The following is a 53,743-nucleotide window of genomic DNA, read 5'->3' on the forward strand; positions in this document are numbered from 1 at the left end:
CCGCCCAGTTCCTCGAAGCCCACGTCCTCGCCGGTGACCGTCTTGATGACGTCCGGGCCGGTGATGAACATGTGCGAGGTCTGGTCGACCATCACGGTGAAGTCGGTGATGGCGGGGGAGTACACGGCACCGCCGGCGCAGGGGCCCACGATCAGGCTGATCTGCGGGATCACGCCCGACGCGTGCACGTTGCGGCGGAAGATCTCGCCGTACATGCCCAGCGCGCTGACGCCCTCCTGGATGCGGGCGCCGCCGGAGTCGTTGATGCCGACGAGCGGGCAGCCGGTCTTCAGCGCGAAGTCCATGACCTTCATGATCTTCTGGCCGTAGACCTCGCCGAGGGCCCCGCCGAAGACGGTGAAGTCCTGGGAGAACACGGCCACCGGGCGGCCGTCCACCGTGCCGTAGCCGGTGACGACGCCATCGCCGTAGGGGCGGGTCTTCTCCAGCCCGAAGTTGGTCGACCGGTGGCGGGCGAACTCGTCGAGCTCGACGAAAGAGCCCTCGTCAAGCAGCAGGGCGACCCGCTCACGCGCCGTCAGCTTCCCCTTGGCGTGCTGCTTCTCCACCGCCCGCGCGGACCCGGCGTGAGTGGCTTCGTCGATGCGGCGCTGCAGGTCCGCGATCTTGCCCGCGGTCGTGTGCATGTCGATCGGCTCTGAGGGTTGTGACATCGGGGTCGCGGCTCCCTGGCTGGTGTCAACTGCCTGGTCAATTGATTGACCACTGCTGGCTACTGGTGCGTAGCGTATCGGCGGGCATGGCGCTCGGCAGTGCGGCGTTTGACACACCTACTGTGGGTTGCATGACGCCATCAGATGCATCAGGAGGAGCTCCGTCCGGAGCCTCCGCCGGCCGCTGGTCGAGCCTCGACCGGCCGCCGCTGAACGCCGCCGCGCTGGAGCGGGCCCTCGTCGCCGACGGAGGGCTGTGGTCCTCGGTCGAGGTGGTCGCCGCCACCGGGTCCACCAACACCGATCTCGCGGCCCGGGCCGGGCAGCTGCCCGAGGGGGCCGTGCTCGTCGCCGAGGAGCAGACCGCCGGGCGCGGGCGGCTCGACCGGAGCTGGGTCGCACCGGCCCGGTCCGGGCTGTTCTTCTCCGTCCTGCTCAAGCCGGGCGACTCCGTACCGCAGGAGCGGTGGGGGTGGCTGACCCTGCTGGCCGGGGTGGCCGCCGCGACCGGGCTGTCCCGGGCCGCCGGAGTGGACACGGCCCTCAAATGGCCCAACGACCTGCTGATCACCGTGAACGGGGAGGAGCGCAAGACGGGCGGCATCCTCGCCGAGCGGGTCAGCGACGGGGTCGTCGTCGGGATCGGGCTCAACGTCACCCTGACCGAGGACGAGCTGCCGGTGCCGGAAGCCGGGTCGCTGATCCTGGCGAAGGCCGCCGTGACGGACCGGGAGCCCCTGCTGAAGGCCGTTCTGCGGTCCCTGGAGCGCTGGTACGGGGACTGGCGGGCGGCAGGCGGCGATCCGGCCGCCAGCGGCCTCCAGGAGGCGTACGCGGCGGACTGCGTCACGCTCGGCCGGCACGTACGGGCCGACCTGCCCGGCGGCCGCACGCTCACCGGGACGGCGGAAGCCGTCGATGCGGACGGGCGGCTCGTCGTCCGCACGGCCGAGGACCGGCACGAGGCCGTGGGGGCCGGGGACGTGGTGCATCTGAGGTCGGTGCGGTAGCACTGCCGCAGCTGCGGGGAGTGGGGAGTGAGCTACGGCACACCTGCCGTATGGTTTAGGCGATCCCGGTCCTCCCGGCGATCACCCGGTTCGGCAGGGCATTGCGCACGGAATGGACAGGAGGCGGCCCTTGACCGTCGACGACTCTAGGTCCAGCGCGTCCGCCCCCGGTCCCGGTGGTCCGGGGCCCACCGGCTCGGGGTCCACCGGGCCGGGAACGCCGATCGGGCGCGACCAGCACACTCCCCACCACGAGGTCGACCACACCGCACAGCCGACGGCGGACCCGCTCGCCATCCGGCTGGAGCAGCTGATCCTGGGCGCGGAGCGCCGGTACACGCCGTTCCAGGCGGCCCGCAGCGCCGGCGTCTCGATGGAGCTCGCCTCCCGCTTCTGGCGGGCCATGGGCTTCGCGGACATCGGGCAGGCCAAGGCCCTGACGGAGGCGGACGTACTGGCGCTGCGCCGGCTCGCCGGCCTCGTCGAGGCCGGGCTGCTGAGCGAACCGATGGCCGTACAGGTGGCGCGGTCCACCGGGCAGACCACCGCCCGGTTGGCGGAATGGCAGATCGACTCCTTCCTGGAGGGTCTGACGGAGCCGCCGGAGCCCGGAATGACCCGTACGGAGGTCACGTACCCGCTGGTCGAGCTGCTGCTGCCGGAGCTCGAGGAGTTCCTCGTCTACGTGTGGCGCCGCCAGCTGGCGGCGGCCACCGGGCGGGTGGTGCAGGTGGCGGACGACGAGGAGATGGTCGACCGGCGGCTCGCGGTGGGCTTCGCGGACCTGGTCGGCTTCACGCGCCTCACGCGGCGGCTGGAGGAGGAGGAGCTCGGCGAGCTGGTCGAGTCCTTCGAGACGACTTCGGCGGACCTGGTGGCCGCGCACGGCGGACGGCTGATCAAGACGCTGGGCGACGAGGTGCTGTACTGCGCCGACGACGCGGCGACGGCGGCGGAGATCGCGCTGCGGCTGATCGAGACGATGGAAGCCGATGTCCAGATGCCGGAGCTGCGCGTCGGCATAGCGTTCGGGACGGTGACGACCCGGATGGGCGATGTCTTCGGGACCACCGTGAACCTGGCCTCGCGGCTGACGTCGATAGCGCCGAAGGACGCGGTGCTGGTCGACGGGGCGATGGCGGAGGAGCTGGGGCGCACGGGCGCGGCGCCGGTCTCGGAGAAGGAGGCCGAGGCCGAGGAGGGCGGCGGGGCGTACCGCTTCGCGCTCCAGCCGATGTGGCAGCGCCCGGTGCGCGGGCTCGGGGTCGTGGAGCCCTGGTCGCTGACGCGGCGGAAGCGTCGCTGATCAGCTTAACCCTGGGGCAGACGTGGTGTCCGGGATCGTTTCCCACCGTGGTGGGGAGGCGTGGGCGTGCAGGTGGAATCCTGCGCCCAGTGCTGCTCCGCGTGGCCGGTGTCGGCCGGTGGTGGGTGCGCTGATCGTTGTCACGTTCTGGTGCCGGTGGGCTGCGCGGGGCAGCCGGGTCCGGTCCTTTGGAGCGTGTCCCTCCGGACGCTTGCCCGCCGGGTCTTGCGGCCTGGTGGGGGAGGGTGCCCTGCGTCGCCTGGGCGCGGGGCATGATGTCTGTCGCCTGGTGGGGCCGGTCTTGGACCGGTCCTTCCAGCTGGTTGCGGGTGCGGTGGGTGTGATGACCGCAGCCGTTTCGAGTGTGTCTACGAGGGCGTGGACGGCCATGCGGCCGCTTGTGCGTTCCACGGCGGTCTTTGCCTGGTGGGTGAGGCCGCGTGCGGCGATGCGCTTCCACGCGCCCTGGTCGCGGTCGCCCTGGTATCCGCAGGACGGGCACAGGGCCCACTTCCAGCCAGGCGTGGTGGGTCGGTCAGGGGCTTTGCAGTGCCTGAGCGGGGTGAGGCAGTTCGGGCAGTTCTTGGAGGTGCCCCGGGCCGGGACGGTGACCACGGCGATACCCACCTCGGCGGCAAGGTGGCGCATGCGCTCGGCGATCTGCCCGCGCACGGCCTGGGACAGGCGGGTGTTCATTGCCCGCCCCATGCCCTTGGCTTCCATCGACCGTAGGTCTTCCAGGTAGATGACGTTTGCCCCGGCGGCGATGGCCTGATCGACCGCCCACCGGGCGGCGGCCCGGGCGAGGGCGTCGTTCAGGTTCGACCGCCGTTCGGACACGCGCCGAATCTCCTCCCGCAACGCGGCGTGCCTGGCGGTCAGTGCTTCGTCGGCGAGTAGGTCGCGGCGGGTGCGGCCGGAGGCCAGGCGCTGGTAGTGGTCGGCCTTGGCATGCAGCCGTTCGGACAGTCGCCGCAGGCGGTGCTGCTTGGTGAGGACTCCGGCGGCACGGAACATGCCACCGGAGCCGAGCGCGGTCATCCCACCGTCGTCGTGGAGGCGGACGGCTCCGGCGGACAGCAGCGTGTTCAGCCCCCAGTCCACGCCGAGAGCGACCGTGTGCCCTGCGCGGCGGGCCTTGGGGACGGCATGGGTGTAGGCGAGATCCACCCGCACGCGTCCGGCGTGGATGCGCAGGGTGGGCAGGTGGAGTACCGCAGCTGCGGGGATGGTCGGCGGCAGCGTGATTGGGCAGGCCACCCATGTCCAGTCCCGGTACGAAGCAGGGTCGGGCCGGGTGGGGAGCTGCAACCGCAGTATCGCCCGCGCGGGCTCATCGCCGCGTTCGATGGTGGCCTGCTGTCTGTCACCGGCGGACAGCAGCAGCATCCGCGACACCTTGGGCGCGGACTCCACCTCGAAAACATCAGCAGGCAGGTGCCCGCGCGCCTTCAGGAACGTGATGATCTGACGGGTACGGCCCTTGATGACGCTGGACGGCAGATGCCGTCCGCCGGGCACCGCGGCGCGGACGGCATCCCATTCCTCGGCGGTCCGCTTGAGCGGATCGGCGGGCCACGACGCCAGCACTCCGGCGGCCAGGTCCGCTTGCCACTTCGCCGAACGCAGTACTCGACCGGCCTGTTCCTGAGCCATACGCACGATCCGGTCGTTGACCTTCACCCCGTCCGGACTGGTGGCGTTCCAACCCAGGCGGCGAAGGGCCATCCATGCGTTCGGCGGGAGTCGGCGGCCACTCGCGTCCATGTCGGAGGCGATCACATCCACGTCGGATGCGTTCCAGTGTTCTGCCAGCAGACCAGTGACCATTGCGGACACCAGATCAGCGCACCAGCCGACACGTTCCTCGAGCACAGCCGAGGAAAGGAACTCGCCGCTCTTCTCGTCAACCGCTGTACGCAACACGCCGCGCGCACAGGCGATGCGGGAGGTCTCGCCCTCTCTGAGCGGCAGCTTCCGGTTTGCTGTACGGGCCGCAGCCGCCACCCCCCTCCTCCTTTCGGCCTTCCCCGCAGTGCTGTCATCCCATCAACGGCATCCGTGAGGAAAGGTCACGCATTCGACCCGGGAATGCACGCACGAGCCCCCTCCCGCGCAAAGATTCCGCCGTATCACTGATGCCAAAGAAAACTCGTGAGCCTAAGATCCCCGGGTAACGTTCGTTAACCGGGAGGGTCTCTGTGTCTGAGTTCGTGGCTGTGCGCCGGCATGAGGACGGGGTCGCGGAGCTGGTCCTGGACCGGCCGAAGGCGATGAACGCCGTCTCGACGGAGATGGCGCGGGCCATCGGCGAGACGTGCGCGCAGCTCGCGGCGGACGCCTCGGTCCGGGTGGTCGTGCTCTCCTCGGCCGCGGAGCGGGCGTTCTGCGTGGGCGCGGACCTCAAGGAGCGGAACTCCCTCTCGGACGCCGAGCTGGTGCGGCAGCGGCCGACCACGCGGGGCGCGTACGGGGGCGTGCTGGAGCTCCCGATGCCGACGATCGCGGCGGTGCACGGCTTCGCGCTGGGCGGCGGCTTCGAGCTGGCGCTGGCCTGCGATGTGATCGTGGCCGACGAGACGGCGGTGGTCGGCCTGCCGGAGGTCTCCGTGGGCGTGATCCCGGGCGGCGGCGGCACGCAGCTGCTGCCGCGGCGCGTGGGCGCGGCGCGGGCGGCGGAACTGATCTTCACGGCGCGGCGGGTCGAGGCGGCCGAGGCGCTGTCCCTGGGCCTGGTGGACTCCGTGGTCCCGGCGGGCACGGACCGGGACGAAGCCCTCGCCCTGGCGTCCCGTATGGCGGCGAACTCCCCGGTGGGCCTGCGGGCGGCGAAGCGGGCCCTGCGCCTGGGGCACGGGATGGACCTGGCGGCCGGCCTGGAGATCGAGGACGCGGCCTGGCGGACGGTGGCCTTCTCGGGAGACCGCGCGGAGGGTGTGGCGGCGTTCAACGAAAAGCGCCGCCCGAACTGGCCGGGCGAGTAGGGGCGGAGGGTCGGGCGGCCGGGTACCGCTCACCGGCGCGTGAGGGTGAGCGGCAGCGCCTCCGGCGAGATGGCCGCCCGAAGGCCCTGCTTCGGGGACCGAAAGCCGGCTGCCGCCGCTGCCGCCGCCGCTGACCCTGCCGTCGACGCGCACCGCCTGCGGCGCGCCGCACCAAATCGGATGAAACTCCCTAACCTGGGGTGATGGGAGTCGACGGGCGGCTGCGAGCCGTCGTGGGCCTGGCGCAGGCCATGGCCGCAGCCTGCGCACCGCGGGACAGCGTCCGGGCAGCCGCCCGCGGGGCCCGCCTCGCGATGGACGGGTCGTTCGCCGCGATCTCCGCATGGGAGCGGGAGCGGGGCCGGCTGCGGGTCCTCGTGAACGAGGGGGAGCTGCGGGCCGGGGAGCAGACGTTCCCCGAGGACGAGTCGTACCCGGTCCACGACTTCCCCGAGATCACCGAGTTCCTGCACGAGCGGTGGGTCGGCGGCAGCGGCCCGCACGCCTGGGTCGAGAGCGCCGGCGGGGCCCGTCCCGGGCGGCGTGGCGAGGCCCTGCGCCACCGCGGCCGCGGGACCTGCGTCGTCGCGCCGATCGTGCTCAGCGGGCGCGCCTGGGGCGAGCTGTACGTCGCCCGTGACGAGGGTCTGCCCGACTTCGACGAGGACGACGCCGAGTTCGCGACGGTCCTGGCGGCCGTGGTCGCGGCCGGGCTCGCGCAGAACGAGCGGCTCGAAGAGGCCCGCCGCCTCGCCTTCACCGATCCGCTGACCGGCCTGGCCAACCGCCGCGCCGTCGACATGCGGCTCGACGAGGCCCTGGACGAGCACCGGCGGAGCGCGGCCGTGGTCAGCCTGGTCGTGTGTGACCTGAACGGGCTCAAGAAGGTCAACGACACCCTCGGGCACGCCATGGGGGACCGGCTGCTGGAGCGGTTCGGGTCCGTGCTCAGCCTCTGCGGGGCCATGCTGCCCGGCGCGCTCGTCGCCCGGCTCGGCGGCGACGAGTTCTGCCTGGTGAGCGTCGGGCCCCCCGCCGACGAGGTGGTGCGGGTGACCGAGGAGCTGTGCCTGCGCGCCGCCGAGCTGGAGCTGGGGGAGGGTGTGGCGTGCGGGGTCGCATCCACGGGGGACCCGATCGGGCTCGTGAAGTCCTCCCGGCGGCTGTTCCGGCTGGCCGACGCGGCCCAGTACAAGGCCAAGGCCGCCCGCTCGGCGAAGCCCGTCGTCGCGGGGCGGGACACCGCAGTCGTCCGGTTGGCCGATGCGGCCCAGCACGAGGCGGCCGGCGAGCGGCGCCGCTTCCGCGGCCGGGCGTAGGCCTGGTGGCGGAGGCGTAAGGGGCCCTCGTGAAACTTGCTAGTGACATGAAGCGATTCAGTCCGTAGGGTGCTGAATATGGATATGCACACTGTCGTGGTGGGGACGTCCGGGACCACCGCCGAGGACGTCATCGCCGTCGCCCGCGGCAACGCGCGGATCGAGCTGTCCGGCGAGGCGCTCGACGCCCTCGCCCGCGCCCGCGAGATCGTCGACGCCCTCGCCGCCAAGCCCGAACCCGTCTACGGGGTGTCCACCGGCTTCGGCGCCCTCGCCTCCCGGCACATCAGCCCCGAGCTGCGCGCCCAGCTCCAGCGCAACATCGTCCGCTCGCACGCCGCCGGGATGGGCCCGCGCGTCGAGCGGGAGGTCGTGCGCGCCCTGATGTTCCTGCGCCTGAAGACCGTCGCCTCCGGGCACACCGGCGTCCGGCCGTCCGTCGCGCAGACGATGGCCGACGTACTCAACGCGGGCATCACGCCCGTCGTCCACGAGTACGGCTCGCTCGGCTGCTCCGGCGACCTCGCGCCGCTCTCGCACTGCGCGCTCGCCCTGATGGGCGAAGGCGACGCCGAGGGTCCGGACGGGGTCGTGCGCCCCGCCGGGGAGCTGCTCGCCGCGGCCGGGATCCAGCCGGTCGAGCTCAAGGAGAAGGAGGGCCTCGCCCTCCTCAACGGCACCGACGGCATGCTCGGCATGCTCGTCATGGCCCTCGCCGACCTCGACAAGCTCTACAAGTCCGCCGACATCACCGCCGCTCTGACCCTCGAGGCGCTCCTCGGCACCGAGAAGGTGCTGGCGCCCGAGCTGCACGCCATCCGCCCGCACCCGGGCCAGGGCGCCTCCGCCGCCAACATGGCCGCCGTCCTGAAGGGCTCCGGGCTCACCGGGCACTTCCAGGAGGAGTCCGCCCCGCGCGTGCAGGACGCGTACTCGGTGCGCTGCGCCCCGCAGGTCGCCGGCGCCGGCCGCGACACCATGGCGCACGCCGCCCTGGTCGCCTCGCGCGAGCTGGCCTCCGCCGTCGACAACCCGGTGGTGCTGCCCGACGGGCGCGTGGAGTCCAACGGCAACTTCCACGGCGCCCCGGTCGCGTACGTCCTGGACTTCCTGGCCATCGCGGCGGCCGACCTCGGCTCCATCGCCGAGCGCCGCACCGACCGGCTGCTCGACAAGAACCGCTCGCACGGCCTGCCGCCGTTCCTGGCGGACGACGCCGGTGTCGACTCCGGTCTGATGATCGCCCAGTACACCCAGGCCGCCCTGGTCAGCGAGATGAAGCGGCTGGCCGTACCGGCCTCCGCCGACTCGATCCCGTCCTCCGCCATGCAGGAGGACCACGTCTCGATGGGCTGGTCGGCCGCGCGCAAGCTCCGTACCGCCGTCGACAACCTGACCCGGATCATCGCGATCGAGATGTACGCGGCCACCCGGGCCATCGAGCTGCGCCACGGGCTCACCCCGGCCCCGGCGAGCCGGGCGGTCATCGCGGCGGCTCGGGCGGCCGGTGTGGAGGGTCCCGGGCCGGATCGTTTCCTCGCCCCCGACCTGGCGGCCGCCGACGCGTTCGTCCGTACGGGCGGCCTCGTCGCCGCGGTCGAGCCGGTGACGGGTCCGCTCGCCTGAACGGACGGCCGGACCTGCCGATGCCGTGAAGGGCCGCCCCCGGGAGACGTCTCCCGGGGGCGGCCCTTCGGCGTCGGCCCGTACCGGGCCGCGTCGGCCCGTACGGGGCCGTCAGGCGCGCGAGCGGCGTACGGAGAAGGTGACGAACCCGGCCCCGAGGCCCAGGCAGAGCGTGCCGCCCAGCAGGTACGGGGTGGTGTCCACCCCGCCGGTGTCGGCGAGCCCGAGGGGGATCTGGACGGCGGTCTGCGGGGCGGCGCCCTCGGGATTCTCCACGAGCGTCGTCACCGATCCGGGCCCGGCCGCGTTCGCGGACTCCGACGCGGCGGAATCGGAACCGGACGCCGTGGAATCGGGCGCCGCGGACCCTGGTGCGGTGGCGTTGGCCGAGGGCACGAACCAGAGGGCGGCGAGAAGGGTGGTCGCTCCGAGAGCGGTGAGCAGCGGTCGACGTGCGGACACGGTGCGATCCCCCTTGCGGAAGCAGCGAATTGGCCGTGTGCGGTGATGCTACGGACAAGGGCGGGTCGCGGGAAAGCCGGGGCTTCCGCGGGCTTACTCTCCGTCGTATGAACCCTTCTGACACATCACGGTACGTACGGCTTCGGGTGGATTTGGTACTGGAGGTGCCCGACCCCGAGGCGCTCACCGGCGCCGCGCTCGAGCACATCGAGGCCGACGAATTCATGCCGGACGAGGAGCGCGGCCACGCCGAGTCGGCCGTGCGCGAGGACGAGTCGGAGGCGCTCGCCTACCTCGTCGACCCCACTGACCTGGTCGCGGACATCCCCGGCGTGGAGCTGGCGCAGGCCTCCTGGAGCAGCGAGCCCGTCGAATACGACCCCGAGTCCATGGAGTGGGACCTGGGTGAGGAAGATGGGGACTTCGACGAAGAGACGACCGACAACGCCTGACCGTGTGGTTGCCCACATTCAAACGGAATGTGGAACCGATCCGGGCCTTCAACGCGTTGACTGGTGCGAGGCGGGGGGCGTTGCCCCCTGCCCCGATCGGGGCACCACCCGGCACGGGCCGGGGGAAGCTCGGGGGTTCAGGCAACGATGGAGTGGCGTGTGAGGACGGACAGGAAGCGGCGGAGAAGGTCCCTGGTGGCCATATCTGCCGTACTCGGTGGCGTGCTGGTGCTCTCGGCGTGCGGCGGCGGCGACGACAAGCCGAAGGGGGGCGGGGACGGGAGCAGCAAGTCCCAGTCGGACGTGGACGCGGCCGCGGCCAAGGACGCGTCCAAGGCCAAGATAACGATCACGCCGAAGGGCGGCGCCACCAACGTCGGCCTGAACGACGCGACCAGCGTCGCCGTCAGTGACGGCACGCTCACCACGGTCGAGCTGAAGACGTCCGAGGGCGCGGCCGTGGCCGGCAAGATAGCCGCCGACGGCAAGAGCTGGAAGCCGGACACCGCGCTGAAGCGCTCGACGAAGTACGCCCTGTCGGCGACCGCCAAGGACGCGAGCGGCAAGGAGGCGCACGAGAACACCTCCTTCACCACCGTCTCCCCGGAGAACAGCTTCGTCGGCTCGTTCATCCCGGACGACGGCCAGACCGTCGGCGTGGGCATGCCGGTCTCGATCACGTTCAACAAGCCGATCAAGGACCAGAAGGCGGTCCAGGCGGCCATCACCGTCACCTCCAGCAGCGGTCAGGAGGTCGTCGGGCACTGGTTCAGCGCGGAGCGCCTGGACTTCCGCCCCGAGCAGTACTGGCAGGCGGGCTCCACCGTCACGCTGAAGCTGGCGCTGGAAGGGGTGCAGGGCGCCCCCGGCGTCCAGGGCGTGCAGAACCGGACCGCCACCTTCAAGATCGGCCGCAGCCAGGTCTCCACGGTCGACGCGAAGACGAAGAAGATGACGGTCACCCGGGACGGAGCGGTCCTCAAGACCATCCCGATCTCGGCGGGCTCTCCGGAGAACCCGACGTACAACGGCCAGATGGTGATCTCCGAGAAGTTCAAGGAGACCCGGATGGACGGCTCCACCGTCGGGTTCAAGAACAGCGAGGGCAAGGGCGAGTACGACATCAAGGACGTCCCGCACGCGATGCGGCTGTCCGAGTCCGGCACCTTCATCCACGGCAACTACTGGGGATCGGACTCGATCTTCGGCAGCGTGAACACCAGCCACGGCTGCGTCGGTCTGAACGACGCCCAGGGTGCCAACGACCCGAACCAGCCGGCGGCGTGGTTCTACGACAACTCGCTCATCGGTGACGTGGTCACGGTGGTCAACTCGCCGGACAAGACCATCAAGCCGGACAACGGCCTCAACGGCTGGAACATGAGCTGGGCGGACTGGAAGGCCGGCACGGCCTCCTGACCCCCGGTCCCGACCGAACCCCCGCGGATGGCGGGGAGCCCCTGACGGAGGCTCCCCGCCATCCGCCGTTCCCGGGCCGGTACACCTGCCCGGAATACCCCTGAGCGCCCGGGCCCGGGCGGAGTTAGGGTCCCGGACATGACCCTCGCTCTCACGAACCTGTCCGCGGCGCCGACCGACGCTGAGGTGGACGCCTGGGCCGCCGTCGTGACCGCGGCGCACACCGCCGACCTGCCCGACGTGCCCGCGCCGACCCGGGTGGAGATCGCGGGACGGCTGCGCGTGCCGCCGGCCGCCGGCCGCTTCACGCACTGGGCGGCGGACGAAGGCGTGGCGAGCCTGCTGCTGTTCACGGACGCCGGCAACGCGCACACCGCCTCGCTGGACCTGCTGAACGTACGTCCGGACGCGCGGCGGCGGGGAGTCGGCACGGCCCTGTGGCACCGCGTCCGCGAGGAACTGCTGGCACGGGGCCGCACCTCCGTCTCCACGATGGTCGACCTGGGCGGCCCGGGACAGGCGTTCGCCGAGTCGCTGGGCTTCGAGAACGTGCTGCCGCTCGCCTGGTACGTCCAGGACGTCCAGGACGCGGCGGCGGGGCTGGCGGGCGCGGAGCCCGAACTCCCGGCCGGCTATGCGCCGGTGTGCTGGGAGGGCCTGGTCCCCGACGCGTGGGCGGCGGCGGCCGCCGTGGCCCACGGGGCGATGGAGGACGCGCCGACCGGGGACATGGACGAGCAGCCCCCGGCCTGGACCGCGGAGCGCCTCCACACGGCGCAGCGGCTGGTCCTGGACCGCGGCGGCCGGATGCTCATGGCCGCGGCGGTGACCCCCGCCGGCGAGGTGGCCTCGTACACCTCCCTGGTCCTCCCGGACCCGGCCGCCCCACGCGCCCTCCAGTACGACACGGTGGTCGTCCCCGCCCACCGCGGCCGCGGCCTCGGCCGCGCCGTCAAACTCCGCATGCTGACGGAAGCCACCGCCCGCTTCCCCGCCCTCCGCGAGATCACCACCTCGGTGGCGGACGAGAACACCCCGATGCGCACGGTGAACGCGGCCCTCGGCTACCGCCGCGAACGCGCGGCGGGCATCTTCCAGATCAAGCTGTAACCCGGCCCCCCGCCCCGGCCCCGTCCGCCGTGGCCGAGGCCGTGGCGGATGCGGATGCGGACGGGGACGCGGACGCGGACGAAGGAGTGGACGGGGCCGCCGCCGGGGCCGACCAGGAGGCCAGGAGGCGCAGGGCGTCCGCCGACGGCGAGCCCGCAGCGGCGTGGAAGGTCACCAGGAACTGCGCCGAGTCGTCCGGGAGGGCCAGCGTCTCGAAGGCCAGGTCCAGCTCACCCACCAGCGGGTGCCGCAACCGCTTCACGCCGTGCGTCTTGTTGTCCGCCACCGTGTGCGCCGCCCACAGCCGCCGGAACTCCTCGTTCTTCACCGACAGCTCCCCGACCAGCGCGGACAGCTGCTCGTCCTCCGGGTGCTGGCCCGCGTACATGCGCAGGTTGCTCACCACCTCGCAGGCCCGGCACTCCCAGTCCGCGTACAGCTCGGCCGTCGCAGGATCCAGGAACACCAGCCGTACGAGGTTGCGCTCCTGCGGCGGCAGCGCCCCGAAATCGCCGAAGACCGCGGCCGCCAGCCGGTTCCAGCCGATCACGTCCTGACGCCGCCCCACCAGGTACGCCGGCACCCCCTCCATCGCATCCATCAGCGTCCGCAGCTCCGGGCGGACGCGCTGCACCCGGTGCTGCTTGCCGCGCTGCCTGCGGGGACGGGGGCCGGCCAGGTGGTTCAGGTGGGCCGTCTCCGTGCCGTCCAGGCGCAGCGCGCGGGCGATCGCGTCCAGCACCTCCGCCGACACGTTCTGTCCGTGCCCCTGTTCCAGCCGCGTGTAGTAGGCCGCCGACACCCCTGCCAGCTGCGCCAGTTCCTCGCGGCGCAGCCCGGGCACGCGGCGGTGGCGCCCGTAGTCCGGCAGGCCCACGTCCCCGGGGCGCAGCCGTGCGCGGCGGGAGCGGAGGAACTCGCCCAGTTCGGCACGCTGATCAAGCTGGTCCATCACGCCATTATCGCCGGGCGGCCCGCGCGACGCGGTCCTGTTCCTGACCCCGTCAGGGGTAGGACCGCCAGTCCTAGGCAGGGCAGGGGCTGGGCGCCGGGCGGGCGCTCCGGCATCGTTGGCTCCACCGCAGATCTTCCGCAGCGTTCGAGGAGTCCTCCCCATGTCCGTCACCCGGGTCGCCGCCTACGCCGCCCCCGCCCCGAAGGCCCCGCTGGAGCGCACCACCGTGCCGCGCCGCCCCGTCGGCGAGCACGACGTCCTCATCGACATCAAGTACGCCGGCATCTGCCACTCCGACATCCACCAGGTCCGCGACGGCTGGGGCCGGGGCATCTACCCCATGGTCCCGGGCCACGAGATCGCCGGCGTCGTCACCGAAGTCGGCCCGGGCGTGAAGAAGTTCGCGGTCGGTGACCACGTGGGCGTCGGCTGCTTCGTCGACTCCTGCCGTGAGTGCGAGTACTGCCTGCGCGGTGAGGAGCAGTACTGCTCCCAGGGCATGACCGGCACGTACAACTCCCGTGACAGGAAGGGCGAGCCCACGTACGGCGGTTACTCCACGCACGTCGTCGTCGACGAGAACTACACCGTCCGCATCCCCGACGGCCTCGCCCTCGACGTCGCCGCCCCGCTGCTGTGCGCCGGCATCACCCTGTACTCCCCGCTCAAGCACTGGCGGGCGGGCCCCGGCAAGAAGGTCGCGATCGTCGGCCTCGGCGGCCTCGGCCACATGGGCGTGAAGATCGCGGCCGCCCTCGGCGCGGAGATCACCGTCCTCTCCCAGTCCCTGCGCAAGCAGGAGGACGGCCTGCGGCTGGGCGCCTCGCACTACTACGCCACGAGCGACGCCAGCACCTTCGAGCAGCTGAAGGGCACGTTCGACCTGGTCATCTCGACCGTCGCGGCCCCGCTCGGCCTCGACGCGTACCTCGGCCTGCTGAAGGTCGACGGCGCGCTGGTGAACGTCGGCGCCCCGGAGGAGCCGGTCGAGCTGAACCTGTTCTCGGTCATCACCGGCCGCAGGACGCTGGCCGGCTCGATGATCGGCGGGATCGCCGAGACGCAGGAAATGATGGACTTCTGCGCCGAGCACGGGCTGGGCTCGGAGATCGAGCTGATCCGCGCCGACGAGATCAACGACGCGTACGAGCGGGTGCTGGCCAGCGACGTCCGCTACCGCTTCGTCATCGACGCGTCGACGATCTGATCCGCCCGGTCGGGCGCGGCCGTCTGTACGGCGATCCGTGCCTCCGTTCCGGGCCCCGGCGCCAGCCTGCCGAGCGGGACTCCGGCGCCGCCGCCCGAACGGGTGAGGGCAGCACCGGAGCTCCAGGAGGGCGTCAGCCGCCGGCCTTGGTCACGCCGATCGGGCAGGAGACGCCCGTGCCTCCGATGCCGCAGTAGCCGCGCCGGGCCCTTGTCCAGGTCGTAAAAGGGGTGGGAAGTGAACGAAGCGGCACCGGTGATCCCGGTTGTCTCGTACGCCCGTATCTCCGCCGACACGGCCAGGGACGGCCACGGCGTCGAGGACCAGCACAAGGTGAACGGGGAGACGGCGGCCCGTCTCGGCTGGACGATCGTGCACCGCTACACCGACAACGACCTGTCGGCGGCCAAGGCGGCTGTGGTGCGCCCGGACTTCGAGGCCATGGTGAAGGCGCTCAAGTCGGGCCATATGCCGGTTGGTCAGCCAGTGCGCGGCGTCATCGTCGTTGCGGACGACCGGCTCACGCGGCGGGCCGGTGACTACGAGCGATTCGTGGACGCGCTCACGTACGAGGAAGGACGGCTCTACGCCGACGCCAAGGGGTCGAAGAACCTCTATAGCGAGGACGTGGAGTCCATGGGGCTCTTCGGTGTCGTCATTTCCAAGATGGAGGTGCGCAAGATGCAGCGGCGTGCGCGCCGCTCGCACCGCGCCCGCGCGGAGCTGGGCATCCCGGTGGGTGGCAAGCGTCCGTTCGGCTGGAAGGACGACAAGCTCACGCTGGAGCCCGAGGAAGCGGCGTGGCTGGCGAAGGGCGCCCGAGAGGTGATCGCGGGCAAGTCCATGCACTCGATCCTCCGCGAGTGGCGGGAGGCCGGCGTCCGCACGATCAACGACAAGGAGTGGGCGAGCCGCTCACTCAAGCTTGCGCTGTGGAACCCGAGGCTGTGCGGTTGGCGGAAGCACAACGGAGAGCTGGTGCATGATGCCAACGGCGTGCCGGTCGTGGGCCGCTGGGAGCCCGTCATCACGCCGAAGGAGTGGATGGCCATCGACGCCGTCTTCTCGGCGCGCGTCGGACCCAACGTGAAGTCCGACGGATCGGTCACTGACTACCGCACGCCGTCCTGCCTGCTGACGGGAATCCTTCGATGCGGAAAGCCTGGTGCGGACGGACAGATCTGCAACGCGCCGCTCCGCGCCACTGCCCGACCGGACCTTTCTGGTGGCTATCTCTACCAGTGCCCCAGCAAGGAAATGGGCGGCTGTGGTGGCACGGGGCGTAATGGTGCCAAGATTGACGAATTCATCACGGAGGCAGTCCTCGCGAAGTTGGAGGAACGGGCGGCCAGGACGAAGCATGTGGACGATAGGTGGTCGGGGGAGGAAGAGCTGGCCCGCCTGACGAAGAAGCAGCACAAGCTGCTCCAGGCGTGGCAGGAGGATCAGATCTCGGATGAGCTGTTCTTCCCTGAGAATCAGAGGATGGAAGCGCGCGTCAAGGAACTCCGCGCGGACCGTACTCGGCACGTTCTCAACCAGCAGCGTGCAGCCGAAGTGACCGGCGACGTGCGCGAGCACTGGACCTCCGACAAGCTGGACCTGGCGCAGAAGCGTGCCCTGATCAGGGAAGCACTGCACGCGGTGATCGTCCTGCCCGTGGGTGGCGGTGGTCGGCGTCCGTTCAACCCTGACCTGCTGGTCCCGAAGTGGCGGGACTGACGGGGAGCCGAGACGGAAAAGGGGCACCGCCATCTGGCTGGTGCCCCTTCGTTCGTCTTGCGGATATGGACTACCGCTTTCGCGCCTTGATCAAGGATCGGACGATAGCCGGACTCGCCGCAGCCAAGGCATGAGGCAAGGTCGGTGGTCGACCCAAGGCCATGGACTCGAATGGGCAAGCAGGCGCAGTAACTGAAGGAGGACGGCAAGAGCTACGGCGCCATCGCCAAGGTCCTGGGAGTAGGCCAGGCGACTGTATACCGGGTGCTTACCGGCACGGCAGGTTGAGACTTCACGGCGGAGGAGAGAGCGCCCGAGACGGGCGCACAGGCGTCCACCCGGACCCCGGTACCGGTCGCGGCCTCTGTCATGCACGGCCCTGCCTGGCAGGACAGGGCAGGTCGCGAGCGGCACGGTTCGGAGAGCACGTGACAAGGGCGACGGAGTGGAAGACAGTGCCCTTCAGGTAGTGGCCGAGGGACACGTCTCCTCCCCACGTCAGTCGCTCGACTGCGGCCTGCACCAGGAGAATCAGCCTGGTCACCTCCCGATCCTGCTCAGAGGCGAAACGGGGTGCGAACTCCGAGAGCTGAAGCCCCAACCATTCGCCGGCTTCCTTGGGTTCCTCCCATGTCCCTCGGATCATCGAGGGCGGTTTCATGAGCCAGTGCGCCGTCTGGATCGGGGGCACGTCGGTGGTCGGGAACACGGCCACGGCTTCTCGGTACCGGTCGAGTACCTCCATCTCGCTGCTTGCGGTCGGGGCCTGTCCGGCCGGTCTGCGGACGCTCTCCTTGTCGAACGTCTTCTTCTCCCCCACCCATGCGTAACCGTGGTGGTGCACCGCCGCTCCGTTCCGAGAGATGACGACGGCCCCGCCCGTCGACGTGAGGGCAGGGCCGTCAGTAGAGGTGGTGCTGTGGATCAGGCGGAGAGGTCGAAGCGGGCGGGGTCGATGCCCGCCGCGTCCAGCTCGGCCGTGGTGAAGCGCAGCGGCTCGGCGTCCGGGCGCTTGCTGTCACCCATGGCCCACGCGTCCGGCCCGATCTTCGCGAGAGTCACACACGCCTCGCCGTCGGGGTGGGTGTTGCCTCCACATGCCTTGCTGAACTGGGCTCCGTCGATGTCGAGGCTGTACAGGTCGGTCATCTGGTCCTCCTTGATTCAGATGGGAAGGGCACTGCTGTCCCGCTCGCGTGGGCCCGTGTGCTGCGCAGAGCCTCCGCGATCTGCTCGACGTGAGCAGCGGGGATTGAGCCCACGTGCACGAGCGGCTGACCTCTTGGGGTCACCTGCGGCCGTATCGCCGCATAGGAGCTCTCCGGCAGGCCCAGTGCCGAGAGCACCTCGCGCATGGCCTCGGAGGCGTTCAGGGCCGCTGTGCGTCCGTCACGCCAGGTCTGCATGTCCACTACCGCACCCCGGGGTGCTTCTTGGGGTGCGCGGCCAACTCGACGTTGCAGTCCGAGACGGCGGACAGGTCTCCGTCGCCGTGCGCCGCTGTGCGCTGCTTCGCGAGCGCAGCGCACACACCACAACCCGGTGCAGGCCCAGGAGGGGGTGTGTGGGGGAGGGACAGTTGAACCGGTGGGTCCATCGTGGTGCGGGGGCTACTCACTGGGATTCCCTCCCTCGGGTGTCGGCACCGACGATGCTTCACCCGCTGAGCAGCTTGCTCTAGGACCTTTCCTGTTGGGGCAAGAATCCGTCCCGGATACCTTCGACCAGGGTTCTCATGGCATCGTCGTAGACCGCCACCGCGGCGAACCGCTCGAACGTGTCGAGGTAGAGCTGTACGTCCTTCGGGTCGCGAGTTGTGACCTCGGAATGGAACGTTTCCACGATGACGAGCCGGTCGTCGTGGAGGCTGAAGCAGGTCATGGGGAAGTCGGGCATCCGGCGGTCGGACGGCACGACACCCAGCGAGACGTTGGGTAGCCGGGACACGGACACGAGCCGGTCCAGTTGGAGCGCCATGACCACGGGCTCGCTGATGCGCCACCGGAGTACGTGCTCGCAGATCAGGAAGTGGAAGGACCTGCCTGGTTGGTACAGGACGGATTGCCGTTCGAGGCGGGCCGCCACGGTCTTGGCTCTGGTCTCCTCCGGCAGGGCGGGAGGCAGGGAGAAGACGGCAGAGGCGTACTCAGGAGTCTGGAGGAGCCCGGGGACGAGCTGTCCCTGGAAGAGCCCGAGCGTGGCGGTGCCGGCCTCGATTGCCCGAATGGTCTTCTGGTGCTTCCACGGACCCATGCGGCGCAGCAGGCGCCATGCGGTGGCCTCGGTGGCTTCAGCGCGGGCCGCCGCCAGGAACTCTTCCTTGACTTCCTGGCTCACGCCTATGGCGGTGAGGACCAGGTCCACGTCCTGGACGGTCGGCCGCACCTTGCCGTTCTCGATCTTCGACAACTTCCCGGCAGACATGGAAGCCCTGCGGGCCACCGAGTCACCCGTGAGACCGGATGCGTCGCGGAGTGCCCGCAGGGCTTTCCCGATCGAGTCGGCGGTCAGTGGTGCCGCTCCCAGTAGTCCGCGAACGGCACCGCTTCGGCCAAGGCGCGGTCCTGGTAGCCCTGATACTCGGCAAGTCTGTGGGCAGGGAGAAGTTCGGCGCCGACGAACGCACCCTCGGACGTGTAGTGCATCCGGTACACGTCCCGGTCGTCGAACAACCAGAAGTCGTGATCCGGCAGGCTGGTGACAGCCTGCTCCGCCAGGTCGATGATGCTGATGGACTCGCCGGCCGTGATGTTGCCGGGATACGCAGCTAGTTCGTACCGCAGATAGTCGGTCAGAGGTGAGCGGAGCACGTGGACGCGGGTCACTTCCTTGCCCTTGTCGGTCATCGACCGGACCCACGGGTTGTCATCCCAGTCGGGACCCATGTCAGCGCCCGCCAGGAAGCGTTCGAACTCCTCGCGCTCCTCCTCCACGTCGTAGACGGAGAGCGTCTCTAGCCGGAAGGCAGTGCGCTCGAAAGCCGCGAAGAGCTGGCCGAACTCCTCACCGCTGAGCACGAAAGTACTCCTCCAGCACTGCGGCCGGAACCACGACTGCGGTCTCACCCTCGGGCAGGTCGAGCTGGGCCAGCCGCTCGGGGTCGGTGATGACGTACCCCTGTACGACGTAGTCCTTCGCGTCCTCGGTGCCCCACAGCGTCGGGCACGTTCCGTTCCTGCACTCCGGGTCACCGGACAGCTTCCGCAGCATCCTTGCCCCCACATGTCGGCGTACGCCTGTCGTGTTCGATGCTCCCGAGCCGGTCACGGCAGGGTCAAGCGCTGATCCTTTCCAGAACAGGAAAGCTGTACACATGGCCGAAATGGTGATATGCGCCGCATGACTGGTCGATACAACATCGAGCGATTCGATTCGAACGAGCCGGACAGATGAAGGCGCGCCCTGGCCCCGGAGGTGGTCAGTGGCCGATCACACCACGGACGAGGGCCACGAGGCCTGACAGGAAGCTGCCGATCGCCGCGAGGGTGACCAGGGCGGCCTTGCCGTCTGAGAACAGCCCGGAGCAGAAGGTGCGTACCTGGCGCCGAAGGATCAGCATCTTGAGCTTCTGCCATCGGTGCTGACGGATGTGGCAGCCCAGGAGAAGGCCCGTCGCGTTATTGCGACAGCCGTCCTCCCTCCCTCTGATGGGAGCACCGCATGTCACAGGGGCTTGGAAGAAGCACCAGAGCACGACCGCGATTGAGAGGCCGATCACCACTGCGGGCCCGGCCGCCTTGTTCATCCAGGCGGCGATCAGTAGTGCGCCGGCCAGGACTCCCCACCACTGCCCCAACCCGCCAAGCCGACTGCTTCGTGCCCCCGATGTCGCCATGTCCTGAATCGTGGCGAGTCGTGCGGCAGCTCATGTTCGGCGGCGGCAGTCTTGACTGAAAAGGACCCCAGGACGGCTGACTGTCGATGGAATCGAATTCCGATGCCGTCGCTGAGTGTCATCCGCCCTGAGGCCCGCTGGCGTCGATCAGCCGTCGGCCTTGGCCACGCCGATCGGGCAGGAGACTCCCGTGCCGCCGATGCCGCAGTAGCCGCCCGGATTGCGGTCGAGGTACTGCTGGTGGTGGGGCTCCGCCGGCCAGAAGGGGCGGTCCGACGCCGGGAGGACCGCCGTCGTGATGTCGCCGTAGCCCGAGGACACCAGGACCTGCTGGTACGCGGAGCGGGAGGCCTCGGCCTCGGCCTGCTGGGCCTCGGAGTGGGTGTAGACCGCCGAGCGGTACTGGGTGCCGACGTCGTTGCCCTGGCGGAAGCCCTGCGTCGGGTCGTGGGACTCCCAGAACAGCTTCAGGAGGGTGTTGTAGGAGACCTGGGACGGGTCGAAGACCACGCGGACGACCTCGGTGTGGCCGGTCAGGCCCGAGCACACCTCCTCGTACGTCGGGTTTTCGGTGAAGCCGCCCTGGTAGCCGGCCAGCGTGGTCCACACCCCGGGGGTCTGCCAGAACTTGCGCTCCGCGCCCCAGAAGCAGCCCAGGCCGAAGTCGGCCACCTCGAGTCCGGCCGGATACGGGCCGGCGAGCGGGTTGCCGAGGACCGTGTGCCGGTCCGGGAGCGAGAACTGCGCGGTCGCGCGGCCCTGCAGCGCCTCCTCGCGGGTGGGGAGCTCGGGCGTGCGGCGGTACGAGAACATGATTCCCTCCTAGTGGTGCTCCTTTAACGGAAGCGGGGCGGGCCGGGATTCCCCGGGGCCCGCCCCAACTCCTTACGTGCGGATTACGTGTCCTGCTCCGTGGTCGCCAGCACCGCCCAGTTCCGGGCGTACAGGTACCGTCCCTTCGGCGTGCCCGAGTAGTAGCAGGGCAGCGCACCCAGGTATCCGTCGATGACCCGGAACTGCTCCACCGCCTCCGCGTCCCGGTCCTGCCAGAACAGCAGCCACGCGAGGACGTGCCGCAGCCGGACCGCCCGCCGGTCGGCGGGATCGGCCGCCGCCAGGTCCACGAGCGCCGCGTCGACCGCGGCGGCGACCTCCGGCTCCTTGAAGAAGGTCTGCGCCGAGCCAGCTGCTTCAGGGCGCGCCGCAACCTTATTGGCCGGGATTCCGCAGGCGGGAGCCCGGGGGAGGGCCCCCGCCTGCGGGCGGCGTCGCGTCGGCGCGGCCGGTGCGTCAGTGCGGCCGGTCCGTCAGCGCGGTCCGCGGCGTCAGTGCGGCAGCGTCGCCGGTGAGCCGCCGTTGGCCTCGTAGCCCGCCACCGCCAGGGCGCGGTACACCGCGTACTGCGCGGCCGGGTCCGGGGAGACCGACCACGGGAGGGCGCCGACGTAGCCGTCGATGTGGCGGACCTGCTCCATCGCCTCCGCCCAGCGCGCCATCGGCACCAGGAACGACAGCAGCATGTGCCGTACGTGCGCCAGCATCGGGTCGTCGGGGCGGGCGGTGTGCACCGCGTACAGCGCGCCCTCCACCGCCCGGGTCACCACCGCGCCCTGCCAGAAGTTCGTCAGGACGACCTCCGGGACGTGCTCGTACACCGCGAACAGCGGCAGCGCCGCCAGCAGCGAGCCCCGGGGGGCGCGGGCCGCCGCCGCGTGCGCGAAGGCGTCCGCCTTCTCCCGCGAGCCGTGCCACTTCTCGCACCAGTAGTGCAGCGCCGCCAAGTGCGCGCCCATGTGCGCCGGCGCGACGTCGATGACCTTCGCCCACAAGGTGTCGAACTCGGCCTCCGAGTACCCCAGGGCCCGCGCGACCGCCAGTTCCGTGATGTACGGGACGGGGTCGCCCGGCGCCAGCAGCGCCGCCTTGCGGCACGCCTCCCGGGCCTCCTCCAGGATGATCCGGTGGTCCGTGGAGCCCACGCCGCCCGAGTGCCGCCACGCCTGCTGCACCAGCAGCTCCGCGTGCACCTGCGCGCCGCCCGCGTCCTTCTCCGCCTCCAGCCGCCAGGCCTTCAGCCACTGCGCGCCCACCCCGGGCCGTTCCACCAGCTCCAGCGCCGCCGCCCCGCCGAAGGCCTGGATCCGCTGCCAGCGCAGCTCGCCCTCCTTCGGGGTCCCGGCCAGCAGCTGGGACGCGGCCTGCCACTGGCCGCTCCGCTGCACGGCTTCGAGGGCGTCCATCAGGTCCTCGTCGGGGCCCGGGACCCGGATGTCCAGGTGCTCCTGCCGGGCGAAACCGTAGTTCTCGGGGTCGGCCGCGTCGGGGCTGCCCGGCGCGACCAGGCGTACGCCGCCGCCGCGCCGGCGCCGTATGTACGGGCTGAAGGCGGCCACGAGCAGGCCGAACGCGAGCAGGAACCACAGAATCTCCATGCGCCCAAGCGAACCAGACGCACCGGCGCGAAGGCCAATGCCGCACCAGCGGGTGTGCAGTGGGCGCGTCGGCGGCCGGGGCTTAGGCTCTGCCCATGAGCGACGACAGCCATGAGCACCAGAGCTTCGAGACCCGCGCGATCCACGCGGGCAACACGGCGGACCCGCTGACCGGCGCGGTCGTGCCCCCGATCTACCAGGTGTCCACGTACAAGCAGGACGGCGTCGGCGGACTGCGCGGCGGCTACGAGTACAGCCGCAGCGCGAACCCGACCCGGACCGCGCTGGAGGAGAACCTCGCGGCGCTGGAGGGCGGCCGGCGCGGCCTCGCCTTCGCGTCCGGGCTCGCCGCCGAGGACTGCCTGCTGCGTACGCTGCTCTCCCCGGGCGACCACGTGGTCATCCCGAACGACGCGTACGGCGGCACCTTCCGCCTCTTCGCGAAGGTCGTCTCCCGCTGGGGCGTGGAGTGGTCGGTGGCCGATACCTCCGACCCGGCGTCCGTACGGGCCGCCCTGACCCCGAAGACGAAGGTCATCTGGGTCGAGACCCCCTCCAACCCGATGCTCGGCATCACCGACATCGCGGTCGTCGCCGACATCGCGCGGTCGGCCGGCGCCAAGCTGGTCGTGGACAACACCTTTGCCTCGCCCTACCTCCAGCAGCCCCTCGCCCTGGGCGCGGACGTGGTCGTGCACTCGCTGACCAAGTACATGGGCGGCCACTCCGACGTGGTCGGCGGTGCGCTGGTGACCGCCGACGCGGCGCTCGGCGAGGAACTGGCCTACCACCAGAACGCGATGGGCGCCGTGGCCGGCCCCTTCGACTCCTGGATCGTGCTGCGCGGCATCAAGACGCTGGCCGTCCGCATGGACCGGCACGCGGAGAACGCGGCGAAGGTCGTCGAGATGCTGACCCGCCACCCGAAGGTGCACACGGTCCTCTACCCGGGCCTGGCCGAGCACCCGGGCCACGAGATCGCCGCCAAGCAGATGCGCAACTTCGGCGGCATGATCTCCTTCCAGGTCACCGGCGGCGAGCTGGCGGCGGTCGAGGTCTGCAACCGCGCCAAGCTCTTCACCCTCGGTGAGTCCCTGGGCGGCGTCGAGTCCCTCATCGAGCACCCGGGCCGCATGACCCACGCCTCGGTGGCCGGCTCGGCCCTGGAGGTCCCGGCGGACCTGGTCCGCCTCTCCGTCGGCATCGAGAACGCCGACGACCTGCTGGCGGACCTGACCCAGGCCCTCGGCTAGGCGTTTTCACGCGAGGCCGCCGGGCGGTGGCTACCAGCCCTCCAGGGGCGGGGAGACACCGCTCGGCGGGACCTCCCACGGGCGGACCAGCCAGGCCCACACGGAGAAGGCCGCGGCCGCCGCGAACAGCAGCGTCCAGCCGACCCGGCGCAGGGCCCGGCGGCGGCGCAGCAGCCGGTCCCCCCGGGCGGCGGCACTCGCCGCCAGCCCGGCCGGGACCACCGGGTGGGGGCCCTCCAGCAGTCGCCTGACCTGGTCTTCCTTGCGGTCGGGGATGTTCATGCGGCCTCCCGGGAGCGCATCGCGGCCACCGCCCGGTTGCACAGCACCCGCACCCGCTCGACCGGCAGTCCCAGCTGGGCGGCGGTGACCTCCTCCGCGACGCCCTCGTACATGCGCAGCACGAGCACGAGCCGTTCCTGCGGGCCGAGCCGGGCGAGGAGCCCCGGACCGCCGTGGTGGCGCCAGCCGGTGCGGGCGAAGGCGGCGCACAGCTCCCGGCGGGTGTGGTCGTACGGGTCGTCGCCGCGCACCCTGCGCCAGTTCGCGTACGTACGGGCCAGCGCGTCCGCGAGCAGCCGGCGGGCGGCGGCGGGCTCGCTCTGCGGCTCGGCCGTCAGCAGGACGGCGACATGCAGGAGCCGCCCCGCCGCGCCCGCGACGAAGGCTTCGAACTCCGCGTAGGCGCCCCGCCCGTGGTCGTCCACAGGCCACATAGTGCGGGCAGCGGGACCGCCCCGGTCAAGAGGTCGGACGGCCCCGGCTCACGCCCGCTGTCAGGAAGCGGGGCCCGCCTCCGAGACGGCGCCCATCAGATCCGACAGCGAGCCGTTGAAACGGGTCAGCAGCCCGGTGAAGGACTCGCGCTCGTCCTCGCTCCAGTCCTCGGTCACCCGGGCCATCAGCTCGCGCCGCGAGGAGCGGACCTCCGTGAGCCGGGCGAGGCCGCGCGGGGAGAGCGCGAGGACCACGGCCCGCCCGTCCTCCGGGTGGGAGGTGCGCTTGACCAGGCCGCTGTCGACCAGCGGCGCGACCTGGCGGGTGACGGTGGAGGAGTCGATGCCCATGCCGCAGGCGAGTGCCTTGACGCCCATCGGTCCTTCCAGGTCGAGCCTGTTCAGCAGCAGGTACGCGGCGCGGTCCATCGAGTTGCGGGCCTGGCCGACCCCGCCCAGGCGGGTCTGCTCGGCGCGGCGGGCGAAGACGGCCACCTGGTGCTGGAGCGCGTCGAGGAGACCGGCTTCGGCGGACGCCTCGGCCGCCGTGGGCAGGTCGGAATTGGCCGGGGTGGAAGGCATGGCCGTGAGCTCTCTTCACGTGGGGCCGACAAGGATGGGGGACAGAGTACGCGGCCGTGGCACGGCCTGTACGCCTCGTACGAGAACTGGTGCGGGCGGTACGGACCAAGTCCCCGGACCCGTCCCGGATGGCCTGATTTCGCCCTCTGTGGCATCCGTTCGCGGAGCTGTCCGCCGGGCTGTTCGCCGGACGGTTCGCAGGGCTCGTTGCCGGGCTGTCCGCCGAGCCGTCCGCCGAGTGTCCGGAGTCCCTCGCCACGGGGATGTGCCCTGTATGCAGTGCGGAGTGTGCGGAGTGCGGAGTGTGCAGTTCCGCAGCCCGGCGCCGTGATCCGCGAGGGCTGCGAGACTGGCGGCATGAACTACCGCGTGCCCGTGCCCGTCCCGCAGGTCATCCTCGACGACGTCCGGGGGGCTCAGAAGATGCTCTCGGGCGTCGCCCGGGTCACGCCCATGGAAGGCAGTCGGCACCTCTCCGCCCTGACCGGCTCCCCGGTCCACTTCAAGTGCGAGAACCTCCAGCGGACCGGCTCCTTCAAGCTGCGCGGTGCGTACGTGCGCATCTCGGGCCTGCGCCCCGAGCAGCGGGCCGCCGGCGTCGTCGCGGCCAGCGCCGGCAACCACGCGCAGGGCGTGGCCCTGGCCTCCTCCCTCCTCGGCGTCCGCTCGACGGTGTTCATGCCGGTCGGGGCGCCGCTGCCGAAGGTGGCGGCGACGCAGGAGTACGGCGCCGAGGTGCGGATGTACGGACAGGTCGTCGACGAGACGCTCGCGGCGGCCCAGGAGTACGCGGACCGTACCGGTGCGGTGTTCATCCACCCGTTCGACCACCGCGACATCATCGCGGGCCAGGGCACGGTCGGCCTGGAGATCCTGGAGCAGTGCCCGGAGGTGCGGACGATCCTCGTCGGCATCGGCGGCGGCGGCCTCGCGGCGGGCATCGCGGTCGCCGTGAAGGCGCTGCGGCCGGACGTCAAGGTGATCGGGGTCCAGGCGGAGGGCGCGGCCGCCTACCCGCCCTCGCTGAGGGTCGGGCACCCGGTCTCGATCGACAACCCGGTCACGATGGCCGACGGCATCAAGGTCGGCCGCCCCGGCGACATCCCGTTCCACATCATCGGCGACCTCATCGACGGCGTCCGCACGGTCTCCGAGGACGACCTCTCCAGTGCCCTGCTGCTCTGCCTGGAGCGTGCCAAGCTCGTCGTCGAGCCCGCCGGGTGCAGCCCGGTGGCCGCCCTGCTGAGCCGGCCCGAGCTGTACGGCGGCGGCCCGGTGGTCGCGGTCCTGTCCGGCGGGAACATCGACCCGCTGCTGCTCCAGCGGATCCTGCGGCACGGCATGGCGGCGGCGGGCCGCTACCTCTCGCTGCGGCTGCGCGTGGCCGACCGGCCGGGGGCGCTGGCCGGGCTCCTGGGGGTGTTGTCGGTGGTGGATGCGAACGTGTTGGACGTGAGCCACGTACGGACCGACCCGCGGCTGGGGCTCACCGAGGTGGAGGTGGAGCTGCACCTGGAGACGAAGGGCCCGGAGCACTGCACCGAGGTCGCGCGTTCGCTGCACGCGGCCGGGTACACGGTGATGAGCTGACGGGCGACGACCGGCAGGCGCCGTCTGCGCCGAAGGTCTGGTCAAGACCTTCGGCGACGTACGGGCACGGGACGGCGTGGACGTCGGGGTCTTCCGGACGCTCTCGGTCCGCACGTACCACTCGGCGACCGCGTAGGCCCGCAGGCCTGCGGGCCCGCAGGCCCCCGGGAACGAGGAAGCCCCCGCCGGACTGCTCCGGCGGGGGCTTCCTCAGGTCCTGGGGTGATCAGCCGGTGAACGGCTTGACGTCGAGGATCTTGACGGCGGCCCGCTTGCCGTTCGGCAGCTCGTACTCGGCGTCCTCGCCGATCTTCTTGCCCATCACGCCGGTGCCCAGCGGGGACTGCGGGGAGTAGGTCTCGAAGTCCGAGGACGCGTACTCGCGCGAGGCGAGCAGGAAGGACATCGTGTCGTCCTCGTCGCCGTCGAAGGCGATGGTGACGACCGTGCCGGGCGCGACCTCGCCGTCGGAGGCGGGTGCGGTGCCGACCTTGGCGTTCTCCAGGAGCTGCGTCAGCTGGCGGACGCGGAGCTCCTGCTTGCCCTGCTCCTCCTTGGCCGCGTGGTAACCGCCGTTCTCACGCAGGTCGCCCTCCTCGCGGGCGGCTGCGATCTTGGTGGCGATCTCCGTGCGTGCGGGACCAGAGAGGTAGTCCAGCTCGGCCTTCAGCTGGTCGTACGCCGCCTGGGTCAGCCAGGTGACGCTCTCGCTCGTCTGGGTCACGGGTGCTCCTCGTCGGTACAGGGGACTACAAAGCCGCCAGCGGCGGGCGAAACCACGAGCCTAACAATTCGGGAAGAAAAGGGGGAGGACACCATGTGTATGAAGTGTGTCATTGGGCCGGTGAGCAGGAAAGAGCTCAGTCTGCCGCGGGCGTGGTGCCCGCGGCCTGGCAGCCCACCAGTTCGATCATCGTGGCGCGGCCGGTGGTCTTCAGCGAGAGCATCTCGTCCACGCGCGTGTCCTTCGTCCCGAAGGTGAAGTCCGCGCGGCCGACCTCGGCGTGCTCCTTGTTCTGGGAGCTCAGGGTGCACACCCCGGTGACCGAGGCATCCTTGCGCACCTCCAGGTGCACCTTCACCTCGGTGTCCGAGACCACCTGGAACGTGATCACCTCGGCGCTGACGGTCCGGCCGGCGACGTAGTCCCAGCCGATCCAGCCGACCACGGCCAGCAGGACGGCGCCCAGCACCGATCCGACGATCTTGAGCTTCCGGTCCGCACGCTCGTCCGCCGACCGGCCGTAGCGGCCCTCGGGCAACCCCTCGCGCACCGCACTCATTGATCGTTCCTTTCGGAGGGCCGGAGTCCACAATCCCAGGGGCAGCCCCGGAATTTTTCCACCCCCCGATTCGGTCACTATAGGAGGCGATGCCCTGACGACTTAAAGAGGATCCTGTCTTGACCGAGCAGCTTCGACTGATGGCCGTCCATGCCCACCCCGACGACGAGTCGAGCAAGGGCGCGGCCACCATGGCCAAGTACGTGTCCGAGGGGGTCCCCGTGCTCGTGGTGACCTGCACGGGGGGCGAGCGCGGCTCGATCCTCAACCCCAAGCTCCAGGGCGACAAGTACATCGAGGAGAACATCCACGAAGTCCGCGCCAAGGAGATGGACGAGGCGCGCCAGATCCTCGGCATCGACCAGGAATGGCTGGGCTACGTCGACTCCGGCCTCCCGGAGGGCGACCCGCTGCCCCCGCTGCCCGAGGGCTGTTTCGCGCTGGAGGACGTGGACGAGGCGGCCGGCCGCCTCGTGAAGAAGATCCGCGCCTTCCGGCCGCAGGTCGTCACCACGTACGACGAGAACGGCGGCTACCCGCACCCCGACCACATCATGACCCACAAGATCACGATGGTGGCCTTCGAGCACGCCGCCGACACCGAGAAGTACCCGGAGGCCGAATTCGGCCCGGCCTACCAGCCGCAGAAGCTCTACTACAACCAGGGCTTCAACAAGCCGCGCACCATCGCCCTGCACGAGGCGCTGCTCTCGCGCGGCATGGAGTCCCCGTACGGGGAGTGGCTGGAGCGCTGGAAGGAGTTCGAGCGCGCCGAGCGGACGCTGACCACGCACGTGCCGTGCGCCGAGTTCTTCGAGATCCGTGACAAGGCGCTCATCGCGCACGCCACGCAGATCGACCCGGACGGCGGCTGGTTCCGCGTCCCGATGGAGATCCAGAAGGAGGTCTGGCCGACGGAGGAGTACGAGCTCGCGAAGTCGTTCGTGGACACTTCCCTCCCCGAGTCGGACCTCTTCGCGGGCATCCGGGAGAATGCGTAGCTATGAGCGCTACGCAGGCAGCACTGAACGAGCTCCTTCCGCTGGCGGGTGACACCTTCGACAAGAACAAGGTGACCCCCGGAGTCCTGGGCTTCATCGTGTTCGCGGCCCTCGCCCTCGCGGTGTGGGGCCTGATGAAGTCGATGAGCCGCCACATGGGCCGGGTCGACTTCCAGGAAGCCCCGGACACGGCGGCGGCAGCCGCCGCCCCCGCGGCCGACCGGGCCCCGTAGCCCCACAGGAGCCGTCCTCCACGCGATGCGCCGCCCTCCGGTCCACCGGGCGGGGCGGCGACCGCGCATGCCTGCGATCAGGCCGCCGGGACGCCAGGCACTCACACGGCCCGCCGGGGCGCCACCCGGGCCGGCGGGGCCTGCGCGGCCTGTCGGGCCTGCGGGGCTACTCGGGCCTGCGGGCTACCCGGGCCGGCTGGGCCTGTCGGGCCTGCGGGCTACCCGGGTGAGCTGGGCCTGTCGGGCCCTATGGAGCCAGCCGGGCCGGCCGGGTCTACGGGGCCTGACCGGCCGGCCGGGCCTGCGGGGCTACTCGGGCCTGCGGGCTACCCGGGCCAGCCGGGCCTGCGGGCTACCCGGGTGAGCTGGGCCTGTCGGGCCCTACGGAGCCAGCCGGGCCAGCCGGGCCAGCCGGGCCAGCCGGGCCAGCCGGGCCAGCCGGGCCAGCCGGGCCAGCCGGGCTACCCGGGCTGCCGGGCCTGCGGAGCCTGCCGGGCCCTACCGGGGGCCGCCGGGGCCACCGGGGCCACCGGGTCTACGGGGTTGGCGGCATCGGGACGCCCATGATCTCCCGTGAGTGCAGATTCGGGACCAGGGCCAGGCGCCACGCCTGCCAGCCCTCCGCCGGGTCCACGCCGCGGCCCAGAACCACCGCATAGGTGTCCAGGCTGTCCTCCAGGCGCCCGTCCCGCATCGGATGCGGCGACGCGGCCAGCCGGGCCAGCTCCGCCCGGGCCTCCTCCACGCCCGCGCCCGGGAGTGCGTACGGCAGCAGCGTGCAGCGCAGGAACCGCGCCCAGTCCTCCCCGCGCCGGTCCCCGTACGAGATGAACAGCCGGGCCGCCTCCTCGCACAGGCCCAGCGCCTGCGACGCCCGGCCGTTGCCCGCGTCCACCACCGCCAGCTCCAGGCAGGTCCACGCCTCCCCGTGCGCCAGCCCGATCCGCCGGAAATCCGCCCGCGCATCCACCAGCAACTGCCGCGCGAACCCGGAGTTCTTCAGGTTCCCCGTCTGCGCCGCCCGCTGGTCGCGCGTCACCCGGCCCGAGTGGTGCCGGGCGTGGGCCAGCCCGTACACGTCCCGCATCCGCGAGAACATCGTCCGGGCCCGCTCCAGCTCCCGCACCGCCTGGTCGCGCTCGCCGCCCTCCTCCAGCGCCTGCCCGAGGTAGTACAGCGTCCACGCCTCCCCGCGCGCGTCCTCCTGCTCCCGGTGCCGCGCCAGCGCCTCGCGCAGCCGCTCCACCGCCGGCCCCGGATCCCCGTCCACCACCCGGGCCCGGCCCAGCTGGGTCAGCGCCCACGCCTGGCCGCGCTCGTCGCGCGTGCGCCCGTACAGGTCGAGGGCGAGCTTCAGCTCCGCCTCCGCCCGCGTGACGTCGCCGAGCCGCAGGTACACCTGCCCCAGCTGGAAGTGCGCCCACGCCTCGCCGTGCACGCTCTCGCTCTCCCGGTGCAGGGCCAGCGACTGCTCCAGCAGCTGCATCGCCTCCGCCAGGTGCGCCCGGTCCCGCTCCACCGCCGCCAGGGCGTGCAGCCCCCACGCCCGGTCGCCGGCCAGCTTGTCCGGCTCCTGCAGCACCAGCGCCTCGCGGATGCGGGCCGCCGCCTCCGGCAGCTGACCCTGGTGGTGCAGCGTGATGCCGAGCGAGATCAGCGCCATGCCCGCGCCCGCGTCCTGCTGCGCCTCCATGTACTGGTCGACCACCGAGGTCAGCGTGGTCCGGGCCTTGTCCAGCTCGCCGAGCTGGCGCGCCGCGATGCCCGTACGCCACTGCACGGAGCGGACCAGGCGCCCCTGGCCGGGCCGGCCCGCGCGCGCGGCCTCCACCGCCTGCGTCAGCTCGTTGATCTCGCCCAGCCGGTACAGGTCCCCGCGCAGCAGGCAGAAGTCGCACAGCGCGCCCAGCAGGTCCAGCACCGCCTGCTGGTCCACGTCCTGCGAGTGCCGCAGCGCGGCCGTGATGAAGCTCGACTCGTCGTCCAGCCACCGCAGCGCCGCGTCCAGCGAGGCGAAGCCGTGCCCGCCGAAGTGGTTCGCCCGGGTCGACGTCTTCCCGTCGACCATCCGGATCACCGAGTCCGCGAGCTGCGCGTAGTTCCGGATCAGCCGCCCGTGCGCCGCCGAGGCCTCGGCCCGGTCCTCGTCCGCCGCGAGCCGCGCCGCCGCGTACGAGCGCACCGCGTCGTGCATCCGGAACCGCTCCCCGCGTACGGGGTCCAGCAGGCCCGCCTGCGCCAGCTCGCGCAGCAGCCGCCCGGCCTCCACCTTGTCCGCGTCGATCAGCGCCGCCGCAGCCGACGGGCCGAGCGAGGCCCGGCCGGCCAGCGTGAGCCGCCGCAGCAGCCGGCGCCGCTCCTCGGGCAGGCGTACGTAAGCCAGGCCGAGGGCGCCCTCCAGCGCACCGGCACCACCGGTACCACCGGCATCACCGGCCTGCGCCCCGGCATCACCGGCCTGCGCCCCGGCATCACCGGCCTGCGCCCCGGCGGCGCCGAGCGGGGCCAGTACGCGCAGGGCCAGCGGGAGCCCGCCGCCGAGCGCGAGCAGCCCCCGCACGGCCTCCTCCTCGTACGCGGCCACACCCGCCGCCCCGGCCCCGGCGCGCACCAGCTCCGCGCCCTCCGCCTCGGCCAGCCGCCCCACCGGCAGCTGGTGCACCCACGCCGCGAGGTCCGGCAGCTCCAGCGGCTCCCGCGCCGTCACCAGCACCAGGCTCTCCGACCGCTCCGGCACCAGCATCCGGACCTGCGCCGCATCCACCGCGTCGTCCAGCAGCACCGTCACCGGCAGGCCCTGGAGGTGCTGGTGGTACAGCTCGCCCAGGCGTCGTACCTGCTGCTCCGCCGAGGACCCCTCGCGGAACAGCAGCTGCTCACGCGGTGCGCCCAGCCGGTTCAGCAGGTGCAGCAGCGCCTCCCGGGTCGGCAGCGGCGCCTCTCCGCTGAAGGAGCCGCCCCGCAGGTCCACCACGCAGGCGCCGCGGAACTGGTCCCGCAGCGTGTCCGCCGCCCGCAGCGCCAGGGCCGTGCGGCCCACCCCCGGCTCGCCGTGCAGCACCACGACCACCGGGCGGGTCTCCGTACTGGCCCGGGCCGCCTGCACCCACTGCGCGATCCGCGTCAGCTCGGCCCGCCGGCCCGTGAACAAGGCCTCGGGCTGCGGGAGGTGACCGAAGGACTGCTCCAGCACGCTGCGCCGCCGGGCCTCCGCACTGCGGTCGGTCCCGCGCAGCTGCGGAGCGGCGGGCCGGGAGGGCTGCCGGGCCACCCGCGCCGCGGCCGCCACCGCGCGCTGCTGCTCCAGGAACGGGCGGATCCCGCGGACCTCCAGGGCCGTCAGCCACTGGAGCCTCAGCTGCTCCGGCCCGCCGGGGCGGCCGCGCACCCCGGCCCGGCGGTTCGCGGCGGGCAGGTGCAGGGCGGTCACCTTGGCCACCGTGGCCGCCGCCCCGGCGACTGCGGTGACGGCCCCGGCGGTCAGCGCCGTGCCCGTCGCCACGCCGAGCGACAGGTCGGCGCCGATGGCCGCGGCTGCCGCAACCGCCGTTACGAGCAGAGTCGTTGAGGTGTTCCCGCGCCGGAAGGCCTCGCCGAGGGACTCGTCCCCGGCCGCCGCCTCGTCCAGGGCCCGTACGTACGCCTCGTACTCCTCGGCGGCGCTCGCCGCGAGCGCGTCCAGCGCCTCCAGGCCGCGTGTCAGCAGCGCCGCCTTGTCGACCGGTTGCCCCGTCCCGGCAGCCCGCTGGGCCTCCTCTTCCACGGCCCGCTCCAACAGCCGCTCGGCCTCACCGCGATGGCTGTCCCGCATCGGCATCCCCCTCAAGAGAACTCCGGCAACGAGCCCCAAGTGTCCGCCGGGACTGCCATGAGCGCGAGGGAATCTGAGCTAGATCAGAGGGAGTTGGGCCATCTTCGGTCGCTCGCGCGCATATATGTACGTGCGGCCCGCGAAACCCCCCGCGTGCGACCGACGTGCGGGCACGCCGCCTTCCGTTCAGCCCTGAGCCTGAGCACGGCCGCCCGGGTTGAAGATCAACGGGCCTTACATGACCCCAAGATCGACCGTGATGGAGAAAGGTACGGTGGCCTTCACCGTGCCGGTGAACATCTCGCCGTCCCTATAAGCCTTGGTGGCGGGATCGAGAACGTAGGTGTAGACGATCGGGACACCGGTGGCGGCCTGCTCGACACGCCAGTAGAAGGGGATGCCGGCCTTGGCGTACTGGTCCACCTTCACGATCCGGTCCGTGGTCTCCGAACCGGGCGACACGACCTCGACGACCAGGAGTACGTGCTCGGGGCGGGTAGGCGTGAGGTCGATGGTCTCCGCCCGATAGACGATGACGTCCGTACGGCGGTTGGTGAGCGGAACATCCTGGAGGCGAACGTCGAAGTCCGTGTCTGCGTTCCAGTCCGGGCCCGCGGCGGCGTCCAGGGCATTGGCCAGGACTCGCGCCAGCCGGTTGTGCCGTTTGGAGGCGCTCGGGCTCACGACGACCATCCCGTCCACGATCTCGATGCCGGCGCACTGCTCCTCGGACCAGGAGTCGTACTGTTCCGCACTGATCTGCGTATGCATCCACGCGGGCGCCACCATCTCGGCGGTCACGGTGTACCTCCTTCGAGGAGCCTCTGCAGGTCCGGCATCGCTGCGCCCAGCCTACTGTTCCGAGGTGTCGGGCTGCCCGACTCGGAGGAACGCCGGGAGAAGTTCGACCCCGACTCCGAGGGCAAGGAGCGCCCCACCACGTGAGGGCTCATCAGTGCAATTCGGCCAAGCGAGGCGGGTCCGTGAGGGTTTCGCCGGCCGTGCCAGGCGTTGTGAGAGGCTGGGCCGTATGAACCGGTTGGCTGGTGTGACCTCGCCGTATCTGCTTCAGCACGCTGACAATCCGGTCGACTGGTGGCCGTGGGGACCCGAGGCGTTCGAGGAAGCGAAACGGCGCAATGCACCCGTTCTGCTGTCGGTCGGCTACTCTGCGTGCCACTGGTGCCACGTCATGGCGCACGAGTCCTTCGAGGACGAACTGGCCGCCGCCTACATGAACGAGCACTTCGTCAACATCAAGGTGGACCGCGAGGAGCGTCCCGACGTCGACGCCGTCTACATGGAGGCCGTGCAGGCCGCCACCGGGCAGGGCGGCTGGCCCATGACCGTGTTCCTCACCCCCGACGCCGAGCCCTTCTACTTCGGGACCTACTTCCCGCCCGAGCCCCGGCACGGGATGCCGTCCTTCATGCAGGTCCTCGAGGGCGTGCGGACCGCCTGGGCCGGGCGGCCCGAGGAGGTGGCCGAGGTCGCGCAGCGGATCGTACGGGACCTCTCCGGGCGGCAGTTGGACTACGGCAAGGCCGGCACCCCCGGGCCCGAGGAGCTGGCGCAGGCGCTGCTCGGGCTGACCCGGGAGTACGACGCCGTCCGCGGCGGATTCGGCGGGGCGCCGAAGTTCCCGCCGTCCATGGTGCTGGAGTTCCTGCTGCGCCACCATGCCCGCACCGGGGCCGAGGGGGCCCTCCAGATGGCCGCCGACACCTGCGAGGCCATGGCCCGCGGCGGCATCTACGACCAGCTCGGAGGCGGGTTCGCGCGGTACTCCGTGGACCGGGAGTGGATCGTGCCCCACTTCGAGAAGATGCTTTATGATAATGCGCTTCTCTGTAGGGTTTATGCCCATTTGTGGCGGGCCACCGGCTCGGATCTCGCGCGGCGCGTCGCGCTCGAGACCGCCGACTTCATGGTGCGGGAGCTGCGCACCGCCGAGGGCGGCTTCGCCTCCGCTCTCGACGCGGACAGCGAGGATCCGCTGACCGGCAAGCACGTGGAGGGGGCGTACTACGCCTGGACGCCCGCCCGGTTGGCCGAGGTGCTCGGCGAGGACGACGGGGCGCTCGCCGCCGCGTACTTCGGGGTCACCGACGAGGGAACCTTCGAGCACGGCACGTCCGTGCTCCAGCTGCCGCAGGACGGGCCCGTCGTGGACGCCGGGGCGATCGCCGGCATCCGGCAGCGGCTGCTCGCGGCGCGCGCCGAGCGGCCCGCGCCCGGGCGGGACGACAAGGTCGTCGCCGCCTGGAACGGCCTGGCCATCGCGGCCCTCGCCGAGTGCGGGGCGTACTTCGACCGGCCGGACCTCGTCGAGCGGGCCACCGAGGCGGCCGACCTGCTGGTCCGGGTCCACATGGACGGGCGGGCGCGGCTGGCCAGGACCAGCAAGGACGGGCGCGTCGGGGCGAATGCCGGGGTGCTGGAGGACTACGGCGACGTGGCCGAGGGCTTCCTCGCGCTCGCGTCCGTGACCGGCGAGGGGGTCTGGCTGGAGTTCGCCGGGTTCCTCGTCGACCTGGTCCTGGACCAATTCACCGCCGAGGACGGTTCCCTCTACGACACCGCGCACGACGCCGAGCAGCTCATCCGCCGGCCCCAGGACCCGACCGACACCGCGGCTCCCTCCGGCTGGACGGCCGCGGCCGGTGCGCTCCTCTCGTATGCCGCGCACACCGGCTCGGAGGCGCACCGTACGGCGGCCGAGCGGGCGCTCGGAGTGGTGCACGCGCTGGGTCCACGGGTCCCGCGCTTCATCGGGCACGGCCTCGCGGTGGCGGAGGCGCTGCTCGACGGTCCGCGCGAGGTGGCCGTGGTGGGGCATCCGGAGGATCCGGCTCTGGCCGGGCTACACCGGACGGCGCTGCTGGGGACGGCTCCCGGGGCTGTGGTGGCGGTCGGTCTGCCGCGGGCGGCCGACGGCAGCGGGGGAGAGTTCCCCCTCCTGGCCGAGCGCACACTCGTACACGACCTTCCCACGGCGTATGTGTGTCGACATTTCGTCTGCGCGCGGCCTACGACAGACCCGGTCGAGCTTGCCGATCAGTTGGGTGCGGTTCATCCCTGAATCTGTCGGAGTGCCGTCAATTCCGGTTACCTGTGCCCACGTTCGGAAACGCATTTTTTATCTCTGCAGCGCCTGAGTTTCATTTTTGCTGCCTAGTCTCGTGTCTTCGGGAGTCACTGGGGAGTCGCCGGAACGGCGCACTGGGGGGTGCGCCCGAGGGGGAAGCAGGGGCAGGCGGGCCGGGGGGCCCGCCTTGATCCCCTGAGGGGTTTGCCGAGCGACGCCAGGCGTCGCGGCATGTCTGTGGGGGACGTTTTGTACACCTCTGTTTTCATATCCGTGATTTCGTTTGCGCTCTTCTGGATGGCCGCCTTCACGCTGTGGTGGCAGATGCACGCGTGGCGCACACCCGAGACGCTCGCCTCCACCCGGTTCGACCGCCCCGACGGCGAGGGCCGGCTCGCCTTCTCGCTCCTCCTGCCCGCCCGGCACGAGCAGGCGGTCCTGCAGCACACGATCGAGCGGCTGCTCGAGTCGAGCCACACCGACTACGAGATCATCGTGATCGTCGGGCACGACGACCCGGAGACCGCCGCCGTCGCCGAGGCCGCCGCCGCCCGGGCGCCCGAACGCGTACGGGTCGTCGTCGACCACCACGCGACCAAGAACAAGCCGAAGGCCCTCAACACCGCCCTCCCGCATTGCCGGGGCGACATCGTCGGCGTCTTCGACGCCGAGGACCAGGTCCACCCCGAGCTGCTCGCCCACGTCGACCACGCCTTCCGCTCCACCGAGGCCGACGTGGTCCAGGGCGGGGTCCAGCTCATCAACTTCCACTCGAGCTGGTACAGCCTGCGCAACTGCCTGGAGTACTTCTTCTGGTTCCGCTCCCGGCTGCACCTGCACGCGGAGAAGGGGTTCATCCCGCTCGGCGGCAACACCGTCTTCGTCCGCACCGAAGTGCTGCGCGAGGCCGGCGGCTGGGACCAGAACTGCCTGGCCGAGGACTGCGACCTGGGCGTACGCCTCTCCTCGGCCGGCAAGAAGGTGGTCGTCGCGTACGACTGCGACATGGTCACCCGCGAGGAGACGCCCGGCTCGCTGATGAGCCTGCTCAAGCAGCGCACCCGCTGGAACCAGGGCTTCCTCCAGGTCTACCGGAAGAAGGACTGGCAGCAGCTGCCCGGCCGCGGCCAGCGCTGGCTGGCCCGCTACACGCTGATGACGCCCTTCATGCAGGCGGCCTCAGGAGTGATCATCCCGGTCAACTTCGCCGTCGCGGTGCTCCTCGACGTGCCCGTCGGCGTCGCGATCATCACCTTCCTGCCGATGATCACGGCGATGGTGACGTTCGTCTTCGAGATCGTCGGCCTGCACGACTTCGGCCGCCAGTACGGCCTGCGGGTCCGCTTCGTGCACTACCTCAAGCTCGTCGTCGGCGGCCCGTTCTACCAGGTGATGCTGGCGGGTGCCGCGATCCGCGCGGTCTGGCGCGAGCAGCGCGGCCGCAACGAGTGGGAGCTGACCAGCCACACCGGCGCCCACCTCACTCCGATCAGCGCCACCGCCGGCGTGTCCAGCGCCGGTTCGTCCACCGCGATCCGAGAGGACAGCCGCCAGTGACCGCCACCCTGCCCACGGCCACTGATCCCCAGCCCGGCGCCGCATCCGCGGTGACCACCGCCGCCGGTGCGGCCGGCACGACCACCGCCGAGCCCCGCGTCCCCGCCCCGCGCGGTCCGAGCGGCCCCGGTGGCCCCGGTGGCCCCGGTGGCCCCGGCGGCCCCGGCGGCCTCGGGGTCCGGCCGCCCGCCCCGGCCCACCCCCTCGTCCGCTTCCGCTCCTCCCGCCCCGACCTGCTGCTCTGCGGGGTCGTCCTGCTCGCGATCGTCCTCGTCCAGGGCTGGAACATCACGCACTTCCCGACCCTGAGCGACGACGAGGGCACGTACCTCGCCCAGGCGTGGGCCGTCCAGCAGGGGGACGGCCTCGCCCACTACACGTACTGGTACGACCATCCGCCGCTGGGCTGGATACAGATAGCGGGCCTGACGTACCTGCCCTCCCTCTTCGTGCCCGACTGGATGACCGTCGCGCCGATGCGCTTCTCGATGGTCGCGGTCTCCACCGTCAGCTCCGTGCTGATCTACATGCTCGCGCGCCGGCTGTGGCTGCCGCGCTGGGCGGCCGGACTCGCGATGGCCCTCTTCGGGCTCTCCCCGCTCTCGGTCGTGCTCCAGCGGGAGATCTTCCTCGACAACCTCGCCGTGATGTGGATGCTGCTGGCCTTCTGCCTGGCCGCGTCCCCCAGCCGCCACCTGTGGCACCACTTCGGGTCGGGACTCGCGGCCGCCACCGCCGTCCTGACCAAGGAGACGATGCTGGTGGTGCTCCCGGCGCTGCTGGTGACGATGTGGCGCCACAGCCACCGGGACACCCGCAAGTTCGCCGTCACCGGGGCCATCACCGCCTGCGCGCTCATCGGGCTCTCGTACCCCCTGTACGCGCTGCTCAACAGCGAGCTGCTGCCCGGCGCCGGGCACGTCTCGCTGATCGACGGCATCACCTACCAGATGAGCCGTCCGGGTTCGGGCTTCATCCTCACCCCCGGCTCCGGTTCGAACGGCGTGTTCCGGTCCTGGTTGTACTACGACACCGTCCTGCCGCTCGGCGGGCTGGCCGGCGCCCTCCTGCTGCTCCTCACCCTCCGCTGGTCGGTCACCGCCCGCGCGCTCGCCGGTCCCGCGCTCGCCGCCGCCATCCTCGCGGCCGTCGCGATGCGGCCTTCCGGCTACCTGCCGGCGATGTACGTGATCCAGGCGCTGCCGTTCCTCGCGCTGGTCCTCGCCGGGGGCGCGGCCAGCGTCACGCACGCCGTGCTGCGCCGCCGCCGTTCGCCCGGGGAGCGCCGGTCCCTCACGTACGGGCGCCGGGTGCTGATCGGCGTACTCGCCGCGGCCGCCGCGGTGTACGTCCTGCCGCGCTGGTACGACGGCAACCGCACCGCGCTCACGGCCGATGCGAACGCCCCGTACCGGCAGGCCGCCGCCTGGCTCGGCCGGGAGGTCCCCGACCCGGAGCACACGCGGGTCCTCGTCGACGACGCGCTCTGGCTGGACGCCGTCCACCACGGCTTCGACCCCGGGCTCGGCGCGATCTGGTTCTACAAGGCCGACCTCGACCCCGCCGTCACCAGGACCCTGCCGCGGGGCTGGCGGGACATCGACTACGTGGTCTCCTCGCCCACCGTCCGCCGGGACGCGGTGGACCTGCCCAACGTGAAGGCCGCGCTGGAGCATTCGACCGCGGTGGCCGTCTTCGGCTCCGGTGACGACCGCATCGAGATCCGCCGGACCGACTCCGCCGACCGCCAGAGTGGGAGCTGAGCCGGCATGAGCGAAGACCTGTGGGCCCCGCATGCCCTGAGCGATCCGGAACGCTTCACTCCAGACGTGCTGGACCCGGCCGGCCCGCTTGCCCCGCTCGACTCGCCGGAATCGGCCGAGGCGCCCGCCCACGGCAGCGTCACCCTCATCATCCCGACCTTCAACGAGGCCGGGAACATCGGCGAGTTGCTGAGCCTGCTCGCCGACTCGCTCCCCGCCCATCTGCCCTGCGAGGTCCTGTTCGTGGACGACTCCACGGACGACACCCCGGCCGTCATCGAGAAGGCCGCCCTCGACCTGCCCTTCCCGGTCGCGGTCCTGCACCGCGAGAGCGCGGTCGGCGGCCTCGGCGGCGCCGTCGTCGAAGGGGTGAAACGCGCGGACACCGACTGGATCGTCGTCATGGACGCCGACCTCCAGCACCCGCCCCACCTGGTGCCCGAGCTCGTCGGCGAGGGCGAGCGCACCGGCGCCGACCTCGTGGTCGCCTCCCGCTACATACCCGGCGGCAGCCGGGCCGGGCTCGCCGGGAACTACCGCATCGCCGTCTCGCGCGGCGCGACCTGGCTCACCAAGGGGCTCTTCCCCCGCGCCCTGCGCGGGATCAGCGACCCGATGAGCGGCTTCTTCGCGATGCGCCGCCAAGTCGTCACCGCGGACGCCCTCAAACCCCTCGGCTACAAGATCCTCCTGGAGCTGGCGGTGCGCTGCCGCCCCGCCAAGGTCGCCGAGGTGCCGTTCGTCTTCCAGGACCGCTACTCCGGCGAGTCCAAGTCCGGCGCCCGCGAGGGGATGCGGTTCCTGGCCCACCTCGCCGCGCTGCGCTCCGCGACCCCGCTGGCCCGTATGATCGGCTTCGGGCTGATCGGGCTCTCCGGCTTCGTCCCGAACCTGGTGGCGCTGTGGCTGCTCACGCAGGCCGGGATGCACTACCTGCCGGCCGAGATCGCCGCCAACCAGGCCGGTGTGCTCTGGAACTTCGTCCTCATCGAGACCCTGCTCTTCCGCGACCGGCGACGGCACCGCCACTGGGCGGACCGGGTCGGCCGCTTCGCCGTGCTGGCCAATGCCGACCTGCTGCTGCGCATCCCGCTGATCGCCCTGTTCGTCGGCAGGTTCGGCATGGAGGTGCTGCCCGCCACCGCCCTCGCCCTGCTCACCACCTTCGTCCTGCGGTTCGCGGCCACCGAGGCCCTCGTCTACCTGCCGCGCACGACGCGTACGCGTACCGCACGTCCCACCAGGAGCTGAGCCGCACAGAAGGGAACTTGTCCATGCCAGCGAACATCCGGCGGAAGGCCGGGCGGCGCGCCGCCCTGGCCGCCGTCGGGGCGATGACCGCGGGCCTGCTGCTCACCGCACCGCAGCAGGCCACGGCCGGACCGCCCAATCTGCTCACCAATTCCGGTTTCGAGACCGCCGGCGCGCCCGGCGACGACATGCCGTCCTGCTGGGAGAAGTCCGGCTGGGGTGACAACGACTTCACCTACGCCACCGTCGCCGACGCGCACAGCGGCACCAAGGCCATGCAGGTCTCGCTCACCCGCCGGGTCAGCGGCGACCGCAAGGCGCTGGTCACCGAGAACACCACCTGCGCCCCGTCCGTCGTGCCGGGCCGGCAGTACGACCTGTCCGCCTGGTACAAGTCGAACACCCCGGACGTGTCGGTGACCGTGTTCCGCCACGACACCACCGCGGGCTGGCAGTACTGGACCGACCTGCAGAATCCGCCGGTCAGCGCCGGATGGGCGCGCACGGAGGTCCGTACGCCCGCCGTCCCGCCCGGCACCGACAAGATCACGTGGGGGCTCTCGGTCTACGGGGTGGGCACGCTCACCACCGACGACTACGCGCTGGAGGAGGTCGGCGCGGTCCCGCCGCAGCCGGGGTGCACGGGCACGGCCGAGCAGTGCGCCAAGGGCACGTGGGAGGTGATCCCGGCCAAGAACCCGGTGCGCTCGATGCACGCCGTGGTTCTGAAGAACGGCAAGGTGCTGCTGATCGCGGGCTCGGGCAACGACATCGCGCAGTTCAACGCCGGCACGTTCACCTCGGCCGTGTACGACCCGGCGAACGGGTCGTTCAAGACGATCCCGACGCCGGTGGACATGTTCTGCTCGGGGCACGTGCAGCTGTCGGACGGCCGGGTGCTGGTGATGAGCGGCAACAAGGGGTACCCGTCCGCCGACGGCAAGGTCGGTTACCAGGGGCTGAAGGACAGTTACGTCTTCGACCCGGCGACCGAGGCGTACACGAAGACCAACGACCTGAACGGCGGGCACTGGTACCCGTCGGCGACGATCCTCGGCAACGGCGACGTGATCTCCTTCGGCGGTCTGAAGGAGGACTCGACGGGCAATGTGACCGCGGAGAGGTTCTCGGCGGCGCAGGGCAAGTGGCTGCCGTTGAACGAGGTCAACCAGACCTGGTCGTACTGGGGTCTGTACCCGTCGATGATCCTGATGCAGGACGGCAGGCTCTTCTACTCGGGCAGCCACACCTTCGGCAACGGCACGCAGGGCAGCGGCGCGTCGATCTACGACTACAACGCGAACACGATCACGGACGTGCCCGGGCTGCGCAAGAAGGACGAGCGCGACGAGTCGGCGAGCGTGCTGCTGCCGCCCGCGCAGGACCAGCGGGTCCTGACCGTCGGCGGCGGCAACAACGAGTCGAACCCGGCGGCGAACCGGCTCACCGAGCTGATCGACCTGAAGGCGGCGAGCCCCGCGTACACCGCAGGGCCGGACCTGCCGCAGGGCCTGGTCGACGTGGGCGGGGTCAAGCGGGCGCAGACCGGCGCCGAGGGGAAGATGTACGTGTCGGCCGTGCTGCTGCCGGACGGCAAGGTGCTGGAGACCGGCGGCGGGCTGCACGACCGGGCGGACCCGGTGTACGAGGCCTCGTTCTTCGACCCGGTGACGAACACCTACAAGGCCGGGCTGCCGGCCGACCCGATCCCGCGGACGTACCACTCGGGCGCCTTCCTGCTGCCCGACGGGCGGGTCATGACGGTCGGCGACAACCCGGGCAACGGCACGTACAACAACAACGTGTCGATCTACACCCCGCCGTACCTGTTCAAGGGCGCGCGCCCGAAGCTCACCTCGGTGATCGACACGCAGTGGGTGTACGGGGACACCCAGCGGATCACCGTCGACCGGCCGATCGCGAAGGCGGAGCTGATCCGTCCGGCGGCGGTCACGCACTCCTCGGACCCCAACCAGCGGTTCGTGGACCTGCCGATGACGGTGGTGAACGACACGACCGTCGACCTGAACGTCACCAGCAACCCGAACCTGGCACCGCCGGGCTGGTACATGCTCTTCGGGGTGGACGCGAACGGCATCCCGTCGGTGGCGACCTGGGTGCACCTGGGCGGCCCGTCGGCGCTCGCGGCCACGGCGGAGGCCCCGTCGCCGCACGTCCACGATTTCGCGGACGCGCCGCAGGCGGCCCCGGAGCAGAACCCCGGGAAGCGGGACTCGGCGCCCGTCGCCCCGAGCGTGGCGGGCTGCGACCGCCACTACGGCACGGTCAGCCAGTGCGTCCCCACGAACTTCCCGGCGGAGGTGAAGGAGACGACGAAGGCCCGCTGCGACTGGCTGGCCTCCCACCAGTACCCCAAGCGCATGAAGGTCAACGGCAGCGACCCCCTGCGCCTGGACCCGGACGGCGACGGCTTCGCCTGCACGTAGCCCCGCCGCCCGAACCGGAAGGAGCCCCGTCGCCCACGGCGACGGGGCTCCGCCGTACGTTCCCCCGCAACGGGGGTCGCGCCCGCGGCGGCGGTGAGGAGGACGGCCGGGCCGGCGCGGAAGCGGTCGGCTTCGCACGCCCGGATTCAGTGCTGGTAGGCCGCGAGCGAGATGCCGACGTAGTGGGCCACGAAGGCGGCCAGCGTGAGGGAGTGGAAGACCTCGTGGAAGCCGAAGAAGCGGGGGGAGGGGTTGGGGCGCTTCATGCCGTAGATGACGCCGCCCACGCTGTAGAGGAGCCCTCCGACGATCACCAGGACCAGGACGGCGATGCCGCCCGTGCGCATGAAGTCGGGCAGGAAGAAGACCGCCGCCCAGCCCATCGCTATGTAGCAGGGGGTGTAGAGCCAGCGCGGGGCGCCGACCCAGAAGACGCGGAAGGCGATGCCGGCCGCGGCCGCGATCCAGACCGCCCACAGGAGCGTCCGTCCGGTGGAGGGCGGGAGCAGGAGCACGGTCAGCGGGGTATAGGTCCCTGCGATGATCAGAAAAATGTTGGCGTGGTCGAGACGCCGCAGGATGGCTTCACCCCGAGGGCCCCAGGTGCCGCGGTGGTACACCGCGCTGACGCCGAACAGCAGGCAGGCCGTGAGGATGTACACCCCGCACGCCACCCGGGCCCGAGTCGACTCGGTGAACGCCATCAGCGCCAGGCCCGCGACGATCACGGCAGGGAACATCCCGGTGTGCAGCCAGCCGCGCATCAGCGGCTTGGCTTCCGGTGCCTCGGGTGTGTCGGGTGCGACCGGCACGGCGGCGGCGTCAGAAGTCATGGCCGCCATGCTACCTACGGGTCCGTAGGTTTCTGTTAGTGCGCTTTACGGAAGATTGACGGGAGTGGCGATGCTCACGTGAGAGGCCCCCTGGACATATGCGCACATGCACCGGATGATCAGATGAGTGCGGTCGGCACCGGATGAGCGGAGCGCGAAGCATCCGGGTCGCAGCCCCCACGGGGCAAACACCAAACACACCCCTCAACAAGGAGCAATCGTGGCGCGCGACAACGCGGCTCCCACTTCCAACCCGACGACCCACCAGGAGTTGATCTCCTGGGTGGACGAGATCGCAGCGATCACCGAGCCCGACCGGGTCGTCTGGTGTGACGGCTCCGAGGCCGAGTACGAGCGCCTGTGCGAGGAGCTCGTCGCCAAGGGAACGTTCAAGAAGCTCGACGAGGGCAAGCGCCCCAACTCGTACTACGCCGCCTCCGACCCGTCCGACGTCGCGCGCGTCGAGGACCGGACCTTCATCTGCTCCGAGAAGGAGGAGGACGCGGGCCCGACCAACCACTGGAAGGCCCCGGCGGAGATGAAGGACGTCTTCGCGGGAGAGAAGGGCATCTTCCGCGGCTCCATGAAGGGCCGGACGATGTACGTCGTCCCCTTCTGCATGGGCCCCCTCGGCTCCGAGCTCTCCGCGATCGGCGTCGAGATCACCGACTCCGCCTACGTCGCGGTCGCCATGCGCACCATGACCCGCATGGGCAAGGCCGTCCTCGACGAGCTCGGCTCCGACGGGTTCTTCGTCAAGGCCGTCCACACCCTCGGTGCTCCGCTCGCCGAGGGCCAGGCCGACGTGCCGTGGCCCTGCAACACCACCAAGTACATCTCGCACTTCCCGGAGACCCGCGAGATCTGGTCGTACGGCTCGGGCTACGGCGGCAACGCCCTGCTCGGCAAGAAGTGCTACGCGCTGCGCATCGCCTCCGTCATGGCGCGTGACGAGGGCTGGCTCGCCGAGCACATGCTGATCCTCAAGCTCACCCCGCCGCAGGGTGAGGCGAAGTACGTCGCCGCCGCGTTCCCGAGCGCCTGCGGCAAGACGAACCTGGCCATGCTGGAGCCCACGATCCCCGGCTGGACGGTCGAGACCATCGGCGACGACATCGCCTGGATGCGCTTCGGCGAGGACGGTCGCCTGTACGCGATCAACCCCGAGGCCGGCTTCTTCGGCGTCGCGCCCGGCACCGGCGAGCACACCAACGCCAACGCCATGAAGACGATGTACGCGAACACCGTCTTCACCAACGTCGCGCTCACCCCGGACGGCTCCGACGTCTGGTGGGAGGGCATGACCGAGGAGGCCCCGGCCGAGCTCATCGACTGGAAGGGCAACGCCTGGACCCCGGCGTCCGAGACCCCGGCGGCCCACCCGAACGCCCGCTTCGCCGTCCCGGCCTCCCAGTGCCCGACGATCGCCCCCGAGTGGGAGGACCCCAAGGGCGTCCCGATCTCCGCGATCCTCTTCGGCGGCCGCCGCGCCTCCGCCGTGCCGCTGGTCACCGAGTCCTTCGACTGGAACCACGGCGTCTTCATCGGCTCGAACATCGCCTCCGAGAAGACCGCCGCCGCCGAGGGCAAGGTCGGCGAGCTGCGCCGCGACCCGTTCGCCATGCTGCCGTTCTGCGGCTACAACATGGGCGACTACATGGCCCACTGGATCAAGGTCGGCGCGGCCGCGGACGCTGCGAAGCTCCCGAAGATCTACTACGTGAACTGGTTCCGCAAGAACGACGCGGGCAAGTTCGTGTGGCCGGGCTTCGGCGAGAACAGCCGCGTCCTCAAGTGGATCGTCGAGCGCCTCGACGGCAAGGCCGAGGGCGTCGGGACCCCCATCGGCATCCTGCCGACCGCAGCCTCCCTGGACACCGACGGCCTGGACATCCCGGCCGAGGACCTGGACTTCCTCCTCACCGTCGACAAGGAGGTCTGGCGCGAGGAGGCCGCCCTGGTCCCCGAGCACCTGAACACCTACGGCGACCACACTCCCAAGGAGCTGTGGGACCAGTACCACGCGCTCGTCGAGCGCCTGGGCTGAGCCAGGCCGCGCCCTGAAGAAGGGCCTATGAACGTGGGAGCCCCCGACCAAGCGGCGCCCACCGCTGTGGGAGCCCCCGACCAAGCGGTTCCCACCGCAGCACCGGCCGAAAGTCATACCTGTCAGGAGTGTTGTCCGCGCTCCTCCAGGTAGGTCGTGTGCGTCTGCTGACGGCGGGCCTCTGCTTCGCGGAGGTCCGCCGTCACGCGTTCCGCCTCCTCGTGCAGCAGCGACAGCTGCCGCTCCAGGTGGCGTTCCGGCGACTCACCGCCCGGGGTGAGCCGGGTCCACCAGCGGGTCCGGTTGTACGTGTCCACGCACTCCGGCACGTCCCGCTCGATCGCCCGCGACAGCGCGTGCACCGACTCCGGGTCGGCGGCCAGGACATCGGCCACCCACCCCGGCTCCAGCAGCGCCCCGTACAGCTCCATCAGCTCCGCGAGCCGCCCCTCGGCCGGGGCCGGCAGCTCCACCTCGGTCAGGTACTCCCGCAGCCGGCCGAACTGTTCCCGTACGCCGGTCAGCTGCTCGGTGGGCCCCTCGGGCTCGGGCGGCTCCGGCCGCTCCGGCGGGGCGATCAGCGCGCCCGCCCCGTACAGCCCGGCCACGACCACCGGCCAGTACGTGCCCGCGACCCCGGCGACGGTCAGGCCCAGCCCGGCCACCCCGCAGGCGCTGCCGGCCAGGTTCTTCTTCGACTCCAGGTAGTGGAGAAGACCCGCGCCGAGGACTCTATTGGTAGCCACGGATCTCCTCGAACGCGCCGTTCAGCGAACCGTTGCCGTCGGTGGCGTCGAAGAGCCGCCCGCCGGTCAGTTCGGTGATGTGGCCGAGCTCCTTGCGGTCCGAGTCCCCGAACAGCACCGCGAAGACCGGCGTGTGCTTCTGCGCGTCCGGCAGCCCGGCGTAGAAGGAGTCGAAGTCCTTCGCCTTGTCGCCGCTCTGCCCGTCCGTCATCAGCACGATCGAGGTGAACGCGTCCGCGCTGCCCTTCCCCAGGTGCTCGTACGCCGCCTTCAGACTGCCGTACACGGCGGTACCCCCCTCGGGCTGGAGCGATGTCACATCGCCCCGGATCGCATCCAGCGCCGGCCCCGGATTGCCCGGTTCGACGACATGCGTCAGCACCTTCTTCACCTTGTCGCCGAACGGCAGCAGCGTCACCTCCTCGCGGTCCCGGAACCGCTGCCCGGGCCCCGAACCGCCCGTCCCCGTCAGCTCGGTGAGCGCCGACCGCAGCCGCCCGATGCGGTCCTCCTCGGCCATCGAACCCGAGGTGTCCAGCACGTACACCGTGCGCGAGGGCCGGCGCAGCTCGTTCTCGTACGAGGCCAGCAGCCCGTCGGCGACCGACCGGGCGCCCGGGAACGGCAGCTCCCGCCGCTTCTCCGCATTCAGCCCGGCCGCCGGCGCCACCCCGGCCGTGACCGGCCGGCGGAACGTCTTCTCGGTGATCGACTTCTGCGCTTCGGGGCCGCTCAGGTAGTCGGTCAGGGCCCGCCCCGACTCGCGGGCCCCGGCCGGGGCCGAGGTCAGCAGGGTCAGCGGGTAGTGGGCGGTGACCACCCCGTCGCGCGGGCGGATCACCGTCAGGTCCGTCTTCGCGTCCCGGTTCATGGACAGCAGCACGGACTCGTAGTTCACCAGCGCGTCCACGTCCCCGCGCTTGGTGTACGCGGTGGCCAGCCAGCCCGAGGAGCCCGAGGTCAGCTTCTGCCCGGCGAAGAACTCCTTCAGCTTGGGTTGGGCCGCCTTCACGTCCGCGTCGGTCAGCGCCGCCTGTGCGCCCGACAGCCCGGAGGCCACCGAGATCAGGGCGGAGAACCCGGAGTTGGAGCGCACCGGGTCGGTCATCCCGTACGTCAGCTTCCCGGCGGCGACGGCCTCGTGCACCGCAGACCAGGTGACCTCCTCCGGCTTCCAGCCGAGCCGGGCCAGCGCGTCCGCCCGTACGCCGAGCGCGACCGGCGAGGACATCACCGGGGTCTCGCTGCTGAGCTTCCCGGCGGCTTCGGGGCGCAGCCGCAGGTAGTCGTTGGAGGACAGCCAGATCGCGTCGTACTTGCCGTCGGCCTTGCCGGAGGCGACCTGCTCGGCCGCGTCGAGGGTGCCGGACCAGGTGAGTTCGACGCTGACCCCGGTGGCGGCCTTCGCGGCCTTCAGCACCGGCTCCATGTCGGCCAGCTCGCTGGAGGCCAGCACCCGCAGCTTGCCCTCCTGGTACTTCGACTCGGCGGGCTTCGCGGGCCCGTCGGAGGTGCAGGCCGAGGCCCCGAGCAGGGCCGCGGTCAGCAGGGCCGCCGCCGCGAGCCGCCCGCGCGCCGACGCGGTGGGGATGCCGGGGATGCCACGGCTGCCACGGCTGCTCATCGGGGACCGCCTTCCAGCGCGCCGGAGGTGCGCGTACGGGCCAGGTAGGCCGACGCGGTCTGCAGTTCCCCGGTCAGGGACTCGACGGTGGCGGCCATGTTCTCGGTGGCCTGCACCTTGAACGTGTCGATCGCGTCCAGCGTCCGGTAGATCTGGGCGAAGGCCGTACGCAGCGTCTCCGCGCCGACCGCCGGGTCGGCGGCGATCCGCTGGATCTCCCCGCTCTGCGTGGACAGCATCTCCGCGTTGCCCCGGATCAGGTCCTCGGTGGTCGTGCGCAACGTGTTGACCTGCTCGATCACCTTGCGCTGGCTGTCGAGGGCAGAGGCCAGCATCACGGCGATCCGCAGCGCGGACACGGTGGTGGTGGCGGCCCGGTCCACGCCCTTGATCAGCTCGTCGTTGTTGCGCCGGACCACGTCCATCGCCAGGTAGCCCTGCGCGCACACCGCCAGCTGGGTCAGCAGGTCCTGGTGCTTCTGCCGGACCGGGAAGAGGAGGTCGGCGCGCATCGCGTCGGCCGCCTGCGGGTCGGCGTGCCCGGCCTCGGCGATCCGCTGCTCGACGGCCGTGTCGAGGGCCTCGGTGAGGACGGCGTACTCCTGGAGCTTGCCCATGGTCTCCCACAGGCGCGCCCGCTCGGTGTGCAGGGCCGCGTTGTCGCGGCGCAACTCGTCCTGGCCGCCGCGCAGCGAGCCCACGATCTTGTTGAGGGTGGCCTGCGAGGAGGCGTACTTGGCCACGTGGTCGCGGAACTTGTTGCCGCCGGGCAGCTTCGCCAGGATCGCCTTGACGCCCTTGGCGGGCGTCTCCCGCGGGTCGAGGTCCTCCACGGTGCGGCGCAGCTCGACCAGGGAGCCCGCGACGCGGGCCTGGGCGTCGCCGCCCCCGTCGGAGCCGAGGGACCGTACGGCCCGCTCGAGCATCCGGTTGGACTGCTGGGCGGCGCTGCGGATGTCGGCGGCGCCGAGCCCGGAGATCTCGCCGATGCGGCTCGCGAACTCGGGGGAGCGGGTGTCGATCCCGGCGAGCGAGCCGACGTACTCCCCGGCCCGGCGGGCCATCTCCTCGTGCACCCCGTCCTGGAGCGGTACGAGGCCCGAAGCCTGCTCCCGCCTGACGGGGGCGACGGGCTCGGGAGCGGTGAGGACGAGCGGGCTCTGCGTGGTGTTTTCAGGTGGTGTCAGAGTCATGTGTGCTGGTCCCCTCAGCCCTTGGCGCGCGCGGCCAGCGCCATGAGGATCTTGACGGTCGGTGCGCTGACCTGGCGGATGCCGGTCAGCTCCGGGTTGAGGTACGCGGCGTGCGCGGCGGTGGCCGCGGTGAACTCGGGCACGCCGTTCTGCGGCCGGAACCCGTGCCGGACGGCCAGCTCGCGCAGCTTCGGGTCGGTGGCGAGGAGGGAGCCGAGTTCCTTCGCGTTCTCGCTGATCGGCACGAAGGTGTGCGGGGAGTTGACGGTGGTGTCCGGGTAGAGCACCACCATGTCCCCCGGAGCCTGCTTCTGCTGGAGCAGCGAGGCCACCTGGGACTCGTACGCGAGGATGAGCGGTTCGCCGCTGCCGGAGATGAAGGCCCGGAACGGGTCGTCGGTGCTCGGCTCCAACGCGCCCTGGACGGAGATCAGTTTCTGCATCAGGGGCGCGGTGCGGTCGATCCCGGCCTGGTCGGAGACCACGTTGTTGCCGTTGGCGACGTTCGAGGTGGCGGCCAGGAAGAGCGCCCCGGAGTTGGAGGTCGCGGGATCGGTGGTCTTGATGAACACGGTGCCGGTCAGCTCGGCGAAGGCGGCGGAGCCGGACAGCTGCTGCCAGCTGCGCTTCTCTTCGGCGGCCTTGAGGTAGGGGCCCATGAGGAGGGTCCCGGAGTTCTTGCCGGTCATCTTGGCGAGGTTGTTGTCGGCGAGCACCTTGGCGGCGTTGGCGCGGGCGACGACCACGAGCGGGGAGAAGAAGGGCCTGGTGGTCTGGGCGCCCTTGACGCCTGCCGCGGCCTCGATCTCCGTGGCGGGCTCGCTGCTGCTGGGGAAGGCGAAGTCGAACTCCTTGAGGGCGAGTTGGTCCATCGCCCAGGAGCCGGAGGTTTCGGTCTTCACGGTGTAGCCCTTGTCGGCAAGGGCTTTGACGACGTCGGGATCGCGGAAGTATTCGGACTTCTCGGATCCGATGACGCCTTTCACGGTCTTCGTTGCCGTGGTTGGGGGCTCCTCTCCTCCGGCGAGCGCGACGACCACCACGCCGCCGAGGAGGAGGACCGCCAAAGCGATTCCTAGGATGCGTCTCACGGGTGCAGCGTGCTCGCGGAAACCCACATTCCGCGCGAAGTCGAATGAACGTCAGGTGTCCAGGCGGTCCCACTTCGAAATGCTGTGTGGATCGGCCGGTGCTGGCAGGCGGGGCGGCAGGCCGGGAGGATCGTCCCATGGGCGTGAGCGCGTTGAAGTGGCAGGGCTGGGTGGTCGGCCTGACGGTCCTGGCCGGCCTGCTGGTGTTCGCCCCGCTGGGCCTGTACGTGTGGGCCAGCGGCGAGCCGGGCGCGGCGTCGCCGCGGCCCGCGGTGGAGGACGTACGGGTCACCGGGTGCCGGGTCGATGCCGGGAGCCGGCGCGTGGTCGCGGCGGTGGAGGCGGCGGGGCGGCCCGGGGGCGCCGGCGCGTACCTCGTCACGGTGGAGTTCCGCGAGAAGGCCGATCCGGAGCCGGGTGAGCGGGCGGCCCAGGCGCTGGTGAAGGTCCCGGGAGTGGTCCCCGGCGCGACGGAGCGCGCCGAGGCGGTCGGGCCGGTGTGGCCGGTCGCGAAGGTGCCGTGGTGCGGGGTCGCCGCCGCGGACTTCACGGCGGCCCCGTAGGCCGGGGCCGGGGGTCTGGGCCGGGGGTCTGGGCGAGGCGGGGCCACCCGACCCCGTGGGCCGGGATCCGTACCGCCCGCAGGGCAGCCAGCCGGGCGGGCCTGCGCGTTCGCCCCCGCAGGGGCATGGCGCCCGGTCCGGAGCCTCCGCGGCCCCGGACCGGGGCCGATCAGAGGCTGCCGGCCAGGTTCTGCGAGGCCAGGGCGGCGGCGTGGGCGTCCATGCGCTCGGCGGCGAGGATCGCGACGGTGGTGTCGGCGCGGGACGCGGCGACGACCAGCGCGCGGCCGGCGAGGTCGTGGGCCCGCTGGTGCAGGGCGGTGAGGCCGGCGATGTCGGCGCGCGGCGCACGGGCGGGCTCGGAGCCGCGCAGCCGGGTCACCTGGGCGGCGATGCGGGCGGCGGCGCCGTCGAGGCCGAGCTCGTCGGTGACGGTGAGCAGGGCTGCCAGGTGGCCGGCGAGCTGGGTGTCCAGCGCTTCGGCGCGGCTGCTGCGCGGGTAGCCGGCGTGGCCGTCGGAGTGGTGGCCGCCCACACGGTGGACGACCGGCTTGGTGCGGATCGGCTCGTACATGAGGGGGCCTCCTGCGTGGTCAGGAGGCCATCCTACATTGGATCGGTTCTAAAGTTGTGCTCGATCCGGCATCGAGTGCCGTCATGCCTGCTAGGGCTGGCCGTATCCGTCCAGGAACTTGCCGATCCGGGTCACCGCGTCCGCCAGATCCGTGGCGTTCGGCAGCGTCACGATCCGGAAGTGGTCGGGCTCGGGCCAGTTGAAGCCCGTACCGTGCACCACCATGATCTTCTCGGCCCGCAGCAGGTCGAGGACCATCTGGCGGTCGTCCTTGATCTTGTAGACGGCCGGGTCGAGCTTCGGGAAGAGGTACAGCGCGCCCTTGGGCTTCACGCAGGTGATGCCGGGGATCTGGGTCAGCAGCTCGTGCGCCGTGTCGCGCTGCTCCAGCAGCCGCCCGCCCGGGAGGACCAGGTCGTTGATCGACTGCCGGCCGCCGAGGGCGGTCGCGACGGCGTGCTGAGAGGGCATGTTCGCGCACAGCCGCATGTTGGCCAGGATGGTCAGGCCCTCGATGTACGACGCGGCGTGCTGCTTGGGTCCGCAGACCGCCATCCAGCCGGACCGGTAGCCGGCGACGCGGTAGTTCTTGGACAGCCCGCTGAAGGTGAGGGTCAGCAGGTCCGGGGCGACGGCGGCGGTGTTCGTGTGCGTGGCGCCGTCGTAGAGGATCCGGTCGTAGATCTCGTCGGAGCAGACGATCAGGTTGTGGCGGCGCGCGATGTCCGTGAGGCCGCGCAGCATCTCGTCGTCGTAGACGGCGCCGGTCGGGTTGTTCGGGTTGATGACCACGATCGCGCGGGTGCGGTCGGTGATCTTGCGCTCGATGTCGGCGAGGTCCGGCATCCAGTCGGACTGCTCGTCGCAGCGGTAGTGCACGGCGGTGCCGCCGGCGAGGTTCACGGAGGCGGTCCAGAGCGGGTAGTCCGGCGCCGGGACGAGCACCTCGTCGCCGTCGTCGAGCAGTGCCTGCATCGACATCTGGATCAGCTCGGAGACGCCGTTGCCGAGGTAGATGTCCTCGACGTCCAGCTCGATGCCCTTGGTCTGGTAGTGCTGCACGACCGCGCGGCGCGCGGAGAGCAGCCCCTTCGCGTCTCCGTACCCGTGGGCGTTGCCCAGGTTGCGGAGCATGTCCTCAAGGATCTCCGGCGGGCACTCGAAGCCGAAGGCCGCGGGGTTGCCGGTGTTGAGCTTGAGGATGCGATGACCTGCCGCTTCGAGTCGCATGGCCTCTTCGAGCACGGGGCCGCGGATCTCGTAGCAGACATTGGCGAGTTTCGTTGACTGGATCACCTGCATGACGGGAGCTTACGGGCCGGGCGGCCGGTCCGCCGAGGTATTCGGGGCGGAAAGGGGGGAGGGATATGTCCTGTTTCGCGTGATGGGAGGGTGTCGATGCGGTCCGCCCTTGGAAACGGCGGCCGCCGCGGCGTTCCGGCCTGCGGAATGGGTGGGGCGCGGGTGCGGGGGAGCCGCGGTGTTGCGCTCGTCACTTGGAGGTGCCCGAGCGGGGCTCGAGCGGGGTGCCTGGGCAGGGAGCTGAGTACGGGGCCTGAGTACGCGCACTCATGCGGCGCGGCGGCCTCCCGGCGCAGGCTTGCCCGGGGGGACGGACGGAGAGGCGGGGCAGTGGAATTCGTGGTCGGGGACATGGCGATCAGCACGGTGGGCACGGACGGCGACGACCGGGCGATCGAGTTCCTGGTCGCCCCGCGGAGCGGGGAGGGAGCGCAGGACGCGCACTTCGCGATCTACCGCGACCACGGCCAGGGCTGGGAGGCGGCCCGCCTGGCCGTCGACCCCCTGTCGGGCAGCGTCCCGATCGCGGCGGTGGAATGGGCGGTGGAGTTCGCCCGCGAATACCTCTGACCGCGCCGGCCCGGCCCGGCTCGCGCCGGCCGGGCTCGCGCCGGCCGGGCTCGCGCCGGCCGGGCTCGCGCCGGCCGGGCTCGCGCCGGCCGGGCTCGCGCCGGCCGGGCTC

The 53,743-nt window shown here is 71.4% G+C and carries 50 protein-coding genes (1 of these 50 only partly in view); 23 read left to right on the forward strand and 27 right to left on the reverse strand.

The window, feature by feature from the left end; translation table 11 throughout:
• Window positions 1-674, reverse strand: partial view of an acyl-CoA carboxylase subunit beta gene (locus AB0I68_RS15155; protein ID WP_363177721.1) — the start only. It extends 922 nt beyond the left edge of the window; only the first 674 of its 1,596 coding nucleotides appear in the window; the start codon lies at window positions 672-674; its stop codon lies off the left edge, out of view.
• A gap of 131 nt (window positions 675-805) precedes the next feature.
• On the opposite strand from AB0I68_RS15155, the gene AB0I68_RS15160 reads away from it, so the two are divergent.
• Both AB0I68_RS15160 and AB0I68_RS15165 read left to right on the forward strand, forming a co-directional pair.
• Window positions 806-1,684 carry a biotin--[acetyl-CoA-carboxylase] ligase gene (locus AB0I68_RS15160; RefSeq protein WP_363177723.1) on the forward strand — a complete coding sequence of 293 codons (879 nt, stop codon included), beginning with the start codon at window positions 806-808 and terminating at the stop codon, window positions 1,682-1,684.
• A gap of 223 nt (window positions 1,685-1,907) precedes the next feature.
• Entirely contained in the window at window positions 1,908-2,990 is a 1,083-nt protein-coding gene (locus AB0I68_RS15165; protein ID WP_363177786.1) for an adenylate/guanylate cyclase domain-containing protein, read from the forward strand.
• Here AB0I68_RS15165 and AB0I68_RS15170 read toward each other — a convergent pair whose 3' ends face one another.
• Window positions 2,991-4,997 (reverse strand): zinc ribbon domain-containing protein, encoded by a 2,007-nt coding sequence (locus AB0I68_RS15170; protein WP_363177724.1) that lies wholly within the window; start codon window positions 4,995-4,997, stop codon window positions 2,991-2,993. It abuts the gene before it with no gap.
• Between the two features lie 194 nt (window positions 4,998-5,191).
• Here AB0I68_RS15170 and AB0I68_RS15175 point away from each other — a divergent pair, with 194 nt between their 5' ends.
• From AB0I68_RS15175 to hutH, 3 genes are all read left to right on the forward strand, one after another.
• Window positions 5,192-5,974 carry an enoyl-CoA hydratase-related protein gene (locus AB0I68_RS15175; RefSeq protein WP_363177725.1) on the forward strand — a complete coding sequence of 261 codons (783 nt, stop codon included), beginning with the start codon at window positions 5,192-5,194 and terminating at the stop codon, window positions 5,972-5,974.
• A 203-nt stretch (window positions 5,975-6,177) separates the two neighbouring features.
• Window positions 6,178-7,293, forward strand: a complete 1,116-nt coding sequence (locus AB0I68_RS15180) for a GGDEF domain-containing protein (RefSeq protein WP_363177726.1) — start codon at window positions 6,178-6,180, stop codon at window positions 7,291-7,293.
• Window positions 7,294-7,377: 84 nt separating this feature from the next.
• On the forward strand, window positions 7,378-8,919 hold the full coding sequence (gene hutH / locus AB0I68_RS15185; protein ID WP_363177787.1) for a histidine ammonia-lyase: 1,542 nt from the start codon (window positions 7,378-7,380) through the stop codon (window positions 8,917-8,919).
• Window positions 8,920-9,030: 111 nt separating this feature from the next.
• Here hutH and AB0I68_RS15190 read toward each other — a convergent pair whose 3' ends face one another.
• Window positions 9,031-9,381, reverse strand: a complete 351-nt coding sequence (locus AB0I68_RS15190) for a hypothetical protein (RefSeq protein ID WP_363177727.1) — start codon at window positions 9,379-9,381, stop codon at window positions 9,031-9,033.
• A gap of 107 nt (window positions 9,382-9,488) precedes the next feature.
• Here AB0I68_RS15190 and AB0I68_RS15195 point away from each other — a divergent pair, with 107 nt between their 5' ends.
• The 3 genes from AB0I68_RS15195 to AB0I68_RS15205 all read left to right on the forward strand — a co-directional run bounded on the left by AB0I68_RS15195 (window position 9,489) and on the right by AB0I68_RS15205 (window position 12,362).
• On the forward strand, window positions 9,489-9,833 hold the full coding sequence (locus tag AB0I68_RS15195) for a hypothetical protein (protein ID WP_328620464.1): 345 nt from the start codon (window positions 9,489-9,491) through the stop codon (window positions 9,831-9,833).
• A gap of 147 nt (window positions 9,834-9,980) precedes the next feature.
• Complete coding sequence (locus AB0I68_RS15200; protein WP_363177728.1) at window positions 9,981-11,252, forward strand: Ig-like domain-containing protein; 1,272 nt, start codon at window positions 9,981-9,983, stop codon at window positions 11,250-11,252.
• A 138-nt stretch (window positions 11,253-11,390) separates the two neighbouring features.
• Window positions 11,391-12,362, forward strand: coding sequence for a GNAT family N-acetyltransferase (locus AB0I68_RS15205; RefSeq protein WP_363177729.1), 972 nt, complete (start codon window positions 11,391-11,393; stop codon window positions 12,360-12,362).
• On the opposite strand, the gene AB0I68_RS15210 is transcribed toward AB0I68_RS15205, so the two are convergent.
• A complete protein-coding gene (locus tag AB0I68_RS15210; protein WP_363177731.1) occupies window positions 12,352-13,314 on the reverse strand; it encodes a helix-turn-helix transcriptional regulator in 963 nt (320 codons plus the stop codon). The two genes, AB0I68_RS15205 and AB0I68_RS15210, sit on opposite strands and share 11 nt — an antisense overlap.
• Window positions 13,315-13,477: 163 nt before the next feature.
• Here AB0I68_RS15210 and AB0I68_RS15215 point away from each other — a divergent pair, with 163 nt between their 5' ends.
• The 3 genes from AB0I68_RS15215 (at window position 13,478) to AB0I68_RS15225 (ending at window position 16,534) form a co-directional block, all read left to right on the forward strand.
• Window positions 13,478-14,524 carry an NAD(P)-dependent alcohol dehydrogenase gene (locus AB0I68_RS15215; protein ID WP_363177733.1) on the forward strand — a complete coding sequence of 349 codons (1,047 nt, stop codon included), beginning with the start codon at window positions 13,478-13,480 and terminating at the stop codon, window positions 14,522-14,524.
• 237 nt (window positions 14,525-14,761) lie between these two features.
• Complete coding sequence (locus tag AB0I68_RS15220) at window positions 14,762-16,246, forward strand: recombinase family protein (RefSeq protein ID WP_363177734.1); 1,485 nt, start codon at window positions 14,762-14,764, stop codon at window positions 16,244-16,246.
• Window positions 16,247-16,438: 192 nt separating this feature from the next.
• Complete coding sequence (locus AB0I68_RS15225; RefSeq protein ID WP_363177788.1) at window positions 16,439-16,534, forward strand: helix-turn-helix domain-containing protein; 96 nt, start codon at window positions 16,439-16,441, stop codon at window positions 16,532-16,534.
• Window positions 16,535-16,613: 79 nt separating this feature from the next.
• Here AB0I68_RS15225 and AB0I68_RS15230 read toward each other — a convergent pair whose 3' ends face one another.
• The 9 genes from AB0I68_RS15230 to AB0I68_RS15270 form a co-directional block, all read right to left on the reverse strand.
• A complete protein-coding gene (locus tag AB0I68_RS15230; RefSeq protein WP_363177735.1) occupies window positions 16,614-17,090 on the reverse strand; it encodes a hypothetical protein in 477 nt (158 codons plus the stop codon).
• A gap of 80 nt (window positions 17,091-17,170) precedes the next feature.
• The gene (locus AB0I68_RS15235) at window positions 17,171-17,395 is read right to left on the reverse strand and encodes a DUF397 domain-containing protein (RefSeq protein ID WP_363177736.1); all 225 of its coding nucleotides are present in this window, start codon (window positions 17,393-17,395) and stop codon (window positions 17,171-17,173) included.
• A gap of 528 nt (window positions 17,396-17,923) precedes the next feature.
• Window positions 17,924-18,772 carry a helix-turn-helix transcriptional regulator gene (locus AB0I68_RS15240; RefSeq protein ID WP_363177789.1) on the reverse strand — a complete coding sequence of 283 codons (849 nt, stop codon included), beginning with the start codon at window positions 18,770-18,772 and terminating at the stop codon, window positions 17,924-17,926.
• Window positions 18,754-19,263: a DUF6879 family protein gene (locus AB0I68_RS15245; protein WP_363177737.1), complete on the reverse strand. Its 510-nt coding sequence runs from the start codon at window positions 19,261-19,263 to the stop codon at window positions 18,754-18,756. Before AB0I68_RS15245 ends, AB0I68_RS15240 begins: the two co-directional genes overlap by 19 nt.
• Complete coding sequence (locus tag AB0I68_RS15250) at window positions 19,250-19,456, reverse strand: hypothetical protein (RefSeq protein ID WP_060178883.1); 207 nt, start codon at window positions 19,454-19,456, stop codon at window positions 19,250-19,252. The genes AB0I68_RS15245 and AB0I68_RS15250 overlap by 14 nt, the downstream gene beginning before the upstream one ends.
• 208 nt (window positions 19,457-19,664) lie before the next feature.
• Complete coding sequence (locus AB0I68_RS15255; protein ID WP_363177739.1) at window positions 19,665-19,805, reverse strand: hypothetical protein; 141 nt, start codon at window positions 19,803-19,805, stop codon at window positions 19,665-19,667.
• Between the two features lie 423 nt (window positions 19,806-20,228).
• Complete coding sequence (gene msrA / locus AB0I68_RS15260) at window positions 20,229-20,894, reverse strand: peptide-methionine (S)-S-oxide reductase MsrA (RefSeq protein WP_363177740.1); 666 nt, start codon at window positions 20,892-20,894, stop codon at window positions 20,229-20,231.
• Window positions 20,895-20,977: 83 nt separating this feature from the next.
• Window positions 20,978-21,205: a hypothetical protein gene (locus AB0I68_RS15265; RefSeq protein ID WP_363177741.1), complete on the reverse strand. Its 228-nt coding sequence runs from the start codon at window positions 21,203-21,205 to the stop codon at window positions 20,978-20,980.
• 201 nt (window positions 21,206-21,406) lie between these two features.
• A complete protein-coding gene (locus tag AB0I68_RS15270) occupies window positions 21,407-22,513 on the reverse strand; it encodes a hypothetical protein (protein ID WP_363177742.1) in 1,107 nt (368 codons plus the stop codon).
• A 95-nt stretch (window positions 22,514-22,608) separates the two neighbouring features.
• On the opposite strand from AB0I68_RS15270, the gene AB0I68_RS15275 reads away from it, so the two are divergent.
• Window positions 22,609-23,766 carry a cystathionine gamma-synthase gene (locus AB0I68_RS15275; protein ID WP_363177744.1) on the forward strand — a complete coding sequence of 386 codons (1,158 nt, stop codon included), beginning with the start codon at window positions 22,609-22,611 and terminating at the stop codon, window positions 23,764-23,766.
• 30 nt (window positions 23,767-23,796) lie between these two features.
• On the opposite strand, the gene AB0I68_RS15280 is transcribed toward AB0I68_RS15275, so the two are convergent.
• The 3 genes from AB0I68_RS15280 to AB0I68_RS15290 all read right to left on the reverse strand — a co-directional run bounded on the left by AB0I68_RS15280 (window position 23,797) and on the right by AB0I68_RS15290 (window position 25,064).
• A complete protein-coding gene (locus AB0I68_RS15280) occupies window positions 23,797-24,048 on the reverse strand; it encodes a hypothetical protein (RefSeq protein WP_363177745.1) in 252 nt (83 codons plus the stop codon).
• A complete protein-coding gene (locus AB0I68_RS15285) occupies window positions 24,045-24,473 on the reverse strand; it encodes a sigma factor-like helix-turn-helix DNA-binding protein (protein WP_363177746.1) in 429 nt (142 codons plus the stop codon). The genes AB0I68_RS15280 and AB0I68_RS15285 overlap by 4 nt, the downstream gene beginning before the upstream one ends.
• 69 nt (window positions 24,474-24,542) lie before the next feature.
• On the reverse strand, window positions 24,543-25,064 hold the full coding sequence (locus AB0I68_RS15290; protein ID WP_363177747.1) for a MarR family transcriptional regulator: 522 nt from the start codon (window positions 25,062-25,064) through the stop codon (window positions 24,543-24,545).
• Between the two features lie 357 nt (window positions 25,065-25,421).
• Between AB0I68_RS15290 and ilvA the strand changes: the two genes are divergently transcribed.
• Complete coding sequence (gene ilvA / locus AB0I68_RS15295) at window positions 25,422-26,654, forward strand: threonine ammonia-lyase (RefSeq protein WP_363177748.1); 1,233 nt, start codon at window positions 25,422-25,424, stop codon at window positions 26,652-26,654.
• Window positions 26,655-26,880: 226 nt separating this feature from the next.
• On the opposite strand, the gene greA is transcribed toward ilvA, so the two are convergent.
• Window positions 26,881-27,378 carry a transcription elongation factor GreA gene (gene greA, locus AB0I68_RS15300; RefSeq protein ID WP_363177749.1) on the reverse strand — a complete coding sequence of 166 codons (498 nt, stop codon included), beginning with the start codon at window positions 27,376-27,378 and terminating at the stop codon, window positions 26,881-26,883.
• A 136-nt stretch (window positions 27,379-27,514) separates the two neighbouring features.
• Complete coding sequence (locus tag AB0I68_RS15305) at window positions 27,515-27,937, reverse strand: DUF4307 domain-containing protein (protein WP_363177750.1); 423 nt, start codon at window positions 27,935-27,937, stop codon at window positions 27,515-27,517.
• Window positions 27,938-28,056: 119 nt separating this feature from the next.
• On the opposite strand from AB0I68_RS15305, the gene mca reads away from it, so the two are divergent.
• Window positions 28,057-28,938: a mycothiol conjugate amidase Mca gene (gene mca, locus AB0I68_RS15310; protein ID WP_363177751.1), complete on the forward strand. Its 882-nt coding sequence runs from the start codon at window positions 28,057-28,059 to the stop codon at window positions 28,936-28,938.
• Between the two features lie 2 nt (window positions 28,939-28,940).
• Window positions 28,941-29,171, forward strand: a complete 231-nt coding sequence (locus tag AB0I68_RS15315; RefSeq protein ID WP_363177752.1) for a hypothetical protein — start codon at window positions 28,941-28,943, stop codon at window positions 29,169-29,171.
• Between the two features lie 535 nt (window positions 29,172-29,706).
• Here the strand turns inward: AB0I68_RS15315 and AB0I68_RS15320 are convergent.
• Together AB0I68_RS15320 and AB0I68_RS15325 are read right to left on the reverse strand one after the other, a co-directional pair.
• Window positions 29,707-32,982, reverse strand: coding sequence for a tetratricopeptide repeat protein (locus AB0I68_RS15320; RefSeq protein ID WP_363177753.1), 3,276 nt, complete (start codon window positions 32,980-32,982; stop codon window positions 29,707-29,709).
• A 234-nt stretch (window positions 32,983-33,216) separates the two neighbouring features.
• Window positions 33,217-33,783, reverse strand: a complete 567-nt coding sequence (locus tag AB0I68_RS15325; protein WP_363177754.1) for a Uma2 family endonuclease — start codon at window positions 33,781-33,783, stop codon at window positions 33,217-33,219.
• A 229-nt stretch (window positions 33,784-34,012) separates the two neighbouring features.
• Between AB0I68_RS15325 and AB0I68_RS15330 the strand changes: the two genes are divergently transcribed.
• The 5 genes from AB0I68_RS15330 to AB0I68_RS15350 all read left to right on the forward strand — a co-directional run bounded on the left by AB0I68_RS15330 (window position 34,013) and on the right by AB0I68_RS15350 (window position 43,088).
• Complete coding sequence (locus AB0I68_RS15330) at window positions 34,013-36,064, forward strand: thioredoxin domain-containing protein (RefSeq protein WP_363177755.1); 2,052 nt, start codon at window positions 34,013-34,015, stop codon at window positions 36,062-36,064.
• Window positions 36,065-36,319: 255 nt separating this feature from the next.
• The gene (locus AB0I68_RS15335; protein ID WP_363177756.1) at window positions 36,320-37,627 is read left to right on the forward strand and encodes a glycosyltransferase; all 1,308 of its coding nucleotides are present in this window, start codon (window positions 36,320-36,322) and stop codon (window positions 37,625-37,627) included.
• 233 nt (window positions 37,628-37,860) lie between these two features.
• Window positions 37,861-39,390, forward strand: a complete 1,530-nt coding sequence (locus AB0I68_RS15340) for a phospholipid carrier-dependent glycosyltransferase (RefSeq protein WP_363177790.1) — start codon at window positions 37,861-37,863, stop codon at window positions 39,388-39,390.
• Between the two features lie 6 nt (window positions 39,391-39,396).
• The gene (locus AB0I68_RS15345) at window positions 39,397-40,641 is read left to right on the forward strand and encodes a glycosyltransferase family 2 protein (protein ID WP_363177757.1); all 1,245 of its coding nucleotides are present in this window, start codon (window positions 39,397-39,399) and stop codon (window positions 40,639-40,641) included.
• 23 nt (window positions 40,642-40,664) lie between these two features.
• A complete protein-coding gene (locus AB0I68_RS15350; RefSeq protein ID WP_363177758.1) occupies window positions 40,665-43,088 on the forward strand; it encodes a galactose oxidase-like domain-containing protein in 2,424 nt (807 codons plus the stop codon).
• A gap of 146 nt (window positions 43,089-43,234) precedes the next feature.
• On the opposite strand, the gene AB0I68_RS15355 is transcribed toward AB0I68_RS15350, so the two are convergent.
• The gene (locus AB0I68_RS15355) at window positions 43,235-43,921 is read right to left on the reverse strand and encodes a hemolysin III family protein (RefSeq protein WP_363177759.1); all 687 of its coding nucleotides are present in this window, start codon (window positions 43,919-43,921) and stop codon (window positions 43,235-43,237) included.
• A 220-nt stretch (window positions 43,922-44,141) separates the two neighbouring features.
• On the opposite strand from AB0I68_RS15355, the gene AB0I68_RS15360 reads away from it, so the two are divergent.
• On the forward strand, window positions 44,142-45,968 hold the full coding sequence (locus tag AB0I68_RS15360) for a phosphoenolpyruvate carboxykinase (GTP) (protein ID WP_363177760.1): 1,827 nt from the start codon (window positions 44,142-44,144) through the stop codon (window positions 45,966-45,968).
• Window positions 45,969-46,090: 122 nt separating this feature from the next.
• Here AB0I68_RS15360 and AB0I68_RS15365 read toward each other — a convergent pair whose 3' ends face one another.
• Genes AB0I68_RS15365 through AB0I68_RS15380 form a run of 4 tightly spaced genes read right to left on the reverse strand, consistent with a single transcriptional unit; the run spans window position 46,091 to window position 50,622 of the window.
• Window positions 46,091-46,714, reverse strand: a complete 624-nt coding sequence (locus AB0I68_RS15365) for a hypothetical protein (protein ID WP_363177761.1) — start codon at window positions 46,712-46,714, stop codon at window positions 46,091-46,093.
• Window positions 46,701-48,338 carry a VWA domain-containing protein gene (locus tag AB0I68_RS15370; RefSeq protein WP_363177762.1) on the reverse strand — a complete coding sequence of 546 codons (1,638 nt, stop codon included), beginning with the start codon at window positions 48,336-48,338 and terminating at the stop codon, window positions 46,701-46,703. Before AB0I68_RS15370 ends, AB0I68_RS15365 begins: the two co-directional genes overlap by 14 nt.
• Window positions 48,335-49,531, reverse strand: a complete 1,197-nt coding sequence (locus tag AB0I68_RS15375; RefSeq protein ID WP_363177763.1) for a toxic anion resistance protein — start codon at window positions 49,529-49,531, stop codon at window positions 48,335-48,337. Before AB0I68_RS15375 ends, AB0I68_RS15370 begins: the two co-directional genes overlap by 4 nt.
• Window positions 49,532-49,545: 14 nt before the next feature.
• A complete protein-coding gene (locus AB0I68_RS15380; RefSeq protein ID WP_363177764.1) occupies window positions 49,546-50,622 on the reverse strand; it encodes a substrate-binding domain-containing protein in 1,077 nt (358 codons plus the stop codon).
• 143 nt (window positions 50,623-50,765) lie between these two features.
• Here AB0I68_RS15380 and AB0I68_RS15385 point away from each other — a divergent pair, with 143 nt between their 5' ends.
• The gene (locus tag AB0I68_RS15385; RefSeq protein WP_363177765.1) at window positions 50,766-51,185 is read left to right on the forward strand and encodes a hypothetical protein; all 420 of its coding nucleotides are present in this window, start codon (window positions 50,766-50,768) and stop codon (window positions 51,183-51,185) included.
• A gap of 169 nt (window positions 51,186-51,354) precedes the next feature.
• Here AB0I68_RS15385 and AB0I68_RS15390 read toward each other — a convergent pair whose 3' ends face one another.
• Window positions 51,355-51,759 carry a hypothetical protein gene (locus AB0I68_RS15390; RefSeq protein WP_363177766.1) on the reverse strand — a complete coding sequence of 135 codons (405 nt, stop codon included), beginning with the start codon at window positions 51,757-51,759 and terminating at the stop codon, window positions 51,355-51,357.
• A gap of 90 nt (window positions 51,760-51,849) precedes the next feature.
• Window positions 51,850-53,061: a pyridoxal phosphate-dependent aminotransferase gene (locus AB0I68_RS15395; RefSeq protein ID WP_363177767.1), complete on the reverse strand. Its 1,212-nt coding sequence runs from the start codon at window positions 53,059-53,061 to the stop codon at window positions 51,850-51,852.
• Window positions 53,062-53,391: 330 nt separating this feature from the next.
• On the opposite strand from AB0I68_RS15395, the gene AB0I68_RS15400 reads away from it, so the two are divergent.
• Window positions 53,392-53,631 carry a hypothetical protein gene (locus tag AB0I68_RS15400; RefSeq protein ID WP_363177768.1) on the forward strand — a complete coding sequence of 80 codons (240 nt, stop codon included), beginning with the start codon at window positions 53,392-53,394 and terminating at the stop codon, window positions 53,629-53,631.
• Window positions 53,632-53,743: the final 112 nt, after the last annotated feature.

The sequence above is a fragment of the Streptomyces sp. NPDC050448 genome, from assembly GCF_040655295.1.
Classification (GTDB): domain Bacteria; phylum Actinomycetota; class Actinomycetes; order Streptomycetales; family Streptomycetaceae; genus Streptomyces.

Coding starts and splice junctions, on each gene's coding strand:
- AB0I68_RS15390 (WP_363177766.1), bottom strand. CDS start 51,759: ATGTACGAGCCGATCCGCACCAAGCCGGTCGTCCACCGTGTGGGCGGC.
- AB0I68_RS15315 (WP_363177752.1), top strand. CDS start 28,941: ATGAGCGCTACGCAGGCAGCACTGAACGAGCTCCTTCCGCTGGCGGGT.
- AB0I68_RS15205 (WP_363177729.1), top strand. CDS start 11,391: ATGACCCTCGCTCTCACGAACCTGTCCGCGGCGCCGACCGACGCTGAG.
- AB0I68_RS15200 (WP_363177728.1), top strand. CDS start 9,981: ATGGAGTGGCGTGTGAGGACGGACAGGAAGCGGCGGAGAAGGTCCCTG.
- AB0I68_RS15255 (WP_363177739.1), bottom strand. CDS start 19,805: ATGCTGATCCTTCGGCGCCAGGTACGCACCTTCTGCTCCGGGCTGTTC.
- AB0I68_RS15305 (WP_363177750.1), bottom strand. CDS start 27,937: ATGAGTGCGGTGCGCGAGGGGTTGCCCGAGGGCCGCTACGGCCGGTCG.
- AB0I68_RS15345 (WP_363177757.1), top strand. CDS start 39,397: ATGAGCGAAGACCTGTGGGCCCCGCATGCCCTGAGCGATCCGGAACGC.
- AB0I68_RS15355 (WP_363177759.1), bottom strand. CDS start 43,921: ATGACTTCTGACGCCGCCGCCGTGCCGGTCGCACCCGACACACCCGAG.
- AB0I68_RS15235 (WP_363177736.1), bottom strand. CDS start 17,395: ATGACCGACCTGTACAGCCTCGACATCGACGGAGCCCAGTTCAGCAAG.
- AB0I68_RS15370 (WP_363177762.1), bottom strand. CDS start 48,338: ATGAGCAGCCGTGGCAGCCGTGGCATCCCCGGCATCCCCACCGCGTCG.
- AB0I68_RS15350 (WP_363177758.1), top strand. CDS start 40,665: ATGCCAGCGAACATCCGGCGGAAGGCCGGGCGGCGCGCCGCCCTGGCC.
- hutH (WP_363177787.1), top strand. CDS start 7,378: ATGCACACTGTCGTGGTGGGGACGTCCGGGACCACCGCCGAGGACGTC.
- AB0I68_RS15195 (WP_328620464.1), top strand. CDS start 9,489: ATGAACCCTTCTGACACATCACGGTACGTACGGCTTCGGGTGGATTTG.
- AB0I68_RS15395 (WP_363177767.1), bottom strand. CDS start 53,061: ATGCAGGTGATCCAGTCAACGAAACTCGCCAATGTCTGCTACGAGATC.
- msrA (WP_363177740.1), bottom strand. CDS start 20,894: ATGTTCTCGTACCGCCGCACGCCCGAGCTCCCCACCCGCGAGGAGGCG.
- AB0I68_RS15160 (WP_363177723.1), top strand. CDS start 806: ATGACGCCATCAGATGCATCAGGAGGAGCTCCGTCCGGAGCCTCCGCC.
- AB0I68_RS15330 (WP_363177755.1), top strand. CDS start 34,013: ATGAACCGGTTGGCTGGTGTGACCTCGCCGTATCTGCTTCAGCACGCT.
- AB0I68_RS15375 (WP_363177763.1), bottom strand. CDS start 49,531: ATGACTCTGACACCACCTGAAAACACCACGCAGAGCCCGCTCGTCCTC.
- AB0I68_RS15215 (WP_363177733.1), top strand. CDS start 13,478: ATGTCCGTCACCCGGGTCGCCGCCTACGCCGCCCCCGCCCCGAAGGCC.
- AB0I68_RS15270 (WP_363177742.1), bottom strand. CDS start 22,513: ATGGAGATTCTGTGGTTCCTGCTCGCGTTCGGCCTGCTCGTGGCCGCC.
- AB0I68_RS15210 (WP_363177731.1), bottom strand. CDS start 13,314: ATGGACCAGCTTGATCAGCGTGCCGAACTGGGCGAGTTCCTCCGCTCC.
- ilvA (WP_363177748.1), top strand. CDS start 25,422: ATGAACTACCGCGTGCCCGTGCCCGTCCCGCAGGTCATCCTCGACGAC.
- AB0I68_RS15250 (WP_060178883.1), bottom strand. CDS start 19,456: ATGCTGCGGAAGCTGTCCGGTGACCCGGAGTGCAGGAACGGAACGTGC.
- AB0I68_RS15320 (WP_363177753.1), bottom strand. CDS start 32,982: ATGCGGGACAGCCATCGCGGTGAGGCCGAGCGGCTGTTGGAGCGGGCC.
- AB0I68_RS15180 (WP_363177726.1), top strand. CDS start 6,178: ATGGGAGTCGACGGGCGGCTGCGAGCCGTCGTGGGCCTGGCGCAGGCC.
- AB0I68_RS15275 (WP_363177744.1), top strand. CDS start 22,609: ATGAGCGACGACAGCCATGAGCACCAGAGCTTCGAGACCCGCGCGATC.
- AB0I68_RS15280 (WP_363177745.1), bottom strand. CDS start 24,048: ATGAACATCCCCGACCGCAAGGAAGACCAGGTCAGGCGACTGCTGGAG.
- AB0I68_RS15290 (WP_363177747.1), bottom strand. CDS start 25,064: ATGCCTTCCACCCCGGCCAATTCCGACCTGCCCACGGCGGCCGAGGCG.